This window comes from Bacillus sp. ISL-57 (assembly GCF_018613135.1).
GTDB lineage: Bacteria > Bacillota > Bacilli > Bacillales > DSM-1321 > Peribacillus > Peribacillus frigoritolerans.
Genome location: NZ_JAGGQV010000001.1, coordinates 346,029 through 403,699 on the forward strand (window position 1 = coordinate 346,029; position 57,671 = coordinate 403,699).

At 38.9% G+C, this 57,671-nt stretch carries 56 protein-coding genes and 6 pseudogenes (2 of these 62 cut by a window edge); 48 read left to right on the top strand and 14 right to left on the bottom strand.

Translation table 11 applies throughout. The features are described 5' to 3' along the window. Positions 1-198, bottom strand: partial view of a spore germination protein gene (locus J7I90_RS01570; RefSeq protein WP_214768095.1) — the start only. 1,329 nt of this gene lie to the left of the window's left edge; 198 of the gene's 1,527 nt are visible here — the first part of the coding sequence; its start codon is at positions 196-198; its stop codon lies beyond the left edge, outside the window. A gap of 209 nt (positions 199-407) precedes the next feature. Between J7I90_RS01570 and J7I90_RS01575 the strand changes: the two genes are divergently transcribed. Genes J7I90_RS01575 through J7I90_RS01585 form a run of 3 tightly spaced genes read left to right on the top strand, consistent with a single transcriptional unit; the run spans position 408 to position 4,037 of the window. Continuing rightward, positions 408-1,862, top strand: coding sequence for a spore germination protein (locus J7I90_RS01575; protein WP_214768096.1), 1,455 nt, complete (start codon positions 408-410; stop codon positions 1,860-1,862). Next, the gene (locus J7I90_RS01580) at positions 1,834-2,928 is read left to right on the top strand and encodes a GerAB/ArcD/ProY family transporter (protein ID WP_214768097.1); all 1,095 of its coding nucleotides are present in this window, start codon (positions 1,834-1,836) and stop codon (positions 2,926-2,928) included. The genes J7I90_RS01575 and J7I90_RS01580 overlap by 29 nt, the downstream gene beginning before the upstream one ends. Continuing rightward, positions 2,925-4,037, top strand: a complete 1,113-nt coding sequence (locus tag J7I90_RS01585) for a Ger(x)C family spore germination protein (RefSeq protein WP_214768098.1) — start codon at positions 2,925-2,927, stop codon at positions 4,035-4,037. The genes J7I90_RS01580 and J7I90_RS01585 overlap by 4 nt, the downstream gene beginning before the upstream one ends. Before the next feature lie 291 nt (positions 4,038-4,328). On the opposite strand, the gene J7I90_RS01590 is transcribed toward J7I90_RS01585, so the two are convergent. After that, a complete protein-coding gene (locus J7I90_RS01590) occupies positions 4,329-5,777 on the bottom strand; it encodes a flavin monoamine oxidase family protein (RefSeq protein WP_214768395.1) in 1,449 nt (482 codons plus the stop codon). Between the two features lie 349 nt (positions 5,778-6,126). Between J7I90_RS01590 and J7I90_RS01595 the strand changes: the two genes are divergently transcribed. From J7I90_RS01595 to J7I90_RS01675, 17 genes are all read left to right on the top strand, one after another. Continuing rightward, the gene (locus tag J7I90_RS01595) at positions 6,127-7,488 is read left to right on the top strand and encodes a cytochrome ubiquinol oxidase subunit I (protein WP_054396021.1); all 1,362 of its coding nucleotides are present in this window, start codon (positions 6,127-6,129) and stop codon (positions 7,486-7,488) included. Between the two features lie 15 nt (positions 7,489-7,503). Continuing rightward, a complete protein-coding gene (locus tag J7I90_RS01600; RefSeq protein WP_214768099.1) occupies positions 7,504-8,550 on the top strand; it encodes a cytochrome d ubiquinol oxidase subunit II in 1,047 nt (348 codons plus the stop codon). Positions 8,551-8,578: 28 nt separating this feature from the next. Continuing rightward, positions 8,579-9,334: a hypothetical protein gene (locus tag J7I90_RS01605; protein WP_214768100.1), complete on the top strand. Its 756-nt coding sequence runs from the start codon at positions 8,579-8,581 to the stop codon at positions 9,332-9,334. A gap of 152 nt (positions 9,335-9,486) precedes the next feature. Further along, positions 9,487-10,152 (top strand): TetR/AcrR family transcriptional regulator, encoded by a 666-nt coding sequence (locus J7I90_RS01610; RefSeq protein WP_057277749.1) that lies wholly within the window; start codon positions 9,487-9,489, stop codon positions 10,150-10,152. Positions 10,153-10,212: 60 nt separating this feature from the next. Then, positions 10,213-11,355, top strand: a complete 1,143-nt coding sequence (locus J7I90_RS01615; RefSeq protein WP_214768101.1) for an acyl-CoA dehydrogenase — start codon at positions 10,213-10,215, stop codon at positions 11,353-11,355. Between the two features lie 124 nt (positions 11,356-11,479). After that, a complete protein-coding gene (locus J7I90_RS01620) occupies positions 11,480-13,117 on the top strand; it encodes an AMP-binding protein (protein WP_214768396.1) in 1,638 nt (545 codons plus the stop codon). Between the two features lie 12 nt (positions 13,118-13,129). Beyond that, complete coding sequence (locus J7I90_RS01625) at positions 13,130-14,479, top strand: acetyl-CoA carboxylase biotin carboxylase subunit (protein ID WP_214768102.1); 1,350 nt, start codon at positions 13,130-13,132, stop codon at positions 14,477-14,479. Between the two features lie 31 nt (positions 14,480-14,510). Then, complete coding sequence (locus tag J7I90_RS01630; protein ID WP_034312225.1) at positions 14,511-14,723, top strand: acetyl-CoA carboxylase biotin carboxyl carrier protein subunit; 213 nt, start codon at positions 14,511-14,513, stop codon at positions 14,721-14,723. A gap of 14 nt (positions 14,724-14,737) precedes the next feature. After that, positions 14,738-15,640 (top strand): hydroxymethylglutaryl-CoA lyase, encoded by a 903-nt coding sequence (locus tag J7I90_RS01635; RefSeq protein ID WP_285289398.1) that lies wholly within the window; start codon positions 14,738-14,740, stop codon positions 15,638-15,640. A 19-nt stretch (positions 15,641-15,659) separates the two neighbouring features. After that, positions 15,660-16,442, top strand: coding sequence for an enoyl-CoA hydratase (locus J7I90_RS01640; protein ID WP_214768104.1), 783 nt, complete (start codon positions 15,660-15,662; stop codon positions 16,440-16,442). A 23-nt stretch (positions 16,443-16,465) separates the two neighbouring features. Continuing rightward, positions 16,466-17,995: an acyl-CoA carboxylase subunit beta gene (locus J7I90_RS01645; protein WP_096338496.1), complete on the top strand. Its 1,530-nt coding sequence runs from the start codon at positions 16,466-16,468 to the stop codon at positions 17,993-17,995. A gap of 194 nt (positions 17,996-18,189) precedes the next feature. After that, positions 18,190-18,954, top strand: a complete 765-nt coding sequence (locus tag J7I90_RS01650; protein WP_214768397.1) for an NUDIX domain-containing protein — start codon at positions 18,190-18,192, stop codon at positions 18,952-18,954. 15 nt (positions 18,955-18,969) lie between these two features. Next, a complete protein-coding gene (locus J7I90_RS01655) occupies positions 18,970-19,521 on the top strand; it encodes a cysteine hydrolase family protein (RefSeq protein WP_034312211.1) in 552 nt (183 codons plus the stop codon). A gap of 62 nt (positions 19,522-19,583) precedes the next feature. Next, the gene (locus J7I90_RS01660) at positions 19,584-21,053 is read left to right on the top strand and encodes a nicotinate phosphoribosyltransferase (protein ID WP_034312208.1); all 1,470 of its coding nucleotides are present in this window, start codon (positions 19,584-19,586) and stop codon (positions 21,051-21,053) included. Between the two features lie 34 nt (positions 21,054-21,087). Continuing rightward, positions 21,088-21,918, top strand: coding sequence for an ammonia-dependent NAD(+) synthetase (gene nadE / locus J7I90_RS01665; RefSeq protein WP_057277742.1), 831 nt, complete (start codon positions 21,088-21,090; stop codon positions 21,916-21,918). Between the two features lie 113 nt (positions 21,919-22,031). Further along, positions 22,032-23,057 carry a serine hydrolase domain-containing protein gene (locus J7I90_RS01670; protein WP_214768105.1) on the top strand — a complete coding sequence of 342 codons (1,026 nt, stop codon included), beginning with the start codon at positions 22,032-22,034 and terminating at the stop codon, positions 23,055-23,057. Positions 23,058-23,394: 337 nt separating this feature from the next. After that, complete coding sequence (locus J7I90_RS01675; RefSeq protein WP_063593415.1) at positions 23,395-23,688, top strand: hypothetical protein; 294 nt, start codon at positions 23,395-23,397, stop codon at positions 23,686-23,688. A gap of 149 nt (positions 23,689-23,837) precedes the next feature. Here J7I90_RS01675 and J7I90_RS01680 read toward each other — a convergent pair whose 3' ends face one another. Continuing rightward, complete coding sequence (locus J7I90_RS01680) at positions 23,838-24,242, bottom strand: hypothetical protein (protein ID WP_214768106.1); 405 nt, start codon at positions 24,240-24,242, stop codon at positions 23,838-23,840. Positions 24,243-24,621: 379 nt separating this feature from the next. Here J7I90_RS01680 and J7I90_RS01685 point away from each other — a divergent pair, with 379 nt between their 5' ends. From J7I90_RS01685 to J7I90_RS01760, 16 genes and pseudogenes are all read left to right on the top strand, one after another. Beyond that, a complete protein-coding gene (locus J7I90_RS01685; RefSeq protein WP_034312191.1) occupies positions 24,622-24,870 on the top strand; it encodes a hypothetical protein in 249 nt (82 codons plus the stop codon). A 229-nt stretch (positions 24,871-25,099) separates the two neighbouring features. Next, entirely contained in the window at positions 25,100-25,528 is a 429-nt protein-coding gene (locus J7I90_RS01690; RefSeq protein WP_214768107.1) for a YwqH-like family protein, read from the top strand. Then, a complete protein-coding gene (locus tag J7I90_RS01695) occupies positions 25,528-25,818 on the top strand; it encodes a YwqI/YxiC family protein (protein ID WP_214768108.1) in 291 nt (96 codons plus the stop codon). The genes J7I90_RS01690 and J7I90_RS01695 overlap by 1 nt, the downstream gene beginning before the upstream one ends. Next, positions 25,815-27,788 (top strand): DNA/RNA non-specific endonuclease, encoded by a 1,974-nt coding sequence (locus tag J7I90_RS01700; protein WP_214768109.1) that lies wholly within the window; start codon positions 25,815-25,817, stop codon positions 27,786-27,788. Before J7I90_RS01695 ends, J7I90_RS01700 begins: the two co-directional genes overlap by 4 nt. A 2-nt stretch (positions 27,789-27,790) precedes the next feature. Continuing rightward, the gene (locus J7I90_RS01705; RefSeq protein WP_054395988.1) at positions 27,791-28,258 is read left to right on the top strand and encodes an antitoxin YezG family protein; all 468 of its coding nucleotides are present in this window, start codon (positions 27,791-27,793) and stop codon (positions 28,256-28,258) included. 323 nt (positions 28,259-28,581) lie between these two features. Continuing rightward, the gene (locus tag J7I90_RS01710) at positions 28,582-29,205 is read left to right on the top strand and encodes a DNA/RNA non-specific endonuclease (protein WP_251025039.1); all 624 of its coding nucleotides are present in this window, start codon (positions 28,582-28,584) and stop codon (positions 29,203-29,205) included. Next, a complete protein-coding gene (locus tag J7I90_RS01715; RefSeq protein WP_214768110.1) occupies positions 29,206-29,616 on the top strand; it encodes an immunity protein YezG family protein in 411 nt (136 codons plus the stop codon). A gap of 333 nt (positions 29,617-29,949) precedes the next feature. Continuing rightward, the gene (locus J7I90_RS01720; protein WP_214768111.1) at positions 29,950-30,333 is read left to right on the top strand and encodes a hypothetical protein; all 384 of its coding nucleotides are present in this window, start codon (positions 29,950-29,952) and stop codon (positions 30,331-30,333) included. Positions 30,334-30,358: 25 nt separating this feature from the next. Next, on the top strand, positions 30,359-30,835 hold the full coding sequence (locus tag J7I90_RS01725; protein ID WP_214768112.1) for a hypothetical protein: 477 nt from the start codon (positions 30,359-30,361) through the stop codon (positions 30,833-30,835). Positions 30,836-31,049: 214 nt separating this feature from the next. Beyond that, positions 31,050-31,745: a pre-toxin TG domain-containing protein gene (locus tag J7I90_RS01730; RefSeq protein WP_214768113.1), complete on the top strand. Its 696-nt coding sequence runs from the start codon at positions 31,050-31,052 to the stop codon at positions 31,743-31,745. 2 nt (positions 31,746-31,747) lie between these two features. Further along, complete coding sequence (locus tag J7I90_RS01735) at positions 31,748-32,242, top strand: DNA/RNA non-specific endonuclease (RefSeq protein ID WP_311315169.1); 495 nt, start codon at positions 31,748-31,750, stop codon at positions 32,240-32,242. Between the two features lie 21 nt (positions 32,243-32,263). Continuing rightward, complete coding sequence (locus J7I90_RS01740; protein ID WP_214768114.1) at positions 32,264-32,719, top strand: immunity protein YezG family protein; 456 nt, start codon at positions 32,264-32,266, stop codon at positions 32,717-32,719. Positions 32,720-33,055: 336 nt separating this feature from the next. Continuing rightward, entirely contained in the window at positions 33,056-33,286 is a 231-nt protein-coding gene (locus J7I90_RS01745) for a hypothetical protein (RefSeq protein ID WP_214768115.1), read from the top strand. Positions 33,287-33,546: 260 nt separating this feature from the next. After that, complete coding sequence (locus J7I90_RS01750; RefSeq protein WP_214768414.1) at positions 33,547-33,933, top strand: hypothetical protein; 387 nt, start codon at positions 33,547-33,549, stop codon at positions 33,931-33,933. A 24-nt stretch (positions 33,934-33,957) separates the two neighbouring features. Continuing rightward, complete coding sequence (locus J7I90_RS01755; protein ID WP_214768116.1) at positions 33,958-34,458, top strand: Imm6 family immunity protein; 501 nt, start codon at positions 33,958-33,960, stop codon at positions 34,456-34,458. Between the two features lie 170 nt (positions 34,459-34,628). Continuing rightward, a pseudogene (locus tag J7I90_RS01760) lies at positions 34,629-35,037 on the top strand (immunity protein YezG family protein). A gap of 191 nt (positions 35,038-35,228) precedes the next feature. Here J7I90_RS01760 and J7I90_RS01765 read toward each other — a convergent pair. The 3 genes from J7I90_RS01765 to J7I90_RS01775 all read right to left on the bottom strand — a co-directional run bounded on the left by J7I90_RS01765 (position 35,229) and on the right by J7I90_RS01775 (position 39,199). Next, a complete protein-coding gene (locus J7I90_RS01765; RefSeq protein ID WP_214768117.1) occupies positions 35,229-36,137 on the bottom strand; it encodes an iron-hydroxamate ABC transporter substrate-binding protein in 909 nt (302 codons plus the stop codon). Positions 36,138-37,143: 1,006 nt separating this feature from the next. Further along, entirely contained in the window at positions 37,144-38,355 is a 1,212-nt protein-coding gene (locus tag J7I90_RS01770) for a SpoIIE family protein phosphatase (RefSeq protein WP_214768118.1), read from the bottom strand. Positions 38,356-38,377: 22 nt separating this feature from the next. Then, on the bottom strand, positions 38,378-39,199 hold the full coding sequence (locus J7I90_RS01775; RefSeq protein WP_214768119.1) for an alpha/beta fold hydrolase: 822 nt from the start codon (positions 39,197-39,199) through the stop codon (positions 38,378-38,380). A 572-nt stretch (positions 39,200-39,771) separates the two neighbouring features. Here J7I90_RS01775 and J7I90_RS01780 point away from each other — a divergent pair. Beyond that, complete coding sequence (locus J7I90_RS01780) at positions 39,772-39,969, top strand: hypothetical protein (RefSeq protein WP_214768120.1); 198 nt, start codon at positions 39,772-39,774, stop codon at positions 39,967-39,969. A 169-nt stretch (positions 39,970-40,138) separates the two neighbouring features. Further along, positions 40,139-41,101, top strand: coding sequence for a peptidoglycan-binding protein (locus J7I90_RS01785; protein WP_214768121.1), 963 nt, complete (start codon positions 40,139-40,141; stop codon positions 41,099-41,101). A 106-nt stretch (positions 41,102-41,207) separates the two neighbouring features. On the opposite strand, the gene J7I90_RS01790 is transcribed toward J7I90_RS01785, so the two are convergent. Continuing rightward, a complete protein-coding gene (locus tag J7I90_RS01790; RefSeq protein ID WP_214768122.1) occupies positions 41,208-41,516 on the bottom strand; it encodes a hypothetical protein in 309 nt (102 codons plus the stop codon). A gap of 257 nt (positions 41,517-41,773) precedes the next feature. On the opposite strand from J7I90_RS01790, the gene J7I90_RS01795 reads away from it, so the two are divergent. Further along, positions 41,774-43,378 (top strand): phosphodiester glycosidase family protein, encoded by a 1,605-nt coding sequence (locus J7I90_RS01795; RefSeq protein ID WP_214768123.1) that lies wholly within the window; start codon positions 41,774-41,776, stop codon positions 43,376-43,378. Positions 43,379-43,738: 360 nt separating this feature from the next. Further along, positions 43,739-43,942 (top strand): annotated as a pseudogene (locus J7I90_RS28000) (transposase); the annotation flags it as partial. Positions 43,943-43,952: 10 nt separating this feature from the next. Here the strand turns inward: J7I90_RS28000 and J7I90_RS01800 are convergent. The 3 genes and pseudogenes from J7I90_RS01800 to J7I90_RS01810 form a co-directional block, all read right to left on the bottom strand. After that, positions 43,953-44,098: pseudogene (locus J7I90_RS01800) on the bottom strand (transposase); the annotation flags it as partial. Positions 44,099-44,241: 143 nt separating this feature from the next. Beyond that, on the bottom strand, positions 44,242-44,826 hold the full coding sequence (locus J7I90_RS01805; RefSeq protein WP_214768124.1) for a TetR/AcrR family transcriptional regulator: 585 nt from the start codon (positions 44,824-44,826) through the stop codon (positions 44,242-44,244). Between the two features lie 7 nt (positions 44,827-44,833). Further along, positions 44,834-45,586 (bottom strand): alpha/beta fold hydrolase, encoded by a 753-nt coding sequence (locus J7I90_RS01810; RefSeq protein WP_214768125.1) that lies wholly within the window; start codon positions 45,584-45,586, stop codon positions 44,834-44,836. Between the two features lie 201 nt (positions 45,587-45,787). Here J7I90_RS01810 and J7I90_RS28005 point away from each other — a divergent pair. From J7I90_RS28005 to J7I90_RS01845, 7 genes and pseudogenes are all read left to right on the top strand, one after another. Further along, positions 45,788-46,337, top strand: a pseudogene (locus J7I90_RS28005) (recombinase family protein). A gap of 397 nt (positions 46,338-46,734) precedes the next feature. Further along, positions 46,735-47,430 (top strand): vancomycin resistance response regulator transcription factor, VanR-F/VanR-M family, encoded by a 696-nt coding sequence (gene vanR, locus J7I90_RS01820; protein ID WP_214768126.1) that lies wholly within the window; start codon positions 46,735-46,737, stop codon positions 47,428-47,430. After that, positions 47,423-48,550, top strand: coding sequence for a sensor histidine kinase (locus J7I90_RS01825; protein ID WP_251025040.1), 1,128 nt, complete (start codon positions 47,423-47,425; stop codon positions 48,548-48,550). The genes vanR and J7I90_RS01825 overlap by 8 nt, the downstream gene beginning before the upstream one ends. Before the next feature lie 24 nt (positions 48,551-48,574). Continuing rightward, positions 48,575-49,330 (top strand): annotated as a pseudogene (gene vanY, locus J7I90_RS01830) (VanY-A/VanY-F/VanY-M family D-Ala-D-Ala carboxypeptidase); the annotation flags it as partial. Positions 49,331-50,046: 716 nt separating this feature from the next. Further along, positions 50,047-50,925, top strand: coding sequence for a YitT family protein (locus J7I90_RS01835; protein ID WP_214768400.1), 879 nt, complete (start codon positions 50,047-50,049; stop codon positions 50,923-50,925). 1,531 nt (positions 50,926-52,456) lie between these two features. Then, the gene (locus J7I90_RS01840) at positions 52,457-52,693 is read left to right on the top strand and encodes a hypothetical protein (protein ID WP_214768128.1); all 237 of its coding nucleotides are present in this window, start codon (positions 52,457-52,459) and stop codon (positions 52,691-52,693) included. A gap of 95 nt (positions 52,694-52,788) precedes the next feature. Beyond that, positions 52,789-52,956 carry a hypothetical protein gene (locus J7I90_RS01845; RefSeq protein ID WP_214768129.1) on the top strand — a complete coding sequence of 56 codons (168 nt, stop codon included), beginning with the start codon at positions 52,789-52,791 and terminating at the stop codon, positions 52,954-52,956. A 356-nt stretch (positions 52,957-53,312) separates the two neighbouring features. Here the strand turns inward: J7I90_RS01845 and J7I90_RS01850 are convergent, their stop codons facing one another. After that, the gene (locus J7I90_RS01850; RefSeq protein WP_214768130.1) at positions 53,313-53,852 is read right to left on the bottom strand and encodes an ECF transporter S component; all 540 of its coding nucleotides are present in this window, start codon (positions 53,850-53,852) and stop codon (positions 53,313-53,315) included. 208 nt (positions 53,853-54,060) lie between these two features. On the opposite strand from J7I90_RS01850, the gene J7I90_RS01855 reads away from it, so the two are divergent. Then, complete coding sequence (locus J7I90_RS01855) at positions 54,061-54,909, top strand: pyridoxamine kinase (protein WP_214768131.1); 849 nt, start codon at positions 54,061-54,063, stop codon at positions 54,907-54,909. Positions 54,910-55,349: 440 nt separating this feature from the next. Here the strand turns inward: J7I90_RS01855 and J7I90_RS01860 are convergent. From J7I90_RS01860 to J7I90_RS01870, 3 genes and pseudogenes are all read right to left on the bottom strand, one after another. After that, positions 55,350-55,874, bottom strand: a pseudogene (locus J7I90_RS01860) (DUF3898 domain-containing protein); the annotation flags it as partial. A gap of 93 nt (positions 55,875-55,967) precedes the next feature. Then, the gene (locus tag J7I90_RS01865; protein ID WP_214768133.1) at positions 55,968-57,089 is read right to left on the bottom strand and encodes a site-specific integrase; all 1,122 of its coding nucleotides are present in this window, start codon (positions 57,087-57,089) and stop codon (positions 55,968-55,970) included. A gap of 184 nt (positions 57,090-57,273) precedes the next feature. Further along, on the bottom strand, positions 57,274-57,671 hold the end of the coding sequence (locus J7I90_RS01870) for an LPO_1073/Vpar_1526 family protein (protein ID WP_214768134.1). Its footprint extends 661 nt past the window's final position; the window shows 398 of its 1,059 coding nt (coding positions 662-1,059); the start codon falls outside the window, past its right edge; the stop codon is at positions 57,274-57,276.

The following is a 57,671-nucleotide window of genomic DNA, read 5'->3' on the forward strand; positions in this document are numbered from 1 at the left end:
AAGTTCCTGTGCATCAATTAAAGAGCGATAAAAAGATACCCAATAGCCTACACCATTATATGTTCCTTGATGGTTTATGAAATCATTGGATGAAGAAAGGGTATTGAATAGATCCCTTACTTCTGAAACCTTATTTAATTCATCATTTTTTTCGTTGGGTTGATTGGGTTTTTTTTTGAATGTTCTGCGGTTAAACAATGCTGTCACCTCTAAACTAAAGCTAGTTATCCTAGCATTTGCAATTTAATTACAAATTAACCATTTTGGATGCTAATGAAGCTCGCATCAGAAAGGAAATTCATTAAATAAATTGGTGTTAAAAGCTGCCTTCATTTCCTGTCGCATAAAAAAATTGTAAATAGAGGAAACTGAGAATATAAAAACCCATTTAACCAAAGGAGTTCACCATGAAAAGTAAACCCTTGCATATTAAATTGGATCAAAAGCAGGAAGAATTGAAATCTGAATTGGATATGCAGGATGATGTAGTATTTAAACGGATATTCATTCCCGGTTACGAAGTTTCGGGATTATTCGTATTTGTCAATGGAACGATGGATTATCCTGCATTCAATGAGATTGTCCTTGATCTATCGGCTGCCCAGGTTGAAACCAGGCATCGGGTTTCTATCGAACAGCTGGTCATTTCCAAAATATGTTCAGTCAGGGAACAGGATGTTGAAACATATGAAACAGCCAAAGAGCATATTTTTGACGGAAAAACGCTTTTATTTATAGATGGGATGGTAAAAGGGTATGTCTTGAACCTGGTAAAGGAAAAAAACCGAACGTTTAGTGAACCTTCTACAGAGAGGGTTGTCCGGGGACCGAAAATGGGCTTTATCGAAAGTCTTCAGGAAAATATCGGCTTGATAAGGCAATATTCAAACCATCCCAGCCTTATCGTCCAACAACAGAAATTCGGGACGATGGAAAAACGGGAAGTTGCATTGATCTATTATGAAGGAAAAGCGAGCGATTCTTTGCTAAAAGAAGTGAATAAACGGATTAATGAAGTGAAAGCTACTGATCTCCAAGACTCGGGGATGCTCGAGGAATTAATTGAAGATACAGCGTTAACCCCTTTCCCACAGATCCAAAATACGGAGCGTCCAGATAAAGTATTGGCTGCATTGCAGGAGGGAAGGGTGGTCATCATGGTTGACGGATCGCCATTTGCTTTGATGGCACCAACGACGATCACGATGCTGCTGCAGTCACCGGATGACTATTATGAAAGATGGGTTGCAGGAACTTTTTTGCGTATACTTCGCTACTTTTCTTTATTTGTTACAGTTTTTCTTTCTGGGATTTATATATCCTTGGTTTCATTCAATCCTGGTTTGCTGCCATCGGAATTAGCGATGACCATCGCTGGTACGAGGGAGAACGTGCCATTTCCGCCGTTTGTTGAAGCTATCATCATGGAAGTAACGATTGAGCTGCTTCGCGAAGCAGGCATTCGGCTACCATCGCCCATTGGTCAAACGGTTGGATTGGTGGGCGGAGTCATAATTGGCCAAGCAGCCGTTCAAGCGAATATTGTAAGTTCCCTTATGGTCATTATCGTTTCGATCACGACGATTACCTCTTTTACGGTCCCACAATATAGCTTTGGATTGGCATTCAGGGCTTTAAGGTTCGGGGCGATGATTTTTGCAGCCGTTTTAGGTTTATACGGAACCACCCTATTCTTTATAATCGTTATCAGCCATTTATCAAAATTGACCAGCTTTCAAGAATCTTATTTTCAACCAATGGATTTTTTCGGTAAAAAAACTTGGAAGGATGCTTTCATACGGTTACCGAAACGGAAAAAGGGGGGGAATTCTCTTGGGTCAATCCGAAGGCAAAATCCTTAGTGGCGAATTGGCAGCGATCATTTCATGCAGCATGCTAGGAATTGGCATGCTGACGCTTCCAAGGACGATAACGGAAAAAATCCATTCGACAGATGGATGGATCGTCTTGATTTTAACTGGGATCGCTATAGCCCTTTTGTTATGCTTATTGGTTGTTCTGTTAAAAAAACATAAGGTGGCTGACTATTACACATACATGGAGGAGGCCTATGGAAAATGGCTCTCCAAACTTATTGGGTTGGTCGTGGTGGTGTACTTTATAGGCGTGGCCAGCTTTGAAGTTCTTGCGATGAGTGAAATGGTCCGCTTTTATTTGTTGGAGGAAACCCCGGTTGAGATCGTGATTCTTACCATGATTTTAGCGAGTGTCCATCTCTTGACAGGCAAAATAAAAGCTATAGCAAAGGCATGTGTCTTCTTTCTTCCTTTGACAATCGTCATCGTCTTGCTCATTTATTTGTTCAGTCTTAGGGTAGTCGAGATAAGAAACCTACAGCCTGTTCTCGCGAAAGGAATTCTCCCTGTCATTAAGGGAATGGGTTCCGGAACTTTGTCTTTTTTTGGAATTGAACTTTTCATCTTTTTGTTTGGCGTCGTTAAAAATCAAAACAAGATAAGAAATGGCGTTTTAATCGGTTTTTTCATCCCGCTGATTTTATATGTGATTACATATGTATTGGTAGTGGCTACACTGACTGTCCCGGAAGTCAAAGCAGTTACTTGGCCAACCATTTCCTTTATTCAGTCCTTTGAAGTAACAGGGATATTTTTAGAGCGTATGGAGCTATTTCTCTTGATCACCTGGATTCTTCAGTTTTTTTTAACACATGCGATTTACTATTTCTTCGCAGCAGAAGGGATGACTAAAATATTTAGCAATTCATATACAACGAACCTCATAGTTTTGGTTCCTGTCGTTTTTTTTCTGGCCAAAATCCCTAAAGATATAATTGACATTTTTAAAATGAGCGATTTACTTGGATATCTATTTCCGGTTATATTGATTGGCTTGCCAATTATTACATTCATAATCGTTCAAGTGAAAAGGAGCAGAAAAAGCGGATGAAAATATTATGGTTGATCTTGCTTATTCCTTTGCTTACAGGCTGTTGGGACAGTGAAAATATAGAAGAATTATCCCTTGTGGTGGGAGTGGGGATCGATAAAGGCAAAAAGGATGACGAAATCATGTTAACACAGCAAATTCTGGTGCCTCCAGGAAATAGTGTTCAGGAGAATCAGGCTCAACTGAAATATAAAAATGTTACCGTCAGTGCAAAAACGCTGCATGAAGCAATTAGGGATTCTTTACTCATAACCAATACGGTATTAACCAATCATCAGCGTATCATCCTCATTAATGAAGATGTATTAAGGAAATTCCCGATGGAAGCGATCATTAATCAGTCAATTCGCGATAATAATACAAGGAGAAGCTGTCATGTTTATTTAACGAAGAGACCGACGAAAGAAATTTTGGGACTATCTGACGATGGGGAAATTCCTTCGAATGTAATCTATGATTTGAAAGATAATGAGAACAGAACGAATAAGATTCTTCCGCCTTTAACACTGGGCAAAGCATCCTCAAATTTGCAGTCAGATGGGAGTTTTGCCATTCAGGCCGTTGATATCAAAGGTAAGAAATTAATTTTGGAGGGTGCAGGGGTGATCAACAATTCAAAGTTGGTCGCGGTCATGAATGATGAGGATATTGCTGCATTAAATTGGTTGAACGGAGAGGTAAAGGGCGGAGTAATCGAAGCGGCCCAAAACGGTGAGCCTTTAAGTGTTGAAGTGATCAATAGGACAAGGAGGAAAATCACGACTGAATTGAACGGTGATCATTTGACGATCAATATAAAGGTCGGGTACACAGGAAGACTTTCGGAAGACTGGTATGGTAAGGAGAATTCTTTTGAAAAAGCCTATTTAAAAGAGATTGATCGTATTGCCGAGGATGAAGTGAAAAAGGATGTCAAGAAAATCGCATACAAATTACAGCATGAATATAAAACAGGAGTAGCGGGATTGTATCGTTATGTGGAAAATCAGCATCCAAAGTTTTGGGAGAAAAATAAGCAGAAATGGGACGAAGTTTTCAGTGAAGCAGATATTAATTATGAAGTGGACATAAGGATTGTAGACTTTGGTTCAAAAGGAGGGATAAAGTGAATAATCATAAGAAGAACCTTCCGATTGGAGGGTATCAGAATGTATACAAAATTGATGAAGATCGAGTTTGTCTACATTTTTTTGCTTGAACAAATTTGGACGTTGATTGGAACGTAGGGCACTCGCTTTTCCCAGCGTACAGTCCGCCCTCGGCGCATTGCGCATGTGGGGGTCTACCTTGGACTCGCTATTCCCGCAGGAGTCTCGCACACCTGCTCCAATCAACCATGTTTAATAATTTGAAAAAAGCTCCTTTTGCCTTTGAGTTACATAACCAAGGAAATGGTCCATTCAAGGCCCACTGAATGTCCTAGGCAGGTTCGTCACTTCATGTGCAACCCTGATGCCGGATTGAATGGCTCCTTCAATCCAGGCAGGTACGGTTGATGTATGCTCGCCAGCGAAGTGGACCCTTCCTTCAGGGGTTGGGATGTATGGAAACAAGTCAGTCTCCTGACCAGGTTTAAACATGGAGAAAGCGCCGTAGGCATACTGATTCAGTGTCCAGCTATAGGAAGCTCCTGATAAAAAATGATCATATACTTGTTTCCCATGAATCACTGCCAAATTTTTCAATGCATGTTGAATACGATCATTCTCTGGGAGAATATCCCATAAGGTGGCGTCGTCTTCCCATGTATAACTTGCTAAGATGAGACCGGATTCACTCTGGTTGCTCGTTTGGCTGGGATAATAAGAAAATCTAATGGGTAAATCGGTCGTCAATTTACCGCCGAAGATACCTTCCTTTTCCCAAAACCTATGAGTGAACTGAAGTCCAATTTTAGTGGAAGCAGCATAATGTAGTTCCCTTATTGCCTTCCATTTATTATGGGAAAAGGAATTCCGGGGTTCAATATCTATAAATTGCAGCAATTGAAGAGGAATCGTCACGATGGCAAGGTCACCGGTAACCGTTAAGGGGTTTTGGCTTTGAGTATGTTTGGAATGGATGGTGACTTGATTATCATGTTGGATGATTTTTGTCACTTCATATCTGAAGTTAAGATTATCCTTCAATTCCGGCAGAAAAGCATATGGAAGCCGGTCGTTTCCACCATCGATTGCAAAAAAATTCACGTCTGGATTAAAGAGCGGCATAAGCTCCCGAAGTATGGCCGGAAAAGAAAGTTCCGGGAATCCTTCTAAACCCATTAGGACTTTGATGCTTTCAATCGCCCCTGTAGATAGACTGATCCCAACTGGATTATACTGTAAAAAAAAGCTCATGGAGTATTTATCAAACTCTTTAATGACTATTTCCCAATTTCTACGTGGGTTTTGAATGATGAAGTCAGTCACAGGCTTAATGGCCATGTTGAGTAATTCTTCAGCGGTTTTACCTCTTTCTTGGGGAGCTACAGGGTACCTCAGTATATCCGGGTTCCGTTGATATATGGTAGAGGTCGTCTTGATTCCATTGGCATAAATGGGGTCATTAGGAGTCGCATTCACAAATGTATTGACTTGTAAACCATACTTCTTGATGTATTCAGCAACTAAATAATGATAATTCGGAATGCGCATGGCACCGGCTTCAAGGTAGGAACCCTCAGAAAACGGCTCCCGTATCGTCAAAACACGCCCTCCGACTCTCCCGGTTGCTTCCAATATCGTAACATCGTGCCCCGCTTGTTTTAAAAGGGATGCTGCAACCAAACCAGACATGCCGGCACCAAGGATAATGATTTTTTTGGGGATTGGGGAAGGCCCCAGGCCATTTCTGATCACAGCAAGCATTTGATCTGGAGATAGCGGATCTTTGGTAAAGGACAAAGTGTTTTTCTCCTCTCTTGTTACACTTTCTATAAGGGATTTACGCTATCATATTCCTCTAGGGTCACCTTTTATGAAGAATCTTCTATAATTTCTCATCTAAGTGCTTTGTGAAATCTTAAAATCCAATGAATTTATATATATCAAAAATAACCTCGATAGAATATTTGATGATAAATGAACCAAAAACATCGTTAAGTAAAATGCTGACTTTCTGTAAAACCTATGAAAACTTAGTTTGTGGAATATTATTAAATATTTTCCTTTATAGAGGAGATACTACCAAGAGACAAAGGGTAGAAAGGAAGACAGTATGGATCATATACAAATGGCCCGCGCAATGTTCGGGACGAATATGGCTGTACATATCATATTTGCAACAATCGGTGTCGGGTTGCCGATGATGATGTTGGCAGCGGAATTGATGTATCAAAGGACAAAGGATTTACAGTATGTCGTCATGGCTAAACGCTGGACCAAAACCTTAGGGGTTTTACTTGGGGTCGGGATTCCGACTGGTACGATTGCGGGTGTGCAGCTTTCACTATTATGGCCTGGATTCATGGAAGTGATTGGACGCGTCATGGCGCTTCCATTCCAGATCGAGATTTATGCATTCATGGTTGAAGCACTGTTCATGTCAATCTATGTGTATGCTGCTGAAAAAATCAAGCCATGGGCCCGAATCGTGAGTTTATTCTTTGTTGCATTCGGAGCATTGGCTTCGGCTGTTTTGATTTCGAATGTCCATGCTTTTGAAGGGACACCTGCTGGGTTCCGGTTTGAAAATGGGGAAATCGTCGATGTCGACCCTTGGGCGGCATTTTTCAACCCAAGTTTTTTGGTGACGGCAGGCCATACGGCGCTGACTGCATATACTACAGGCGCTTTTGTCGTAGCGTCAGTTGCAGCCTATAAGATGCTGAAAAATAAATATGGCACTGCTGAATTTAATTTTCACCAAAAAGCACTGAGGCTCAGTATTGTCTTGGGCTTGGTTTTTTCGTTTTTGACGGCATTGAACGGTCATGCGACAACACAGCATTTATATAGGGAACAGCCGGAAAAACTGGCGGCGGCAGAAGGGTTGTTTGAAACACAGGACCATGCCGGACTTACCTTGTTCGGTTATACCGATAGGGAAGCCCAGGAAGTGAAGTATGGGATTGAATTTCCATGGTTATTAAGCTTTCTTTCTGGTAATAGTTTCGATACGGTTGTGACCGGTTTGAACGATTTTCCGGAAGAGTATTGGCCGCCGCTTTATGTCCATATCTTATTCAACGCCATGGTCATGATTGGTTCAGGCTTAATCGCGTTGGCACTGTTTGCATTGGTATGGAATAAATGGCTGAAAAAGGAGACATATCCGAAATGGATTCTTTGGCTGTTTGTTGCATCAGGGCCGCTTTCGGTGATTTCCATAGAATGCGGTTGGATTTTTGCCTGTACCGGCAGACAGCCATGGACGATATACAGGATGCTGACAACGGAGGATTCTGTTACTTCGTACGAAAACCTTGGATTCTTATTCACGATGTTCATTATTGTATATATCATTTTATGCGTTTCTGTCGTGTTTACACTTTTGTATTATTTCAAACGTCATTCCGTAATGGATGATATATATAAGGCCGAACAGAAAGATGTAAGACTTTTCGATTCGAATTCATAAAAGGGGGGAAGGCGCATGAGTGATGCTCTTCTTGCAATAACACTGGTCTGGGGCTTTATTTTTCTTTATGCCATCATGGCCTCTATGGATTTCGGGGCGGGCTTTTGGGCAATGACTTACATTAAAAAGGAAGAGACGAATGCTACCAAGATAGCGAATAGCTATTTATCACCAACTTGGGAAGTGACGAATACATTTGTGGTTGGTCTTGTCATTGCGATTTACAGTTTATTTCCAGGTGCGGTATTCCCGATTGGGGTAGCATTGATCGTTCCCGCGAGCCTGATATTGGTTCTTCTATGTATTAGGAGTGCTTTCTTGGTTTTCTCGCATAGCGTTGACAAATATGAAAAAGCGTTAACGTATATATCAGGATTGACAGGATTGATCATACCGGGGCTATTAATCAGCGTATTGCCAATCACTCATCTTGGGTTTGTCGAGGGCGTGAGAGGAAATGAAGAATTGAATTTATCTAAACTTTTCACGAGTCCGAATGAGTATGCATTTGTCGGGTTCGGAATAATGAGCACGCTTTTTTTATCATCTTTGCTCCTGTCCGATTACTCAAAACAGGCCGACGAAATGAAAGCATATAAAATATATCGCAGGGATGCGATGATAACGGGACCGCTTATGTTGGTCATGGCTCTGTTGGTCATGCTCACGTTAAGAAACGAAGCGAATTGGATTTACCAAGGAATGATGAAAAACTCTGCATTGTTATTCGTCTCGCTCATTTTTTTCATCATTAGCGGGATAGCATTGTACCTACCCTATTTTTCTAAGCAGGAGGTTAAAGGGATGCCACGCCTCGCTGTCATTGCGATTATTATACAGTATTTAATCGGCAGTTATGTTTATGGTATCGCCCATTTACCTTATATCATCTATCCAAATGTCACGATTATTTCAGGATTTACCGATCCAACCTCATTCCGGGCCGTCTTTGCCACGTATATCGTGGGCTTTGCGATATTAGTCCCAGGGTTCTATTATTTCTGGTCCATTTTCATGAAAGATCAGCGTCGAAAGTTCAAACGGCGACAAATGTCAAATTAGTTCATCTTTGAAAAGAGAGGTTATCACTATGAAAAAGTTAGATCTGCTAAAATATGCGGTTTTAGTCATCTCACTATTTTTGAGCTATCAAGCGGTTGAAGCGCATGATAAAAATTTTCAGGTGGATGGCACATATATATCAACAAAAAGAGATGTAACAGGTGACCAGAAAATAGACATTATCCAGGTTCAGGGACTGCCTTATGAGGAAGGCAGCAAGTTTCTGAAGAAAATTGAGTTAAGTGTGGAAAGCAATCGCCGTACAATCGACGTCGCGCTTAATGCTGGGTATAATCCAGATCTAAAGGTGGCCGACTTGAATGATGATGGGGTCCAGGATGTATTGGTTACGGTTTTGATGGAAGGTAGAGAGCGGTTGATATCCAGTTACGCCTATACATTCAAGGATGGAAAAGTGAAGGAGCTGGAAGTACCGCCATCCGTTCCTGTAATGGCACAATTTCTTGACGGATACAAAGCGGAAATCATTATAGAAGGTCAAAAACCTGTGGTTATGGATGTCAGTTCCAGAAAACAAGCTTATGATAAATTGGGCATTTATCAAAATGGAAAACTAAATGAACCGACAGAGCTTTTGGTTGATCCTTACTCTTCACTGGATTTCAAGACCGTTTTTGGAAAAGGAAAAGCGCTTATCGGAATACAAAATGTAAAAGGGTCCGATGAGCGTGATCCGATAATGGAAATCAAATCAGTATGGAAATATAATAATGGATGGCAGCTTGTAAAAGCCCAAGTTAAACCGGTCAAGGCTAGTAAATGACATGGTATCGACTGCTTCTTAAATAAACTGGATTGACAGCTCTTGGTTTTGAGGGCTGTTTTTTTTGTTGATAATTAAAAATTGACAATTTTTAATTATTTGGTAAAATCTAAATAAATCCAGTTTATACATAATCAAGCTTTTTATTCTGGATGGAATGTAAGCGGATACAAAGGGGGTGCAGTCTTACGGAGTTAAAAGAAAAAATAATTGAAACATCGTTGACGCTCTTCGATCAGCATGGTTTTCATGGTGTCTCCGTCAACGAAATCGTTAAGGCATGCGGAACTAGCAAAGGTGGTTTTTATCACCATTTCTCTTCCAAAGATGAACTCTTATTTGTCATCCATGATTACTTTATTTCATATGTTTTAATAAAAGCACAGGAAGCCATTTCAGAAAGTACCCATCCAACAGAAAAAATGCAAAAGATCATTCAATCATTTGTTAAAGTTTTTGACCTCTATAAACCACACATCTCAGTTTTCTATCAAGAAAGCATTTACTTAAAACCACCTTATGTTGAAGCAATCAAAAAAAAGCGTCAAACGTATAAAGAAATCATTTTTTCCGTTATCAAAGAAGGTATTGACAAGGGAGTGTTCCGAAGCGAATTGCCAGTGGAAATTACCGGAATGTCAATTCTAGGCATGGTGAACTGGTCCTATAAATGGTACAAAAGGGACGGCGGAAAAACGATCGATGAAATCGGTGATATTTACGTGGATTTAATTCTGAATGCCCTATTGATAGATAAACAAAAAGAAGCGGAAATCACCCAGCCATTTTTACTGAAGAACCAAGTTGTTGTGGATTGAACAATCAACTTGATTTGTACAGACCAACTAGTCGGTCTCAATAGAAAGGGGAATGAACATATGGATTTTTCACTTACAAAAGAACAGCAGATGATTAAGGAAATGGTAAGGGAATTTTCTGAAAAGGAAATTAAACCGATTGCGATAGAGTTGGACGCTAAGTCCATGTTCGCGGAGGATGTATTCAAAAAAATGGGAAAACTCGGGTTGCTTGGAATTCCGTTTCCTGAAGAATATGGCGGTTCGGGCGGGGATACGATTTCGTATGCCATTGCCGTTGAAGAGATTGGCAAGGCGTGCGGGGGAACCGGCTTAAGTTATGCCGCAGCCGTTTCGCTCGGGGCAAGTCCGATTTACTATTTTGGAACCGAAGAACAGAAGCAAAAATATCTAGTTCCAATCACGACCGGTGAAACCCTGGCAGCTTTCGGGTTGACAGAGCCTAATGCGGGTTCCGATGCTGGCGGTACGAGAACGACTGCCGTGTTGGATGGTGATGAATATGTGATTAATGGGGAAAAAACATGGATAACAAATGCCAGCTATTCAAGAACGGTTACCGTCACTGCTGTATCGGGAAAAGATTCAAAGGGCAAAAACATCATCTCGGCATTCATCGTGCCAACCGATACCCAAGGGCTGACGATCAATAGCAATTATGAAAAAATGGGAGTCAGGGCCTCCAATACTTGTGAAATCATTCTGGATAATGTTCGGGTGCCAAAGGAAAATTTATTGGGAGATCCGGACAAAGGGTTCAAACAATTCCTATTCACGCTTGATGGAGGACGGATTTCCATTGCAGCTTTGGCCGTCGGAATCGCTCAGGCTGCCTTTGACAGGGCTTTAGCTTTTTCAAAAGAGCGCATCCAATTCGGTAAAACCATATCAAATTTCCAGGCCATTCAATTCAAGCTTGCAGACATGGCGATGGAGATCGAATTGGCGAGGAATATGGTATATAAGGCTGCATGGTTAAAAGACAATAAAAAACCTTTTGCAAAGGAAGCGGCATACGCCAAGCTCTTTGCTAGTGAGACCTCGTTCCGCGCCAGCAATCAAGCGATTCAAATACACGGCGGCTCTGGTTACATGCGTGAATATGAAGTGGAACGCTATTTAAGAGATGCTAAGTTATTGGAAATTGGTGAAGGCACATCCGAAATTCAAAGACTCGTTATCGCCAGGCAATTAGGCTGTTAATCTTTACGGAACGTAAAATGAACTTGATGCTTGGGGTTCATTTGGGTGAAAAGCAGATGTTATCTATACAGCAAAAAGCGTTCATTCTTACTTTTTTTAGATTAGGAGGAGTTTGATGTCTGATTTGCTAGATATTACTATCGGGAAACTGCTTGAAAGGACAGCTGGACAATATGGTGATAATGAAGCGGTTGTGTACCATGAACTAGGCCTGCGTCATTCTTATCGCGAATTTGAAAAGATTTGCCGAAGGGCTGCCAGGGGGTTCATGTCACTGGGGATTAAAAAAGGGGAACATATCGCCATATGGGCATCCAATAAACCGGAATGGCTTATATCCCAATTTTCCACCGCAAAAATGGGCGGGGTGCTGGTGACGGTCAATACAAATTACCGCACAAGTGAACTGGAATACCTGCTAAAGCAATCAGATTCGACGACGATCATCCTGATGGAACAATATAAGGATCATTCTTATATAGATACGCTGTATGAAATCGTACCTGAACTGAAAAATGCAGAACCAGGAAAATTACAATCTGAGAAACTGCCAAAATTAAAAAATATCATCGTTTTAGGTGAAAAACGTTATCCCGGAACTTTTTCGTGGGATGAAGTCATTAGCGGGAGCGAATCCGTTTCGGAGGAATCACTCGACATGAGGATGGAGGAATTAACTCCAAGTGATGTGATCAATATGCAATATACATCAGGGACGACAGGATTTCCAAAAGGAGTGATGCTGACGCATTCCAACTTAGTCAATAATGGATTGAATGTCGCGGAATGCATGAAGCTGACCGAAGCTGACAGGCTATGCATCCCGGTTCCGTTTTTTCATTGTTTCGGCTGTTCCCTTGGTACGATGGCATCTGTTTCAGTTGGGGCAACAATGGTGCCGGTCGTGGAATTTAATCCACGCGTTGTCCTTCAGACAGTTGAAGCCGAAAAATGTACGGGGCTTCATGGTGTACCGACGATGTTCATTGCTGAACTTAATCTCGATGACTTTGACCAGTATGATTTAAGCTCGTTACGGACTGGTATCATGGCAGGTTCGACATGTCCGATTGAAGTCATGAAAAGCGTGGTGAATAAAATGGGCATCACGGAAATCACGATTACTTATGGACAAACGGAATCTTCTCCTGGAATTACGATGACAAGAACGGACGATCCGATCGAACTTCGTGTTTCTTCAGTGGGAAGGGCTTTGCCGAAAGTGGAAGTGAAAATTGTCGATCCGGCTACAGGGGAGGAAGTCCCGCGGGGCATGCAGGGCGAACTCTGTTCGAGGGGGTACCATGTAATGAAGGGTTATTATAATAACCCGGAAGCCACTGAGCAGGCGATTGACACGGAAGGCTGGCTTCATACGGGGGATTTGGCGGTGATGGATGAGAGAGGTTATTGCAAGATCACTGGCCGGCTGAAAGATATGATCATTCGTGGAGGGGAAAATATTTATCCCCGTGAGATTGAAGAATTCATCTATCAACATCCTGCAATTGTCGATGTTCAGATACTCGGCGTTCCAGATCAGAAGTATGGGGAAGAGGTAGCCGCATGGATCATTTTGAAAGCAGGAGAAACCCTTACGGAGAAAGAATTGATAGAGTATTGCAAAGGGAAAATATCTTTTCATAAAATTCCGCGTTACATTCAATTTACCGATGCTTATCCAATGACTGCATCAGGAAAAATCCAAAAGTATAAGCTTCGGCAACAAACTCTTGACCTACTAACGGAACGCACTAATTAAGGAGGATATCGAATGATTCGAAAAATTCTTATCGCAAACAGGGGAGAAATAGCATCACGCATTATTCGTACATGCAAGAAGCTGGGAATACTTACTGTCGCTGTCCATTCTGAAGCAGATTCTGATTCGCCTTTTGTGGGATTGGCGGATGAGGCATATTTATTGGGTGGTCCGAGAGTACAGGAAAGCTATTTAAACGTCAATAAGATTTTGGAAATAGCAAAGGAAACCGGAGTGGAGGCCATTCATCCTGGATATGGTTTTCTTAGTGAAAATGCAGACTTCGCACGTTCATGCGAAGAAGCCGGCTTGATATTCATTGGTCCCAAACCAGAGATCATCCAGCAAATGGGCAATAAAGTCGAGGCGAGGAAAAAGATGGAGCAAGCAGGACTTCCATTGGTGCCTGGATTTTCACGTCCGTTAATTGATAGTGCAGAAGCGGCAGCCGTTGCCGAAAAGATTGGCTATCCAGTCATGTTAAAAGCAGCAGCAGGCGGCGGGGGAATCGGCATGCAGGCCGTTGCTAATGAAGATGAACTAACCAAAGCCTTCGAAGGGAATCAAAAACGTGCCCAATTATTTTTTGGCAATGGAGATATGTTCATAGAAAAATTGATTGAGAAGCCTCGTCATATCGAAATTCAGGTATTGGCGGATTCCTTTGGGAATGCTGTTTACTTATGGGAAAGGGAATGCTCCGTTCAAAGGCGCCACCAGAAGGTCGTGGAAGAGGCTCCATCTTCTTTCCTTGACGAAGAAACAAGAAACAGGATGGGAATGGCTGCAGTGAAAGCGGTAAAATCCATCGGTTATAGCAATGCGGGCACACTCGAATTTTTAGTAGATGCAGATAAAAACTTTTATTTCCTGGAAATGAATACACGCCTTCAGGTAGAGCATCCTGTCACTGAAGAAATTACGGGACTGGACTTAGTCGAACAGCAAATTAAAATTGCATCGGGCAACAAATTGGATTTCACCCAAAGTGAGATTAAACAGGACGGACATTCCATTGAAGTGCGAATTTATGCTGAAGATCCGAAAACCTTTTATCCAGCACCGGGGAGAATCACCACCATGGAACTTCCGGAAGGTGAAGGGATCCGTCATGAATTGGCGGTTCATGGAACTTCGGTCGTATCCCACTTTTATGATCCGATGATCGCCAAATTGGTGGTGAGCGGCGACTCGAGGGATAATGCGATTGAAAGATTAAGCGAAGCGCTGGCAAGCTATAAAATAGAAGGAATTAAAACAAACCTTCCTCTGCTGATGGAAATAATTTCTCATGAAGCTTTTTCCAAAGGAGATACGACTACGGATTTCATTGCGAAATATATTCAAAAATTGACAGTATAACTTAAAACATAATGTTCGGGAGGAAAATAAAATGGCAGAATTAAAGGCAAGCATGGCAGGAAGTGTTTGGAAAATCGTAGCAAATGAGGGGCAAAGTGTAACCGATGGACAGGATATCATTATCTTGGAATCGATGAAAATGGAAATCCCCATTGCAGCCGAGGAAGCTGGCACCATTAAAGAACTAAAAGTGAATGAAGGGGATTTCGTAAATGAAGGCGACGTTTTGGCCGTCATTGAATAAAGGGACGGAGGGGTATGATGAATTGGCCTGAAAAAGTGACAATTAAGGAAGTTGGACCCCGTGACGGGCTGCAAAATGAAAAGGTCATAATACCTGCACAAAGCAAAATGGAGTGGATCGATCAGCTCTCAGATACAGGATTATCTTATATAGAAGTGACTTCTTTCGTACACCCAAAGTGGATTCCCCAATTGAGTGATGCCGTCCTGGTGGCTAAGGGAATAAAGCGCAAGCCTGGTATCACTTATGCGGCCCTTGTACCGAATCAAAGGGGACTGGAGTCTGCCCTTGAAGCCAATATCGATGATATTTCCGTGTTCATGTCATCCAGTGAAACGCATAATCTAAAAAATATCAATAAGTCGATTTCCGATACCTTTCCAATATTGAAGGATGTCATCAGGACAGCAGCAAATAGCGGTAAAACGGTCAGGGGCTATGTTTCAACCGTTTTCGGCTGTCCGTATGAAGGGGAGGTTTCGACTGATCAGGTTTTCCGTGTTTGTGATCAACTTTTTGAATATGGCATCGATGAAGTCTCGTTGGGTGATACCATTGGGGTCGCGTCTCCAAGACAGGTTGCACTGTTCCTTGAACAGGCTGTAAAAAGATATGATACAAGCCAAATTGCCCTCCATTTTCATGATACAAGGGGAATGGCACTCGCAAATATACTTGAATCACTGAATTATGGTATTGACACTTTCGACTCTTCGCTCGGAGGTTTAGGGGGATGCCCGTATGCACCAGGCGCGAGCGGAAATGTGGCTACGGATGACCTGGTTCATATGCTACATAAAATGGGGATTCACACAGGAATCAATCCCGAAAAGCTATTGAAGGCAGCGGCCATGGTGCAAAGCTTTTTGGAAAAACCATTGCCTAGCCATCAGATGGCTGTAAATAACGCACAATAAGCGAAATCGAGGTGAATGTATGACTTCATTAGTTGATATAAAGTATGAAGAAAAGGGAATTGCCTTCGTGACATTGAATCGGCCGGATGCTGCTAATGCTTTATCCACAGAATTGCTTCATTGCTTAATCGAAGGGCTGGATGAATTGAAGAGAGATTCCAATCTACGAACAGTCATTATAACGGGAGCAGGTGAAAAGGCGTTTTGTGCAGGTGCGGATCTTAAGGAAAGAGCGGGTATGAATGATGATAAAGTCAAGGAGACAGTCAAGTTGATCGGAGACACGATTACGGCTGTAGAAAACCTCCCAGTACCGGTCATCGCTGCGATCAACGGTTCTGCTTTTGGCGGTGGGCTGGAATTGGCACTCGCTTGTGACATACGCATCGCATCGGAAACGGCAAAGGTGGGGCTGACTGAAACGTCATTAGGCATCATCCCTGGTGCAGGCGGTACACAGCGACTGCCCCGGATAGTCGGAATGCCGACAGCGAAAGAACTGATTTATACGGCAAGGAGATTGGATGCAAAAACGGCACATGTCTTGAAAATCATCAGTCATGTATATTCACCACAACATTTAATTGAGGAAGCGAAAAAATTGGCTAAGGAGATTGCGGTCAATGCCCCATTAGCACTCAGGGCTGCAAAAGCGGCGATCAATCAAGGGGCTGAGACCGACTTGAAAACAGGATTGCAAATTGAAAATGACTGCTATCAGACAACTTTAAAAACCCTTGACCGACTGGAGGGTCTGTCAGCATTCAAGGAAAAACGCAAACCGGTATATAAAGGCCAATGATTTCTATTGAAGGAGGAACAGGGATGGTGACGACGGATAAACTAACCGAAACGGTTGAAACGATTAAAAAAGGCGGTTTAGAAAAGTATCATCAAAAAAACGCTGAAAAAGGAAAGCTTTTCGTACGTGAACGTCTAGAGCTGCTTTTCGATGAAGGGGTAGAAATAGAGGACGCTTTCTTTGCCAATTGTGCAAGTGTTGGTCTGCCTGCTGATGGTGTGGTTACGGGCATCGGAAAAATCAATGGTCAAAGGGTCTGTGTCATGGCCAATGATTCGACTGTAAAAGCTGGATCCTGGGGAGCTAGGACCGTCGAGAAAATCATTCGCATTCAGGAAACAGCCGAAAAGTTACAGCTGCCACTTCTTTATTTAGTCGATTCTGCCGGGGCGCGAATTACGGATCAAGTAGAAATGTTTCCGGGCCGCCGCGGAGCGGGCCGCATCTTTTACAACCAAGTGAAGCTATCAGGAAAAGTCCCGCAAATTTGTCTATTGTTCGGTCCGTCTGCCGCCGGCGGGGCATATATTCCAGCTTTTTGTGATATTGTCGTAATGGTTGATGGCAATGCATCCATGTATTTAGGTTCACCGAGAATGGCAGAAATGGTCATTGGCGAAAAGGTGAGCGAGGAGGAAATGGGCGGGGCGAAAATGCATTGTTCCGTTTCAGGATGCGGCGATGTGCTTGTCAAGTCAGAAGAAGAATCGATCGCGTTTGCGCGCAGGTACTTAAGCTATTTTCCAGGAAATTATCAAGAAAGACCTAAAAGCGTAAAACCTGAGCTGCCTGCGGATTTCGAAAAAACTTTGGAAGAACTGATTCCTAAAAATCAGAATGCAGCCTTCAATATGTACGACCTGATCGATAGGGTTATAGACAGGCAATCATTTTGTGAAATCAAGAAGCTATTTGCTCCTGAATTAATCACTGGGCTTGCAAGGCTAAATGGACAAACGATAGGGATCATAGCCAATCAGCCGCGAGTCAAGGGCGGCGTCCTGTTCCATGATTCAGCTGATAAGGCTGCGAAGTTCATCAACTTATGTGATGCTTTCCATATACCGCTGTTATTCCTGGTGGATATTCCAGGATTCATGATTGGGACGAAGGTCGAACGGGCAGGAATCATTCGCCATGGTGCGAAAATGATCTCGGCCATGAGTGAAGCCACTGTTCCCAAGATTTCCGTCATCGTCCGTAAAGCTTATGGTGCCGGACTATATGCGATGGCCGGTCCCGCCTTTGAACCGGACTGCGTTCTTGCCTTACCGACGGCATTGATAGCGGTCATGGGAGCTGAAGCTGCGGTCAATGCAGTCTATGCCAATAAAATCAATGCGATGGAACCAGAAGAGCGCCCTGAATTCATTGAACAGAAGCGCAATGAGTATAATGAAGATATCGATATTTACCGCTTAGCCTCTGAAATGATCGTCGATGGCATCATCCAGCCGAATGACCTGCGTGATGAATTGAGCGCGCGGTTTGAAGCGTATAGCAGTAAGCAATTGACATTTACCGATCGTAAGCATGGGGTCTATCCCGTATAAAGTATTCCATGGAAAAAGCCCGGTTCATCATGACCGGGCTTTTTCCATGGAATAAAATGAATGATAATTTAAATAATTAGAAAATTTTTCTGTTTTAGAGTTGCTAAATCACACAAGGAAGAGTACTATAATTAGTAATTAAAGATTTACTAATTACTTAATTCCATACTTAGTGAAAGAAAGTGAGAGTTGCCATGGGTCAGCAGGAAATAAAGAAATATATTACTCCAGATGGATACACAGCAGATATTGCAATTTTTACTATTACTACAAAGAAAACGGCAGACAAAGCACCTCCTGAAATGTTTTTGAAGCTATTATTGATCAAACGTGCCTCAAAAGATAAGGAAGGAAGCCCCAATGTTGAAGGAGATAAATGGGCTTTACCCGGAGGCTTTGTCAATGCCTCCGAGACTGCCTATGAAGCAGCCAAACGAGAATTGAAAGAAGAAACGGGCGTAGCAGGATTCCATGTCAAGCATTTCGGGGTTTATGACCGCCCAGGGCGCGATCCCAGGGGATGGATCATATCCAATGCTTTTTATGCAATTGTCCAGGAAGAGTTTCTTCATCAAAGAAAAGCGAATGATGACGCAGCTGAGGTTGAATTGTTCACGATTCAGGAAGCCTTACAATTAGATCTTGCCTTTGATCATTATACAATTATTAACGATGCGATGAATGTATTGAAAAAAGAAATGGTGCAAACGACGATAGCCCAAAAATTCCTGCCGGATGAATTTACACTTTCTGAACTGCAACGGGTTTTGCTGACAGCCAGAGATGATGCAAAAATCAGTGCAGACTCACTTTTCTATGCAAAAGCCCCGAAACTTCCGTTTTTGGAGAAAGTATTGGATGAAAAGGGAATGCAAAAGAAAACGAAACGTAATTCTTATCGGCCTTCACAGCTTTACCGGTTTAATGCAGAGGTTGTCATGGACTCTATTTACTATTAAGGGGGAATTGGTGAAATGGGAAAAAAGGCATTGATCAATATAGATTATACGTATGACTTCGTGGCAGACGGGGGTTCATTGACCTGCGGGAAGCCAGGTCAGGATATCGAGAAGGAACTTGTCAGTATAACCAAGGAATTTATCAAACAAGGCGAATATACGGTATTCGCGATTGATTTACATGAAGAAGGAGACCGCTTACATCCCGAATCGAATTTGTTTCCACCGCATAATATTAGCGGTACAATGGGTAGAGATCTATACGGGGCGTTAAAAGAGGAATATGAAACAAATAAAAATCAAAAGAATGTTCATTATATAGATAAAACGCGTTATTCGGCCTTTGCAGGAACGGACCTTGATATCCGCCTGCGGGAACGTCACATTACCGATGTATATTTAGTCGGAGTTTGTACAGATATTTGCATTTTGCATACGGCAATCGACGCTTATAATTTAGGCTATAAAATTTTTGTATATGAACATGCAGTGGCCTCGTTCAATGATGCCGGTCACCATTGGGCGCTTGGACATTTTAAAGGATCTCTAGGAGCAACCATTCTATAATATCGATTCAAGCAACAGAATAGAAGGGAAGCGAATGCTTCTCTTTTTGGGAGGAACTATCCATGGAAAAAAAATACAACGATGACAGTTACGCATTACACACTGACCTATACCAAATTAATATGGCCCAAACTTATTGGCAGGACAAAACACATAACCGCAAAGCAGTTTTTGAGATATTTTTCAGAAAGCTTCCATTTAATAGCGGATATGCAATCTTTGCGGGACTTGAAAAAATTGTCCATTACCTTCAAAACTTTTCCTTCTCGGAAAGTGATATCGACTATTTAAAAAATGATCTCCACTATGATGAAGAATTTTTGAAATATTTGAAGAACATTCGTTTCACGGGAGAAATCCGCTGTATGAAAGAGGGAGAGCTCGTCTTCGGCAATGAACCGATATTACGGGTGGAAGCACCGCTTGGTGAGGCTCAACTCATTGAAACTGCGTTGCTTAACATTGTGAACTATCACACACTCGTGGCAACAAAGGCATCACGCATCAAGCAGGTCATCGGTGAAGAATCTGCCCTAGAATTCGGTTCAAGGCGGGCGCAAGAAATGGATGCCGCAATTTGGGGAGCGAGAGCGGCCTATATTGCTGGCTTTGATTCCACTAGTAATGTACGTGCTGGAAAGCTATTCGGCATTCCGGTTTCAGGGACGCATGCACATTCCATGATCCAAGCTTATAAAGATGAATATACGGCTTTTCATAAATATGCTGTTTCCCATAAAGACTGTGTATTCTTGGTTGATACGTATGATACATTGCGTTCCGGCATCCCAAATGCAATCCGTGTTGCCAAGGAATTGGGTGATAAAATCAATTTCATTGGCGTCCGTCTTGACAGTGGTGATTTAGCTTACTTATCGAAAGAGGCAAGACGTATGCTAGATGCTGCAGGATTCCATGATGCGAAGATTGTCGCTTCCAATGACCTGGATGAATATACAATCATCAATCTGAAACAACAAGGAGCAAGAATTGACATTTGGGGCATCGGAACCAAATTGATTACGGCTTATGACCAGCCAGCGCTAGGTGCTGTTTATAAAATGGTTTCAATAGAGGGCGAAGATGGGAATATGAGAGATACCATCAAAATTTCTTCTAACCCTGAAAAGGTTACGACACCTGGCTTAAAACGAGTATATCGAATCATCAATAAAGTGAACCATCATGCTGAAGGTGATTATTTGGCGATGGAATATGAGAAGCCGCAGGAACAGGAAAAATTAAAAATGTTTCATCCTGTCCATACATTCCTAAGTAAATTCGTCACGGATTTCGATGCGGTTGATCTGCATGTGGATATTTTCAAGGATGGAAGTTTGATTTATGAATTGCCGACCATAGATGAAATCAAGGCCTTCACGCAAAAAAATCTCCAAGTATTATGGCCGGAGTACCTTCGTGCCCTTAATCCTGAAGAATATCCGGTAGATCTAAGCCAGGATTGTTGGGATAATAAAATGAGGAATATAGATGAAGTTAAAGCCAAAGTAGAAAGAATGCTAACGAAATGACCTATCTATTTTATTAGAAAGCGGGGAAATGCCAATGCGTCCATTACAAAAAGAAATCGTAAAAAAATTACTTGTCCAACCAACGATCGATCCCGAAGCCGAATTCAGGAAAAGTGTTGATCTATTAAAAGGGTATATGAAGAAAAATACGTTTCTGAAAAGCTTCGTACTTGGAATTTCCGGAGGTCAAGATTCAACACTGGCTGGCTATATTGCCCAAACCGCCGTCAATGAATTAAATGAAGAAACGAATGGCAGCGACTATAAGTTTGTTGCTGTAAGCTTGCCATATGGAGTACAGGCAGATGAAGAAGACAGGCAGCTGGCTTTAAAATTCATTAAGCCAAGCCAAACGGTTACAGTCAACATCAAGGAAGCGGTGGATGCATCTATCAAAGCTGTGGAAGAAGCAGTTTCTGAAAAGCTATCGAATTTCTTAAGGGGAAATGTCAAAGCACGAGAGCGAATGAAGGTGCAATATGATTTAGCCGGGCTGTATAAAGGCGTTGTGCTTGGTACGGATCATGCAGCTGAAGCCATAACAGGTTTCTTTACGAAACATGGTGATGGTGCAGCGGATATCATTCCTTTATACCGCTTAAATAAAAGGCAAGGAAAAGAAATCCTGAAATTCGTCGGTGCTCCTGAGCGCCTTTATACGAAAATACCCACTGCCGATTTAGAAGATGACAAGCCGTTACTTCCTGATGAAGTGGCTTTAGGAGTTAGCTATGATGAAATCGATGATTACCTAGAAGGCAAGGAAATCAGAACGGAAGCAGCCGAAATCATCGAAGGATGGTACACTAAAACCGAACATAAACGCAATGAAGCCATTAATGTTTATGATACTTGGTGGAAATAATCTAAGATAAGTTATCCCGCATCACATAAGATGCGGGTTTTTTTGCAAGACCTAACAAGCACCTTGGCCAACACATCAGTAAAGAAAACTTTACCGGCAAAGGGGAAAACGAAATGTCGACTCTCCATATGGATTTATCCAGGAAAATTGAAGCAACGAGCAAGGAAATTGAATTCTCGGGTGTAATCGGTGTGAAAGCGGGAGATGATCTGATCCATAGTTCAGCACATGGCTATTCCAATCGAGCGGATGAAATCATGAATACGACCGAAACAAGGTTCGGTATTGCTTCCGGTTGTAAACTGTTTACCGCGATAGCCATTTGCCAGTTAATACTAAAAGGAAAACTTAGGTTCGATTCTAAGCTTAAAGACTGTGTTCGGATCGTGTTTCCTAATTTCAATCAAAATGTGACCATACATCACCTCTTAACACACACTTCGGGCATCCCTGATTACTTTGATGAAGAAGTGATGGATGATTTTGAGGAGCTATGGCAGAATAACCCGATGTACCATGTAAAAGGATTAAAAGATTTCCTGCCAATGTTTCAAGATGAGGTGATGATGTTTCAACCCGGGGAAAGGTTTCATTACAATAATTCAGGCTATATTTTATTAGGATTGATTGTTGAGGAACTAACCGGACTTGAATTTACCGAATATATCGACAAGAACATCTTTCTGCCTTGTGAAATGAAAAATTCCGGTTATTTTTCCATGGATCAGCTACCTAAAAATACTGCATTAGGGTACATAGACGAAGAAAATGGAGCATGGAGAACCAACGTTTATTCCCTTCCAATCAAAGGCAGTGCGGATGGAGGGGCGTATATTACCACATCAGATATGTTCAGGTTTTGGGATGGGTTATTTTCCAATCGTTTACTGAATCAAGAATATACCAATCTCTTATTGGAAACCCATATTGCTACAGAAGATGAAGGGGAATACTATGGCTATGGTATATGGATCCGTAAAAAAAATGACGAGATTTTCAAATACCATCTTATGGGGTATGACCCGGGTGTAAGTTTCAATTCTGCAGTATATCCGGTAAAGCGATTGAGAACCGTCATTACTTCAAATAAAGGCATGGGTCCATATCATATTACCAGGGCGATCGAGAAAGAAATATAAAAATAAATGGAACCTTTCCACTAATGGAGGGTTCCATTGTTTATAGTCAATCTGAATTCAATCAAGTTATTTTTTAAGTAAGGGACGAATTCGCATTCAATTGCTAAATTGGTTCCAGAACTTCTGGAGTTTCAAGGGAAGAACCCCTTCTGTACCCTTATTCAAGAACGAAGCTTTAATGATGCGGCACACCAATTTTTCATTTATTGTCGGAAATCTTTTTAGGTTTCAAGGCCTTTCCAAACAAAGAATTTGTATATTTAAATATCTTGAAGTAGAGTATATTTAATATACTTTATTTTATCCGGTATTTTCCGATGGAGGTTCTTTTTACATTATGAAGGCAAGATATGAACTAGCGAACATGAACTTAACAGTAAGCAATGTGACTTTACGTAATGCTGCGGATAGCTATGTCCTCTTGAAAGCTGCAGATGATCAAAATAATGAAATCACGATCAAGCTTTCCCACGAACAAGCGGAATTTCTGGAAGCGGAATTAAGGGAAGTAAATCGCCGCCGCAGGGAAAATAGTCCCGATATAACAGGAAATGATCAGGAACGCATTAATGACGACGATTCTTTTAATCTGTTCAGCATTGATTTATTCAATGAAAATGAATCGAAGTAATTCCCCGAATCATATTTGCTTCTCTGTAACCTTGCTTTCGATTTAAGCTGATGCTACAGAGAATTTATCATTCCCGCCAATACAAAATCCGATTTTCAGTTATTGAAAGGCATTAGGAATGTTTTAAGCAAGGTGACCTATCGTTACCTTTATTTTGCTTGCTTGAAAAAATTCTTCACCAATAGGAATAGGGATGATAGTACAGCAAAAACCATGAAAAATACGATGAACCCCCATAGGCCTATCGCCGCATCTTGAAACTCCATATTTCCTCTGCTGGTAAGGGCTTGCTGTATCTCAATGGCAAATACTAAAACAACCATGACTGTAAAGGTATAAAGGAAAGAGAGTATCGTTATACCAAAACGCATCCGGGCAATTAAATTAGATAAAAATAACACGAACAAAAATATGATGATACCGATGATTCCCATTATCCAAAAATGCAAATCTTTGTCGGTTGCATTTGAATTTAATGTGTCACTTACAAATAATAGGATGAAATCGTGAAGATTATTGACGATCTCAGCTAATATCTGGATGATTTCTTTCATTTCTCACACCTCCAATCCTTAGATTATAGCAGGTTATAAATCTATATAGAAGAGGGAAGGTCCTCGAGGCTGCCAGATTGACCTTCGGTGGAAGTAATGGGAAATCATAAAAAGCATAAGTAAATAATGAGAAGTCAGACATGCATCGTCAGTTAAACAGGTTATAGTTAATAAATGGTGAAGCAGATCAACAAAATACATAGAAAAATAAAAAATAAGAGATTTCATTGAAAGTAGGTGTACCTGATTTCCAATATTATAATGCCTTTAGCGATCTTAGCCATGATTGTTTTGATCGGTTTCTTTATTTATAAGGTTAGTAAAAAATATTAGTGTGATCTTATCTTTACTTAATGCTTTCATGGTTGGAGGAAAAAGAATGAATGATGTACATAATCATGTGTTAACGGTAATTGATTTTATGAAAACCGGACACAAAACATGCTTTGTGAAGGTCATCGGTTTTGATGCTGAATCCGGACAGGATTTTGAAGGTGAAGTTAAATTTGTCGGTGATTTGCCTTTTGGCGATTTGATACATCCCGAGCGGTCACATTTATCTTCCTCTTGCAGGGAATTTGTTCGGGATGACTTGCTGCATAGATATAGTCAAGGACAGTTTGAATGAAGTGTTGAAAATTTTTATAGAGAATTCAAGGGGTTTACTTGTTTAAAATTGGTAAAATGCCGGGTATAAAGAATATGGTATGTAGGAACTTTTATATGCCAAACTTCTCTTTCAACTGACAAAATAGCATATTTCTCCCTATTTAACTCTCGGACTTTAATCCTTATAATGTTAAATAAGAAAAATATGACAGTTAGTGTAGGATAATACTGTTTCTGAGGTGAGTTTCATGGTATATGCAGATATTTTGAGTAATATACACTCTGCTATCTCCAGTAAAAAAGCTGATTTAAATGTGAAAATTGAACGATTAGAAAATGCAAAAAACGATATTATAAAAGAACAGAGCATGTGTCTTAACGAGATTAGGAAAATAAAAGAGCCTGAGCTTGGTGCCAGCTGGACAGGGAACCGTTCGGATCACTTTCAGGATGCACGTCATGATGCTTATAATGTGATGTTTAGTATCATTCATGACGATTATGATGATTACCAATGGAAAATCGAAGCGATGATTACAAAGCTGAATGCAGAGAATACGCTTCTGAGCATAGCGGGGAATATAGCCCAAGAAGCCGACTCCCTTTTGAACAAAGGCGAAGAGGCGTTTGAGCAGCTGGAAAGTAAAATATCCGATTTAAAAAGGCGGTTGTTTTAATGACGACAATCAAACTGAATCATCCTGCCGTAACGAAACAAGTCGATCAAGTGAAGACGGCACTTGGTACAGTCACGCTTGGAAGTTTGCCGGCAGGCGAGCTTGGCAACAATAAATTGGAATTCACTTCGAAATGGATCGATCGCGAAACGAACCTGGAGAAGGTCTTCGAGCAATATATCAAAATCGTCCAGAAAAATGTGGAAGATACCCGTGCCAACATTAACTTATTAAAAGAACAGGATGAAGCCATCGCCCATACGTCTTCACCTGGGTATCCTGTGAGATGAAAATATTTGAAGCCGATACATTGACGGCCGCAACTAAGTCGCGTGCCAAGCAATATGAAGACCTTAAGAAGGAAGTCGCAGCCCTGAAAAAGGAATTTCAGGGCATTGTCGGCCTTGATAACGAGTTTCAGGGAGCCGGTGCTACCGCCATCAAAAGCTTCTATGAAGCGCAAATCGAGGTGGCGGACGCCTGGATGGAACTATTCACGACCCAGATCAGTTTTTTGGAAGGCATACCGGCCAGTCTGGAAGAGGCGGACCTCTCGGGAAATACGGTGGTCGAGGTTCCCTTTTTAGACGGCGAAGTGTCGAACGGCATCAACCAAGCGAAATCGCTTGTCGATGAACAAGCGAATGATCTCCAAAGAATCCTGAACAGCATTGACGATATCCTGCCTCTTGATATGTTCGATCAAAAGGACTTTAATGAAAAAATCACGCTGGCCGGGCACAGGCTGGATGACACCGTGACAAAGGTCGAGAATGTCGACCGGCAATTGGTCGAGGAATATGATTTGTCCGTCGGGCAGGAAAACGTGGCCGTTGGCCTTTTCCGTGCCTTGCTTGATGCCACCAAACAGGACGGGCACGTTTCGCCGATGACGTTCGATCAATCGGCATTCAAGAATAGTGACGTCTATCAAGTGAAGGATGAAGTCGCCGGTCAGATGAAAGACTATCAAACCTTCAAAAAGCAGCAAGCCGAAGCCCGGAAAATCGAACAGGAAATGGAAGAACTTGAAAACCGTCCATGGTACGAAAAAGCCTGGGATACGACAAAAACCTTTACAGGGGAATTCACAGGATATTATGATTCTATCAGGGCCTCAACCGGAGTCGATCCAGTAACGGGGCGCAAGCTGTCCGATGCCGAACGAATCGCCGCCGGCGCCATGGCAGCCGCTGGATTCATCCCCGTCGTCGGCTGGGCCGGCCGGGCCATCAAAGGCGGCAGCGCCCTATATAAAACGGCCAAAGGACTCAACGCAGCGGACCACGCGCTCGATGCCTATAAAACGACTAAAGGCTTTAGCCTCCTCCAGAAAACCGAATACGGGATATACGGACTCCTCGCAGTCAACGGCCTCGGTGAAGCGGCCACTGGCAAAGACATGTTCGGCAACCAGCTAACCGAGGAACAGCGCCAGAACGGCCTGTTGATGGCAGTTGGCATCGGCGGTATGGCAGGTGCGGCGAAGGTCGCTGATAAAGTAGCGAGTGGTACAAAGTTCATCCCTTACAGCAAGGAATTTGCGCAAAATCAGGTTCAGAAGGCAAAAGCATTCGGCCGGCAAATCGGTAATGTGGAAGTACCTCTTCGTATCAGGGTCGAAGAGTTAGCCACGGCGTATGGAAACAACTACAAGCATGTCACTTTTGATAAAACGACTATTAAGGATATAGTACAGAAGTTTGCAGTGAAGAGTGAAGGTAGGAAGGTTACAGGCAAAGTAGTGCTAGCAAAAGGATCCAATGAAATTACAAAAGTGGCGTATGGAAAGCACTATACAAGAGAGCGAATGAAGAAAGTTTTAAAACCGAATATTGAATATACATCCCCTGGTGGTCATGTATATAAAACGGACGAAAAGGGTCGGATAACAAGTGTCGAAGGTTCTCTTGATTTAGGCAATGGAAAAAGAAACAATTATGCACAGCGAATTGCTGGAAGAGATGATCGATTGCCAGATGATCAAGGGGGTCATTTAATTGCAAGCATTTTTAAAGGGTCTGGTCAACTAGATAACCTTGTCCCAATGAATGCAAACCTGAACATGGGGGAATGGAAAAAACTAGAAATATCATGGGCTAAAGCTTTAGACAGTAATCCTCCTAAAACAGTTGAAGTGAAAATCACTCCAGTTTATAAAGGAGACTCGAAGCGGCCCGCTAGTTTTAGAATAAATTATAAGATTGATAATAGTCGTTGGGAGAGAAGGATTTTTGAAAATAGATCAGGAGGTAGGTAAGTATGAATGAAATTAAACTTAATAGTATTTATCAACAAATAGCTCAAACTATTAATGAAACTATACCAGAGGAATGGTCAAAGGTATTAATGTACGGTGAAATTGCTGACGGTACCGGTACGGCTTTCTTTTTTTATTATAATCCTAATAGTGAATTGCCTATTTATAGTCATGATATACCTGAAATATATAGTTTAAACGAAGAAGAATATGATAAATTATGGTATCAATTATTAGATGAATTAAAATTATTATCAGATGAATTTAAAAATAATAATCAAGAACAATGGACCAATTTAACTTTTACTTTAGAAAGTACCGGTAAATTTAAGGTTGACTATGATTATGAGGATTTATCCAATGCAGATGATCACGAAAGAAGGGTTATTTGGGAATATACTCGTTTAGGCCTTTTACCCGAATCTGAATATGATAAGAGGATTTTAGAAGAATACCTCAAGAAAGAATAATGGAGGATAAGTAAAGCTTGTTCTTTTATGGCCTTAACACAAAAGTTAAGGTCTTTTCATTGTTGAAATAGAATATGTATCATCTATCGGTTCTCAGATAATAGGCCGTGAGGACTTAAAATCATATAGAATTACTTCAGGCAAGGTGGCATAGGAAAAAATTAGCGAGTGGTACAAATTTCATCCCTTACAGCAAGGAATTTGCGCAAAAACAGGTTCAGAAGGTTCAAGCTACAATAACAGACATAGCGAGATCTGGAAAAACCACATTAAAAAATATAGGTGAAGAACTAGGCAAAAAAGAAATTCCTAAACAAATAATTTTGGAACAAGTTTCCCTCGCAGGAGGACCAAACCTTCCCCAAATTGTAATGGAAAAGCAGACAATTAAGGAAGCCTATCAGAAATTCACGGTGAAGGATAAAAAAGTAGAGGGTGTTTCAGGGGAGAGTGTTCCTAAGGATATAGATAACGTTAGATATGGTGAACAATACACGAAAGTAAATCGTAAGAAGACCATAAAACCCAATGTAGAGTATACAACAAAAGAAGGATATAAATATACCACTGATGATAACGGACGTATTGCGATTGCTGAAGCTAAATTAGAATTGGGTAAAGCAAAACGAAATCCTTATGCCCAAAGAAAGGTTGGAGGAGACGATAGACTATCAAACGATGATGGTGGACATTTAATTGCAAGTATCTTTAAAGGTTCTGGTGAAATAGATAACTTAGTACCCATGAATGCTACTTTAAATAGGAGTGAATATAAGACTCTAGAGAATACATGGAAGAAGGCTTTAGTAGAGGGTAAAGAAGTAACCATTAAAGTAAAACCCATATATGAGGCACAATCAGCTAGACCAAGTGAGTTTAAAATCAACTATGTAATAGATGGTAAAAAATATTCAGATAGATTAACTAATTATTTAGGAGGTAAGTAGATGGAAACCAAAATAATGGAGCAGACATATCAACAAATTGCGAATACATTAATTAATATAATTCCAGAGGATTGGAAACAAATCTTTTTATACGCTGAATTTAGAGAAGGTTATAAAAAAGTTTTTTTCTATTATTACCCTGAAACTGGAGGGGAACCAGTATATAGTCTGGATATAACAGATTTATTTAATGTTGATGAGGAAGAGTTTGATGGGCTTGATGATGATTTGTATAATTATTTTTCAAGATTGCGTGAAGAATTTAAGAAGCAAGAACAGGAACTATGGACAAACCTAACTTTCATTTTAGATAACACAGGAAAAATGAAAATAAATTATGGATATGAGGATATTTCAGAACTTAGCCCAGTAGAAAAACAAGATAAATGGGAAGCTGAATATCTAAAGTAATACATTATATAGAATGAAACCCCTTGATTGGCTAAATGCATTTCAAGGTTTCTTTTTTTGGGAGCTACCTAGTGCCGAATAAATAGTTTGGTACTAAGAGAGTAGAGATAACACTTATTAGTTATAAATAATGTTTGACAAAAATTTATCGTACATAAAAACAACTTTAAAAACAGGTACCCTATTTAAGCCCTATGGGTACCTCAGATAAAAGTCCGTCAGGTCTAAAGTGGTACAAAGTTCGTCCCTTACAGCAAGGAATTTGCGCAAAAGCGGTTCAGAAGGTTCAAGCTACAATAACAGACAATTAAGGAAGCCTATCAGAAATTTACGGTGAAGGATAGAAAAGTAGAGGGTGTTTCAAGGGAGAATGTTCCTAAGGGTATAGAAAAAGGCAAAAATATTAAGGACTATAAAAAGACATTCTTTGATGAATACCCAGACCTTAAAGGTAGTGTAGTAGTTCATCATGCTATAGAGCAACAAATTTTAAAAAGGCACCCGAATTTATTTTCACTTGAGGAAATACATGCTCTAGAAAACCTGAGAGGTATACCAAAAGAAGTAAACAGTGATATACATTTATCAAAAATAAGAATAGATTGGAATAGATTTTATAGAAATAACCCTAATCCCACAAAAGAGGAAGTAATAGGCTATATGATTGAGTTAGATCAAAAATATGGTGAAAATTTTAATCCGCCAGTGAAAAGGTGAGAATGTGATAGGAAGGATGTTACTAATGAAATTATATTTTTTAGAACCAGAAGTATCAGGTGGTCATGGTGAACATACCATTTATGGAACAGAAGAAGATATTGCAAATGAAGGTATTTCAGGAAAGGTAAAATATTTACATTATGAGTTTGAAGGATGGCTAGGAGATGACCTGTTAGAGTCAACACCAGCCTTTATTGTGTCAAGTAAACTTGAAACAGAATTAAAAAATAGTGAATTTAAAGATTACAAATTAGAAAAGTGTTTAATTACTACATCTGATGAATTTAAAGAAATGTATCCAAATAAGGAATTACCTAAATTCAGCAGATTTATTCCGCTTGGTAGAGTTGAAGTAGAAGGAGAGAACTTCAAAAATTGGTCAGGACATCACTTCTGTTTATCACCAAAAGGTGAGTTAGTTGTAACTCAAGAGGTTATGGACTTTTTTAAAAGAGTTTTAATAGATAATTGTTATATTACAACCCTAACACAGGAATAAATAATAAAACCTTAGAGATATCAAAAATCTCTAAGGTTTTATTATTTGAAGGGAGAGCCGAATTCTTTTTTATAGTATTGAGATTGACCTATTGTTAGACCTACACAGCATTTTAAGAAGATATAAAGCCGTACTTAAAGTTAAATCGTATGTACAATATACCTTTTTTACTATGCCGTAAGGCTACTCTGCCTTAATTAATTTCTGAATGTCGATGTCTAATACTTTTTTTCCTAAGATTAATAGAAAAAATATAAAGCTAAGCCTAGAAAACCGCCCATGGTATGAAAAAGCCTGGGATACGACAAAAACCTTTACAGGGGAATTCACGGGATATTATGATTCTATCAGGGCCTCAACCGGAGTCGATCCAGTAACGGGCCGCAAGCTGTCCGATGCCGAACGAATCGCCGCCGAACGAATCGCCGCCGGCGCCATGGCCGCCGCTGGATTCATCCCCGTCGTCAGCTGGGCCGGCCGGGCCATCAAAGGCGGAAGCGCCCTATACAAAGCGGCCAAAGGACTTAACGCAGCGGACCACGCGCTCGATGCCTATAAAACGACAAAAGGCTTTAGCCTCCTCCAGAAAACCGAATACGGGATATACGGGCTCCTCGCTGCCAACGGCCTCGGTGAAGCGGCAACCGACAAAGACATGTTCAGCAACCAGCTAACCGAGGAACAGCGCCAGAACGGCCTGTTGATGGCACTCGGAATCGGCGGTGTGGCAGGTGCGGCGAAGGTCGCCGATAAAGTAGCAAGTGGTACAAAGTTCATCCCTTACAGCAAGGAATTTGCGAAAAAGCAGGTTCATAAGGTTCAAGCTACAATAACAGACATAGCGAGATCTGGAAAAACCACGTTAAAAAATATAGGTGACGAACTAGAAAAGAAATACTTAAACGAATAAGTGTGGAACAAGTTTCACTCGCAGGAGGACCAATCCTGCCCCAAATTGTAATGGAAAAACAGACAATTAAGGAAGCCTATCAGAAATTCACGGTGAAGGATAGAAAAGTAGAGGGTGTTTCAGGGGAGAGCGCGCCTAAGGGTACGCGTAAAGATAATTCAGGAGTAAGTGAAGTCAAAACATTTATCGACAAAGGGCAACAGTTTACAAATGGTAGAAAAAATAGGTTAAAGCCTGATATTAGGTATAAAACTGGAGAGTATGATTACTTTTATGAAACAGATAATGTAGATAGGATTGTAAAATTTGAAACAGAAAATTTACTACAATTAACAACGAGAACAGATAGATTGTCACACAGAAAAAACACACCTGGTAAAGTAAAAGGTCAGGACCATGCAGGGCATTTGGCAGGTGATAGGTTTGGAGGCTCACCTAAAATTGATAATTTGGTTTCGCAATTATCTGATGTTAATTTGAAGCAATATAAAAATTAATCAAAGGAGTGAAAAAGTAGTATGAGAGAATTTGAAGATAAGTTTAGTGAATTGCAAGCAGATATGATATCCATATGTATGGAATATGTTGAAGATAGAGCTGATAAAGTATATGTTTATGCTTCATGTGAAGAAGGAATTATTTCGAGCAGTTTCTTTTATTTGATTAACAATAAGTATGTAAAGTCTCATAAATTGAATGATGCATTGGAAAATGGGGAAGAAAGATACGATGTGTCTACAGAACGAGGGTTTATGGTACTTGATATTATCAATGAAAATACTGAAAAAATAAAAGTATTGTGCAAAGAATATGAAAGAGATATGCCCACTGAGATGAAATTAATATATGATGTTAAGAGTGGGAACTTCAAAGCTGAATACAAGTATGATTTAGTATATGCTAATGACGATATTAAAATGGCCCATCATATTGCTAATGAGTGGTTTGAGGCGTTAAAAAATAACAACCTTTAAATTGTTTACACTCGAAGATACGCTCTAATTTGAATTCATGACTCATTAAGGTTGTACCTTCAAGTTGTGTCGATGTAATTTTAATATTAGGTAATAAGAACGAAAATAGAGCGGGATAACATTTAAATAGATAGGCCCCCTCATAGATGTCATACTGTCAACATTAAAACATGAAACTTAATGATTTATTTAGAAAATACTTAAAGCGCTTGATTGTCTACTAAAGGCAACGAGTGCTTTTTAGCGTTAAAAATTAAAAGAGCACATAATTTTTATAATACCCCTAAGTGTTAAATTGTTATTATCTGTAACGGGGAAGCGGCAACCGACAAAGACATGTTCGGCAACCAGCTAACCGAGGAACAGCGCCAGAACGGACTATTGATGGCACTTGGAATCGGCGGTGTGGCAGGTGCGGCGAAGGTCGCTGATAAAGTAGCGAATGGTACAAAGTTCGTCCCTTACAGCAAGGAATTTGCGCAAAAGCAGGTTCAGAAGGTTCAAAAGCCTTCGGCAGGGAAATCGGCAAGGTGGAAGTACCTCTCCGTATTAGGGTCGAAGAATTAGCGACGGTGTATGGAAACAACTATAAACATGTCACTTTTGATAAAACGACGATTAAGGATATCGTGCAGAAGTTTGCGGTGAAGAGTGGATGGTGGTAAGGGTTTAAATGGAACTTTGAGTAAACCGGGTATTAACATAGGGAAAGAGGTGTTCCTGAAACTCAAACAATTGCTATTGGAAAAACAGATGTAAAAGGTTTAGAAGGTAAAATATTTGAGGGTGGCTCACCCAAAGTTAGAAAAGAAGCAGGTTTACCAAGTTTGGATGAACTATATCCCGGTCGTGAAATTAAAGCTCCTTATAATAGAGCAATAAGAGGCCATGCCCAGTTCATGGATCATGCAGAAGAAGGTATAATAGCTGAATTTGAGGATGCTGTTAAAAAAGCACGACTCAAACCAGAAGATATGAAGGGAACACTATATATTCATCAGTCTAATCCAAACGGAATTTGTAATAAATGTACAAAGGGTTTGTTTGATCCTGTTCCAGATGATGAAAGGGGAATATTTAAGCAAATGACTGATATGTATCCTAATTTAAAAATTAAGGTATCGACTGAAATAAATCCAAATTTACCTTATCCAAGGGATACATTGTCCTTTGAGGTGATAAATGGGTTGCCAGAAAAAATGTGGTTAAAATAAGAAAATAAGTAGGGAATGATAATTATGGATTTTATCAATAATCTAAACGCAGCGGCTAAGGTTGCAATAGGATTGGTAATAGCTGAAAAAATGTATAACATAATTAGTATGGACGAACCCGGATATAAAACTGGTAGAGAAGCTCTAGATTTCTGTTGGAAATGGCTTGAAGGTGAAAAAATCGATGCGGATGATTTGTGTAACTACATAGATAGCGAAGATGTAGATGTAGCTGAGTTTGCAAATAAAGAAAAGGATGTACAAAAACAATATGCATGGTATTCAGTTTTAGATGCAGTTTCTTATACAACTTATCAAGCATATAAAAAGGAAAAAAGAGACTTTGTGATTGAAGTGATTGATGATGAAACGTTAAGAATACTAGGTGAAAATGCAATTGAATCTGGTTATTTTAATATTGAAAGTCTAAATAATGTAAAAAAATACTTATTGGAAAACTACTCATTAAACCATAATATTGAAAACTATAATTATATAAAAAGGGGTAGTTTACCGTTGTTCTAAAAACATAAAATAGACCTTCTTCCTAAGGGAGAAGGTTTTTTTACTTAACAATACTTTTTAGGTGAACCTGGGAATGTTAAGAAAAATTGAAAATAGAGCAGGGGGTATAAAAAATGAATGAATCAAAACTAAATGAATATTATCAGAAAATAGCTCAAACTGTAAATGAGATGATTCCAGAAGAATGGAGTAAAGTAATTTTGTATGGAGAAGTTAATGAGGGGACAGGGCGCGTTCTTTTTCTATCAGTCTAATATTAATGATAAACTCATATATAGTCACGATATCCCTGAATTACATAGTATTAGTAGAATAGAGTATAGAGATACATGGCGGAGGTTAATGAAGGTTTTAAAAGAATTATCAGATGAATTTAAAGATAATAATCAAGAACAATGGACCAATTTAACTTTTACTTTAGAAAGTACCGGTAAATTTAAGGTTGACTATGATTATGAAGATCTATCAGATGCAGATGATCACGAAAGAACGGTTATTTGGGAATATAATCGTTTAGGCCTATTACCTGAATCTGAATATGATAAGAGTATTTTAGAAGAATACCTTAAAAAAGAATAATGGAGGACAAGAAAAGCTTGTTTTTCTGTATGACCTTAACGGTAAAGTTAAGGTCTTTTATCAGTTAGATTTAACACTTGATTGCCTTTTAGGCAAAATTAGTGCTTTTTGTTTTCCTGAGAAGAAATTAAAGTGTAAAACACATTACATTAAAGAAGGAATTCTCATTTAAAGAATTCCTTCTTTGCATACTATTTGTTAAGAAATGATTTTTCGAAAAATTCCAGAAGATGTTCCAGAGTGATTGGATCACTGTAGGTGGATGCTTTACTATTTATTTCAAATATACGATCGTTCTTAACTGCGGGTATATTTTTCCACGTTTCAGTCTCCACAAATGAATTAACTACATCCGGGTTTTTACTAAAGATAATATAATCTCCAGTATACTCAGGAAGCACTTCAGATGAGAGGACATAAATGCCGGATTTAAGTGCCTTTTCTTTTACTTTTTCAGGCATTTTCAAGTCCATTGCTTGATACAATATTTCTGTTCCGCGTGCATAATTATTTCCAAATACATAAAACTCTTTAGCATCATTTTCAATGACAGAAACGGTTGCATCTTCACCAATTTTTGCACGTATCGCTTTTCCTGCTGTTTCTGCACGCGTTTCGAAATCTTTAACCCATTCTTTTGCTTCCTTTTCTTTGTTTAAAAGTTTTCCGATTTCTATCTGCTGTGATAAATAATCTAATTTTCCCCAAGTGAATACAACAGTCGGAGCAATTTCATTTAGCTTTCCGATATTTTTCATCTCGGATCCCGCTATGATGAGGTCCGGTTCCAGTTCAATGATTTTCTCCAGGTCTTCTTCTGAAACGACTTCCACGCCCTTAAGTCTATCTTGAAAAAGGGGATTCATATTAGTCCATTGATCTATTCCAACAATATTACCTTCCAAAGCCAATACATTAGGTCCATTGGAGAGAGCAATTATTCTTTTTGGGTTTTTAGGAATCTCAATAGGGCCAGTTTCTGATTGATATGTAATTGTTTCTGATTTTGTCTTGGAATCATTATTTTCGTTCGCTTTCTCGTTGTTCCCACAGGCACTAAGTACGAACAAGAGCAGAAAGGGTATGAATAGCTTTTTCATTTTGATTTTCTCCTTACTGATATAGTATAGGTTAAAACTAATTAATAATGATATTCATTTTCATTTACTACATCAACATATTAATAGGAATGATAATCATTGTCAATAACTTTCGCCAGATTGCTAAACTCCGTGACTAAACCTTCACCCCTGCTAGTATTGTGTTTTCTCGTAAACCAAGTCTAGTAGTTAAAGGTGGATAGCACATTCAACCGAATGCCGCATCCTAAGAAGAGGGATAAAATGGCTAGGTTCGCGTCATCATTTTTCTGCATACGTCGTTAAATACTTGATGTTGAGGACTTCAGATTGGATCTTTTTAAAATTTATAAGAATATTTGTTTACATAACTATATTATGGTTTAATCGTTGAGAAATCATATATGTTTGAACGAAAATAATGATGCGAAGATCGTTTATTCCTGGCCATAAAACTTGGGGAGATTTTAGTTTGCTTCCATACTTTGGAGATTGTCCAGAATCATGGAAGATGAATTGATTTGCATTCAGTCTAAACTTTTAGCAACTTGTCCACACCTTCCAACAGTCCATGCATATACAATAGTAAGGAGGGTGTTAGGATGGAGATAAACTGTTGTTATGAAGAAAAATGTTTTGAGAACAATGACCCAAGTACAGTATGGTTTCCTGGAAAGCGTTGTAAATGTAAGTGCAAATGCAAAAAAAACAAGCGCCGTTTTCATTAATCACTAACTGAATGACTGGACATGAGTTGTTCAACAGAGGCAGGCCTAGTGGCTGCCTTTTTATTTGGACATGCGTGGTATATATTAGTGGAATTGTGCTGATAGATAAAGATGAAAAAACACTCAACCACTATGGCAGAGTGTTTTTAAGCATGGGTGATAGAAAATTAAAGTTCATTGAACTAAAGTTAATCCCTAAATAGAAGGGCGTTTCGATCATAGTTTCCACTATACGAACTCCCAAGAAATTGAACAGTAACTTGGATTAATTATGTAGCAGTTAGAACAGCCCCGGTGTCTTATTTTAGTTTAACTAAAATAAGACATTGGTCATCTTTACGTTGGAGAGTGTCCTCTTCATATCTAAGCGATTGTATAACTTCTTCCTTAAGTGTAGATAAAGGGGCAGCGGAATAGGTCTTTAACAATGAGCATAAACGGTCTGAACCTAAAGGTTCTTCAACTCCATCTGTATAAAGGCACAGCATACTTTCCTTATTGTATGTAAGGGTATTTGTTTTAAAAATTATATCTTCAAACATCCCGAGTGGTGGCCGATTAGAACGCAACTCATATTGTTTTCCGTTTATATCCTGTAAAAGAACGGATGGATGGCCTGCATTGATATAATTAATTTCTCTCTTATCAGTATCGATTAAAAGGTAGACGGCAGTGCAGTAATGAGAAGATTTACTTGTGTTTTTGAATAAAGAATGAAGATGGTCATCTAATTCCTTCATCACCGTTTTCACTTCTGTACCTTTTAAAATTAATCTTTCAAATATGGAATGTAGTGACATGGTTATTAGGGCAGAAGAAAGTCCGTGCCCCATCACATCAAGTAGGATAAGGCCATACCGTTGGGCATCAATTTGGTAAAAACCATATATATCACCCGATAATTGATTGGAGCCTTTATAATACGCTTGGATTTCAAGATGTTCATTTATAATAGGAACTGGTAATAGTGTCTCTTGTATTTTTTTGGCAAGACCGAGTTCTCTTTCTGTATCCACTTTGTATTTTTCATTTTTTTCGTTCAGTTCAATCAGCTTATTCTTTTGCATTTTCATCGTTTCATGAGCAATCTCTAATTCAGCATAAGCCTTATTCCTAGCATTTAGTGCGGTCTCTGCCTCTTTTTTCGCCATAAGAAGCTCATTTTCTAATTCGTTTCTTTTTCGCATTGGAATCACCACACACTCAATAATGGTTCGTCCATCTCGCTCTCTTTGAACAGCGTTGAGTAACACAGGTATTTCTTCATCATCTACAGACTTTAAGGATATATATATTTCCTCAATCTGATTTTCTAACTTTATCAGAGGAACGAGATAAAGCTGATGAAAGAGTATAGCTGAAGCCGGAAGGATAAAATTAATAGGCTGCCCTTGCAATTGATCGAGATTATACCCCAATAATTTAAGTAAGGTTTGATTAACGGATAAAATATCATCTTCTTCTGATAAAGTTAAATATCCGCAGGGTGCCTCATTTAGTTGTTCATTCACAAAAATTCACACCCATCTATATCTATAAATCGTTTGTCGGAAGTTCATCCAAAAACTGTCTCATTAAGAATATCGTCTCTTCAGGATGACTCATATGAGGACAGTGTCCTGTTGCTTTCATCATTTTCAATGTACTATCGGGAAGATGCTTATGAATATATTCACCTACTGCTGACGGAGCAATAACATCTTTGGAACATTGCAAAATGAGTGATGGTACTTTTACTTTTGCTAAGTCTTTACGGTTGTCTGCAAAAAAGGTAACCTCCGCAAATTGTCGTGCGATAATGGGATCAGTAGAACAAAAACGATTCTCTAAATCCCGTTTAAGCTCTGGGCGATCTGGATTACTCATGACCGTTCCCGCAAAAGCGGATGCCCAGCCTATGTAATTTTTGTCCATCATATCAAGCAATCCTAAAAGTTGTTCTTTCTCGAATCCCCCGTAATAATCAGTAGGGAGATTCAGGTAGCAAGGGGAAGGACCAACCAGGACAAGTTTAGAAAAATATTCAGGATGTTTAATGGATGCCAGCATCCCAATCACACATCCAACAGAGTGTCCAACAAATATAGCATCTTTTAGGTCTAATGCGGAACAAACATCAAGTACGTCTTGTGCATACCCATCAAGAGTACTGTATCTTTCCACATTATATGCCTGTATATCTGAATTACCTGACCCAACATAGTCAAATAGAATAATATGGTATTCATCTTCGAAATCTTTTGCAATTGATTGCCAGACATTTTGATCACAACCAAAACCTGGTGCAAATATCATTGGTCGTGTACCTCTTCCTCTTATCTTTACATTATTACGCAATAAAATATTGGAATTCATGATTGGCTCCTTCTAAAAAGATATACTTACTATATGTTAACACTAACCTTATTCGAATTAAAGAATTACACTTAAGAACTGAATCAGAGAAATACCCAAAACTTCCTCAGGATATTCTTAAAATTGCTTGAACTTGAACAGGAATGAGGAGAGAACTATACACTTGGCGGAGTTTCAAGACTTTTGGAAACTCTTGGTCTTACGTATACACGAACCTATTATACCCGGAAATGGCGATAACGTTCCTTGATAATTAGTCTTTGGATAGTCTTATTATAAAAAGGAATCATGTATTGAAGAACTGCGAGGTTTTTTTGATTAGATCGCTAAGAAATATATGGTTATATTTTAATAGAAAAAATAGGGACTATTATTATGGGTACTTAAATTTCTGCCATTTTCTGACCCAAATCCTTGAATTTTGTTTTACCCTATCTGATGACTAATTGGGACAATTAATAGCTGGCTTCAGTTTTTTTAAGCAAAATAATTTTGAATAATAATCGATATCGGACGCCTTGTTTGTTTTTCTTGTATAATAATACTATATTTTACAATAGGAGGAATCATTCATGGACCAAGCCAGCAGTTTAATAGGGCTTTTTGCAATCATACCGATTTTGTTTTATTTGGGACTTATTGTTTTAAGTGTTTATTTCATAATTAAGATCATAAAATTCATCAATGCAAAGGCAAGATTAGATCAAGAAAGAAATGAAAAGCTGGATGAATTGATAAAAGTCATTGGAAAAGATAAAGAATCAAACTAAGCCACTATAATTTTAAAAAAGCACAATTCCATTAAGGGGTGTGCTTTTTTTATTTAAGAAGGATGAAAGCATACTAGTTGCACATAAAATGGGCGCTTTTTTTGTAACGTCAAGGTAGGTGTACAAGCATTTCCTAATTAGCACCATAACATATTAGGAGGTGATTGAATTGACAGTTAAATTAGAAACTTTATTGGATCGTTCAGAAAAGAATATGGGCAGCGGAATTCATCCAGTCGTAAAAGAATCAGCTTTGGAAATGGTTAAACGGGCATACCAAGAAGGCATTTTCGTGCAAATCAGCGCAGGTTATCGGTCTATGGAAGAGCAAGCAAAGCTATATGGTCAAGGTCGCCTAGGTTATATATACGATGGTAAAAACTATAGTGATTTATCGAAGCCAAGAGTGACCAACGCGATGCCAGGTCAATCTTACCATAACTATGGACTAGCCATTGATTATTTCATAGTCAGCGATGATGGAAAGAATGCCATATGGACAGTTGATGCAAAATGGAGACGTGTAGCGGCTATTGGTAAATCCTTGGGCTTTGCATGGGGCGGGGATTGGTCAAGCTTTAAAGATTATCCACACTTTGATATGACGGGGGGACTGACTTATTCTCAGTTAAATACGGGAACAAAGCCTAGACTGATATCAAAAGTGAATGGAACCACTCCACCAGCTACACAAGTTGAATCCGAAGTCATTGTAAAAGATACACCAGTAAAGGACAGCGGCAACCAAACTATCAAGTCCATTCAGAAGACATTAAATAGCAGATATAATACAAAAATAGATGTTGATGGATATTATGGTCCCAATACTAAAAAAGCGCTGATCAAGGGTTTTCAAACCGAATTGAATAAACAATATGGTGCAAAGATTAAGGTTGATGGAATATGGGGCCCCCAAACAAAAGCGGCTTCACCTAATGTTAGGGAAGGGGCGGAAGGAAATATCACCTATATCCTTCAAGCTGCACTTTATTTGGAAGGACATAATCCACATGGTATGGATGGTATCTTTGGAAGCGGAACGGAAATAACTGTGAAGGCATTTCAAAGGGCCAATGGATTATCTGCAGACGGCATCGCCGGTGAAAATACCTTTGCAAAACTATTTGGATGATATTTGAAATGGAATAGAACTATATTGCTTAAAATTAGCTTAGCAAAAAAGCCCTATGAGGGCTTTTTTTGTATGAATGAAAAAATATTTTAGAATAGCAGTCATTTTAAAAGTAAATATCCCAGTCGTTTAGGAATCGAAGTATAAGAAACGTAAAAATACATATCGGGACAAGAAATGTAACCGCATTAACTAAATGAAAGTACTTTAATGCGGAATGCTTTTTGACTTTAATCACTAAATAGAAGAATGATGAAGTTGCAATCAATGGGCATAACAAGCCTAGATCAGTTAAAATGCTTGAAATTGGGTGGTTCATAACACTAAGTCCAATAAGGAATGAAGCAAGGCAGATAACATTGATAACCGACAAAATGGTTGGTATTAACAACAAGTTCTTTTTTACTGTCTCCATAAATTTCGCCTCCTAGGAGATAACCCCACACATATCTTATAATATTCACGATTATCCAGCAAAACTTTTGATTAACTGTAAACAAAGACAAAATACTCAAAATTTATCCATCCACAAATAAGAATTGTAATATTTACCGAGTATTTATGCTCAATTTTGTTCACTTAAAATTGACTGAAATATAATGGTTTTTTTAATTTTCCATCATATTTAGACAATAAAGTTAAAGGAGGACATAACTTTATTGGAGGAGAAAAATGAAAAAAATATGGAAAAAGCCCATTTTGCCTATCGCCTCTATTAGTCTGGCATCTGTGATGTTTGTAAATGCCATTCCCGAAACTCCAGTTCAAGCAAAATTGAATGTTCCGTCACAGGTGCAAATGAAAAATCATTTGCTTCCGCTTGGAACGCCAAATTTGCACGAGGAAAGAACTTCCATGAATCTAGCACCAGGAGTGAAGTATACCAAAATCAATCGTGGTGAAACATCTTCTAAAGATTTTTACACAGTGGATGTGGCATTTGTAGAAACACAAAAGCAGGCAAAGAAATTGTTGGAAAACTTAAAGAAAGATGGTTTCAAAAATGCTCATATCATAAAAGAAACGGATCGGGCCGTGGATGACCGGAAAAAGGGACCGCTTGGGTACATTGTTCGCATCGGTCAATATCAGCTGGAAGCAGATGCAGCCGAATTGAAAAACAAGTTATCTGAAAAGGGATATTCGGGACTTCGGACTGTGTATACGGGTGAAGACGGAGAGAAAACAACAGGACCATGGGTAGTGAACGTCCTTGAAGTGGATCAGGATCGATTTCATGGGCATGTGGTGCCTGAATTAGCTAATGGTGCAGTGGCAGGAAAAGAAACATTGACCCAAATCGCAGATAGAAATGATGCCATTGCAGGAGTTAATGCTGGATACTTTGTTATGGGAGAGAAGGATGGAACACCAGGCGATCTTGCCGGTATATTCGCAAGCAAAGGTCAACTTGTCAGTGAAGCTATAAATGGCCGTTCAGCTCTGATTTTATCTTCTGTTGAAGAGAAGGCAAACATTGCATCCGTGTCCACGTCAATTCAGGCTACTTCAACTGATGGGGCAGTTAGGGAAGTGGATGGATTAAATCGGAAGCCAGGATTGATCCGCAATTGTGGCGGTGTTGGAGGAGATACGACAACAGAACGGGCAAAACATGATTACACTTGTAAGGATGAAAGCGAACTTATCCAATATACGTCCGTATTTGGGGGAAAGACTGAATCGGGCGTCGGTATGGAAGTGGTAGTAAATCATGCCGGGGTAGTGGCGGAAATTCGTAACAAGCGTGGGGGAGCCATTCCGAGCGGTGGTTTTGTTCTTGCGGGAACGGGGGAGGCGGCAGAGTGGCTTCGAGACCATGCTCGGCTAGGAATGAAGATTCAAGTGAAAAGTAAAATCATCGGGGATGGAAAGCTATTAAAATTAGACCAAACCACAAGTATGCTTAATGGAGGTCCTCGATTATTGGAAAACGGAGAAATTTCCATTAATGCCGTAGAGGAAGGCTTTCACTGGGAAGAAGATCCAGGATTTTATTATCGTTTTGGGGAACGTCGTAATCCTAGAACGCTTGCAGGAATCAAAGAGAATGGCAATCTATTATTTGTCACCATAGATGGACGCGCACCCGGATGGAGCGTGGGAGCTAATTTTGAAGAAAGTGCGAAAGTCATGAAGTCATTAGGGGCAGTCGATGCCATCAATCTTGATGGCGGCGGATCGACGACCATGACAGTTGGGGATGACCGAGTCACAAGACCATCTGATGCAGCAGGTGAACGCCCGATAGCCGACGGTATTCTGTTAATAGAATAGATGGTCAGAGATTAACGTCTTCATTTATCGTTTTAGTTCAAGCGGGTCAAAAAAAATCTCTTCAGTTAGGTTACTGAAGAGATTTCAGACTGTAGACAAACTCAATGAAAATACGAGTTTGTCTATTTTTATGGCTTGTACAATTTGGACGTTGATTGGAACTTAGGGCACTCGCTATCCGCGGTCGGTCGGGGAGCCTTCTCGGCTTTCGCCTGTGGGGTTTCCCCTAGACGCGCTTTTCTAAGCAGGAGTCTCGTACCTACCGTTCCAATCAACTTTGTTTTACCTTTTAGATAGAACATTTTTAACTAGAGTCATTTTTGTTTTAAAATAGAAGTATTAAAACCTGAGGTGATGAGGATGCTTTCTAAACATGATCCTATTCAGCGAGATCAACTTGAAATGATTACTTTATATCAACTGGTGCCACCGAATCATTTGGTTCGAAAATGGAGGCTGCCATTGACTTTACTTTCATTTCATTTATGACTTGGTGAAGATATGTATTCAAATGTAGGACGCCCAAGTATTGATCCAGTTATTTTAATTAAACTGACTTTCATTTAATATACCTATCTTTAAAACGTCGCTCATAATTTTTCCCGAACGTGGAGTATGAGGTACTTTATCATGGAAACCATTGCCTAAGAACCAACGGTAAGCCATATTGGTTTCAACTTCTTCAATCGTTTTACGCATGGAACGAATACCGATGAAGTAGGTTCTGACGGCTTGATGATGTTCGAGATAATGTATTAATAAATAGTTCTTCTCATAAAAGAGAACGTCAATGACGATCTTTTTTTTTCTCCATTTTAGCTGAGGAAGCTCCTTTTTAAATCTTCATTCAAGATATGTCTAGACTAGTTACAAAACTCCCTTATGATCTGGTTCTTTATTTCTTCTATCGGAAATTCCTGATGATAGGTGGATATCATCAACATAATTCCTTGTAGGACAGATGAAAAATATAACGATCGTTTCCTAGGATCCATTTCACCCATATTTTCAAATATTTTACATTGAAACTCAAATTGTCTAGCATTTTCTTCAATTATGAGTTGACTGTATTTTATCAACTCTTCATCTGACTCTGGCTGAGTTTGAAGGTGTAGATAGAACCGATGGACTTCTGGCTTTTGGTGGATATTATCAATGGCACCATTGATTATATATTCAAGCTGTTCACGAGGTGTATTTAAGGCGAACGCTTCTTCCATGACTTCCACCACTTCCCTGATTCTGGCCTCGACCATTTCAGAAAGAAGTTCTTCTTTCCCTTTATAATAGTTATAGAGTAACCCTTTCGAAATGCCCGCCTGCTTGGCTATATCGCTTATGGAAGTAGCGTAATAGCCTTGTTTCATAAATAACTCCATGGCTGCAGTGCGAATTTTTTCTTTGGATGCTTGGCGAATACGGTCATTCTCTTCGGGTGTACGTGGCATTTTATCTTCAATCCTCCATAAAAGCAGTGAATTCTTGATATAAAACTTCAGAATGGGTGAGGGGCAGCATATGATCGGCATCCTCTATTTCGATGAAACGGATGTTTGGAACCTTTCGGAAACAATCGGCAACCCGGAAATTATCTGCCAAGTCCTTTTTGCCGATAAAAAATAAAGTTTCGGGGTTCAATTCTTCTAATCGATCCATTGCTGGAGGCTGTGGCCATATCATGCAGAAATCAGCGGGCCACTTAAGCATGCGCCCGAAATGATGCCTGAGCATTTGGACAGTGAGATCTTTGTGCGGACTATCGATAACAACTTGATATGTTGGTGAATGAAGGGCAAGCTCTAACATCTTATCTATATTGGGTGCACTTTCCAATATCTTGTTATGATATTGTTCAAAATCCTTTGAATAGGGAAAACCAGTTAAAGAAGGAGCAATTAATACAAGTTTCGATACCCTTTCTGGGTGATTAAGGGCGAAATCAGTTGCAATCTGCCCGCCCATGGAATGACCTATAATCGTTGCCTGATTAAGTTCCAGGTAATCCATTAGTGCCAATACATCGTCAACATAGTTTGCATGTTTTACGGGGGATGGTGATTTACCGGCACCACGGCCATCAAAAGCGATCACTTGGTAATTTTCAGTTAAAAGAGATGCTAAGAATGTCCATTGCCTCAAATCAACTCCACCACCATGAATAAGAACAACAGGAAGACCCTTGCCATTTACCTCGAAATGTAAATCCAATGCAACCTCTCCTTTTTTATTACTGAATTTTCAGATTCATTTTATTATTGAATGAACGTTTAGTCAATAGAAAATGCAATTAAATTTTATACAACTGTCTAAAAGTATAATAACTTTTATGTTGATTTTACTATTAATGTTAATCTAAATGTTTATGTAAAGTGTCTTAAAGTTAGTATATGATTTAAATGAATAAAACATATTAGTCTTTTAGACAGAGGTGCTTTAAAAGGCTTTAATTGGGTAGTTTCAACAGTTGGACAAACACTTGAAAATCAAATTGAATCACTTCAGGGAAATGGCTGTATAAAATACTTAAGAAAAACAATCTGGAGCAAAATCAAATCGAATAGCTCTTCATGGAGCATTAGAGTATTTGCGAGAAGGAGATAAGCTAATTGTAACTAAAATAGATAGACTTGCTCCTCAGTCAAAGACCTACATAACAATGCTAGCCAATTAGAGGAAAGAGGCATTGGTCTTGTTTTCTTAAAAGAGCAAATAGATTTCTCAACTCCATCAAGGAAACTAATGTTCACAATGCTAGAAGAAATTGTGTGAATTTATGAACGAAAGAACAGCAGAAAGACAAGGGAAACATATGGGAAGACAAGGTCAACCAAGGAAAAACTTAGAACGTGCATTAGATCACTTTGGTAATCGAGAAGAAAATAAAATCAGTGTTAATGATATTGTGAAAATGACAGGTGCCCCGAGTAGTACCATCTATGCAAATGCTAAAGATAGGTAAAGCTGTATAAGTAATATTTGAAGGAAAGGAGAAGGAGGGTTAGAATCTTACATTCACTTTAATCTTGGATATTAGAGCTGTAACATTTTTACCTTAATGCGTGATGTTACGTTTTTTAATAAATACGTTAATGATGGATCACCCCGTTTTGGGACCTTTCGTGAAAATGATACACCCTCTATTATTAAGTATTCGCAGCCTTTTTTTCTGAATAGGTAGGCGGATACTAAACTTGAGGTATTGCGTTACGAACTACAAAGACTTATATTCAATAATCGGGAAGCTTGTGGAATAAACAAGTGATAATTGAACTCTTCAAAAACAGCTGATTTTTTTATGATACAACTTCTTAACACATTTAGACGATTAATGATAACTTTTTGTAGGGGTGGAATACATGGAAAATATAAAAATTTTAATAGCTGATGATGTTGTTGAGATTGCTGATTTGGTTGCTATCCATTTAGAGAAAGAAGGGTATCGTGTCATTAAGGTATCGGATGGACAAGAAACCATTGATGTTATCCAGACTCAACCAATTGATTTACTGATTTTGGATATTATGATGCCGAAAATGGATGGATATGAAGTTACCCGTCGCATTCGCGAAAAACATAATATGCCCATTATTTTTTTGAGCGCTAAAACGTCTGATTTTGATAAAGTGCAGGGTCTCGTGATTGGAGCAGACGATTATATGACGAAACCATTTATACCCATTGAATTGGTAGCTCGGGTAAATGCACAGCTGCGGCGCTTTATGAAATTGAATCAACCTAATTATAAACAGAATCCAAACCTGGAATTTGGAGGATTAACGATTTCTCCTGAACAACGTACAGTTACTCTATATGGTAAGAATATTGAGTTAACACCGAAAGAGTTTAAAATTTTATATTTATTAGCCAGCAATCCCAATAAAGTCTATAATGCAGAAGATATTTTTCAGAAGGTATGGGGGGATGCATACTATGAAGGTGGGAATACCGTTATGGTTCATATTCGTACTTTGCGGAAAAAACTTGAAGAGGATAAACGAAAAAACAAATTGATAAAAACTGTATGGGGGGTAGGTTATAAATTCAATGGGTAATATTCTACGAGGGTTTCGTTCAAAAATGATCATATTGTTAGGTTTAAGCATGTTGTTGTCTAGCGTCATAACATATTTCCTCTTTAAAGTACTCCAATTGTATTATTATACGAATGTTAATCATGGAGATACACTAGCTTACTTTCGCAAAATCATCCAAAATATTGGGGACCTAAACGTCTTTTTGCTTTTATTTATCACGCTTTCGATATTCTTTTTCTTTTTACTTACAAAACCCTATTCTGCCTATTTCAATGAGATTTCAAAAGGAATTCATTATCTCGCTCAGGGTGACTTTAAGCATCGAGTTCAAATATTGTCAAATGATGAATTTAGTGATATTGCACAAGGCATTAATTTGGCAAGTGAAAAATTGGAACAAGCCATAGAAAGGGGTGACTTTTCGGAAAGTAGTAAAGAGCAGTTAGTAGTTAATTTGGCTCATGATTTGCGCACACCTCTTACTTCCGTGTTAGGTTATTTGGATTTAATCCTTAAGGATGGTAATTTGACTGAAAAACAGATCAGGCATTATTTAACGATTGCCTTTACCAAATCTCAACGCTTGGAAAGGTTAATTGATGAATTATTCGAAATAACTAGGATGAATTATGGGATGTTACCAGTTGAAAAGAAACAAATCGATTTAAGTGAGCTCCTTGTTCAATTGAAAGAGGAATTGTATCCTGTCTTCGAGAAAAACGATTTGATGGCAAGAATGAATATTACTTCCCCTTTATCTATTATGGGTGATGGAGAGTTATTGGCACGTGTGTTTGAAAATCTTCTGATTAATGCAAATCGCTATGGGTATGAGGGGCAGTATGTGGATATCAACGGTTATATTGATTCAGAGGAAGTGGTTATTCAAGTTATCAATTATGGGGACGCCATTCCTCCAGATGAACTGCCTCATATTTTTGATATGCTGTATACTGGTGACAAAGCACGAACTCATCAAGAAAATAGTACAGGTCTCGGTTTATTCATTGCGAAGAATATTGTAGAGCAACACAATGGGAAAAGTGGGGTAAACATTAAATTTTCCTTAAATTTTCACTTGGATTTTATTATTAATCTTCTCAAGAATCCGCCATTGGTAATCGAACTTCAAATATAGTGCGTATTAAATCACTTGCGGAATGATAATACAGCTATTGAAAATTCCCAAAAGATTGAGATTACAGAAGAGCAGATCCATCAAGGGAATCTGCTTTTGGTTAACAGTGAATATGCTGTTGAACAAGCTGGTATACAATCGGTTATCATAAATTTATTTACAAACAAAGAATCAACAATCGGGTACCAACTACTTAATAATGAAATAAAATTATCAGAAGAAATAGCTGAAAAATTTTCGGAGATGATAGCTGCGGCTGAAGAGGATGGGGTTAGTAATTTCTTAATTAGCAGTGGTTATCGAGACTTTAATGAGCAAAGCAGATTGTACAAGGAGATGGGGGCTGACTATGCTTTGCCTGCCGGGCATAGCGAACACAATTTAGGATTAGCACTCGATGTAGGGGCTACTCAAATGAAGATGAAAGAAGCACCTGAAGGAGAGTGGATAGAAGAAAATGCTTGGAAAAACGGCTTTATCTTACGCTATCCCGCGAATAAAACGGATATTACAGGAATTCAATATGAACCATGGCATATTCGCTATGTCGGCTTGCCTCACAGTGCGATTATGCAGGAAATGAATTTAGCTTTGGAAGAATATTTGGATTATTTAAAAGATGAAAAGAGCATTTCTATTAGTGTTGAAGGGAAAAAATATACAATTTCATATTATCCCATTTCTCAAAAAGGGACAATTGAAGTTGAAGTACCAGCGAATGAACAGTATGAAATATCTGGTGATAATATGGATGGAGTGATCGTGACCACATTGAATTAGGTTCAAAAGTGATAAAGTCATAGGTTTAAATGTAAAGTAGGAGACGTATTCTATCTACCTTTCATTAGAAATCAATTCACTTCCATTTTCTTCTGAAGGTATTACATAAATTTTGAACCATATTGTATATATACCGTTAGGTTTTTGAATATCTTAGGTGCGATTATTGGATGTTAGCTGGTGGGAATTTTGGCTCACTCTCATCCCGTATTAATATAAAAGGCGGAATCATTCTAAACCCTGTCAATGCAGGGATATGCATATCTCCTACTAAGTATACATTCAGAAGAATGCCATTATCAATGTTATTTTAGAGACAGGTTCAGTTCTGTATTGTATTCAAACTGTAAAATCAGGTACAGGAGCTATTTCAGGATGTTACGCTTCAGCATATGTGATTCCTATCAATGCTTCGTCAGTATTCATCTGATTGGTTAGTGGATCTATCAGATAACTTTGCTACAGCACCTAACGATTGTGCAGATGATTCTACTTTTAGAGGGAATGGAATTCTCAGAACTTAGAAAAACTGTTGCTTGTGTAACGATGTGAAAACCAATAACAACAATCAAACGCTAACAAGAATAGCGGCGGTTTTATTTTGGCTAAATTAGGAAGATGTAATCAAGTTGGAACTTCTATATTCAAAGTTATTTTTCCTGATTTAATATTAGAATATAATAGTAATAAATGAATAATAAAAAGGTGTGATTTTTCTGACGGAAGCACAAAAAAAGCAGCATAGAAAGTTACCCCGTTTGATAATTATCCAACGGATCATTCTTATTACAATTGGTGCTTTGCTAATGGCCACTGGATTGGAAATCTTTTTAATTCCCAATCATGTAATTGATGGAGGCATTACAGGTATTTCCATTATGCTTTCTCACATTACCGGTATAAAACTGGGAATCTTTCTATTCCTTTTGAACCTACCATTTGTATTTCTGGGATATAAACAGTTTGGAAAAACTTTTGCTATATCTACTGTATATGGGATTATAATGCTTTCCATTTTTGCGACATATTTTCATCCTATCCCGCCCTTCACCGAAGATATCCTTCTTGCTACAATTTTTGGCGGTATTTTTTTAGGTATAGGTGTGGGAATAGTAATTCGTAACGGTGGTGCTCTTGATGGTACAGAAATACTTTCGATTGTAATAAGTAAAAAAGTGCCTTTTTCTGTTGGCGAAATTGTTATGTTCATCAATCTATTTATACTTGGTTCTGCCGGATTCGTTTACACATGGGATAGAGCTATGTATTCAATCTTAGCTTATGTAATAGCTGCTAAAGCCATTGACATTGTTATTACTGGAATGGAAGAAACAAAGTCAGTGTGGATAATTAGCGATGAAGCAAAAGAGATGGGTGATGCAATCAATAGCCGCTTAGGACGGGGTGTAACATACTTACATGGTGAGGGTGCTTTTACTGGAGAGGACAAAAAGGTTATCTTTTGTGTAATTACCAGACTTGAAGAATCCAAATTAACTACAATTGTTGAAGAAATCGACCCTTCATCTTTCTTAGCAATGGCAAATATTGCGGAAGTACGGGGTGGGCGGTTCAAGAAGAGAGATATTCATTAATGTTAACCACACAGGAAGCTATAGAAACCCGGAGGATAAGGGTAATATCCTGCAATTAGATCATCGTACTTTTAATGAACTTTCTAAGGATAACTGACACTAGAACTTTTAAGAAAAGAATTAATCACGTACATAGTTTGGATTTAATTAAAAACAGAATTAATAAAGTCCCCAATAATGACTGCCTTCAGGATTCGAAAAGGCTTTAAGTATTAGGGGCTGTTGTTGGGATGACTGTTGCTACTTTAATAGTTCAAGACTTGTATAAATTAGGAGCTTATTCCGCTTGCCACAAATGGGGTAAAAAGAAGCCTAAAGTTAAAAAGGCTTGTAAAGCACTAGGATACTGGTAAAATATCCGAAACTAAGGGGGAAACACATTGTTTGACATACCTGACTTTTCGAGAATAAAAATGCTGAAATTATCATTACATTCTTTGCTTTTATGCATTGTATTAAGCTTAGTTTGTTTAATTATCAACGATGTTTTTTCAATTATCGTTGATAAAAGAATTAATTTAAATTTATTTTTTATTCCAATAATCATGGTCTTTTGGATTTTGATAGTAGTTAAAAAACCAACATACCAAAAGTGATTTCTGTATAGGAGTCTGGGCGCAATGCTCAGGCTTTTTTATTTGTCTAATAAGGATGTGTTAACCATGAATCTATTCATACATGAGATGATCCGTATGACAGAAAGAGAGACTAATTGAGTATTGGTGGTTATGGTTAATCATAATTACTATTGGCTGAAATGTACGGATGTACGGATCGATAGTTAAAGTGTATGTAGGACTAAGAAGTTAAGGACATGATGTGTATGCAACTACTTAAGCTATGCAGTAAGTGTGGTGAGGTAATAGAGCATGGTAATGGTGCGGTGCGATGGGTGATGAGTGAAAAAATACATAATTATTATTTTGTAGTATAAATTGTACTTGTTGCCAATTTAAGTTTCAAAGGGAGATGGACAAAAGTGCTAATCGTTTTTTAGTTCTACTTTTATTTGTAAGGGTGTTCATGTTTAGAGTATTAATATTTCCTATGGAGAAGAAACAGATTGGGATTGGGCAGAGTTTGAGAGATTGAAATTATTAGATACCATTAAATTTTATGGATTAGATGTACTTCAAGAGCAGCTGAATTCGAAAAGGATCAATGTATGAAGATGGAACAAATATGTATGTAAATTAATAGTAAAAATATTAACGGTAATATAACATATGTCGATTCTTATGCATTATTAAGCCCGAATATTAATCTAAGGTAAAATCATCAGCTAAGGCTACTCAATATGGAAAGATGTTATTGTGAAAAAATTAAGAGAAGATACAATGGCCAACTATGATAATAAGTGGACAACTAAGGACAATTCGGGTCAAGTTCAGGTACACTATGCTAAGAGTTATGATTCTAATATTAGCACTAAGGATACATCAACAAAAAACCATAGGGTTGTAATGAACACAACTAAATCAACTAGGAGTACTCAATATTCCTTATCCTTTAAAAACTAGGAGTGAAGAAAATGAAAATAAAAAAAAGCCAAAAGTTCGTACAGTTAGATGTAAGGAATTGGGATAATACAGAGTTAGTAGAAAGTTTATCTGAGATTTGCGGGACTAGTAAAGAGTATGAAAATGATGAAGTAGAGGTTCACCAGGTTGTGGCCTTAGGAAAAATTAAAAACGAGTGGAGATATTTAATCATTCTAAATATCTCACAAGACTTGGATAATTTAGGAGCACCAGTAGAACATTATTAAAATTTAAATAAATATTTTCATAGATAATTTAGTGAAATGTGAATATAAGATATTTTGTTTGGAGATTATCATGTAGGACAGGAGAGTGATATTGATTGGATAAAAAGTCAAAGAAAATTAATCTTAATGATGCCGATATGACCGATCTAGAAGTTATTTCAGCGGTTAATATCGATATTAATGAATATTTTAGAAGGAAGCTTTTCGAGTGTATAGCCAAAGAAGAAAGTAGGCTGTTTTTGTATAAGGAAAAGAATAAATAGTTTAATTGAAAGGACTATTCTAATGTGAAAAAGAGTAAACCAAGAAAAAACTGCGAGGAAATGGCTATTTTGTAAATGAACCTAACTACGAATTAATGGCTAAGGCGTTTACGGAACTATACTTTAGTTTTACTAAAGGTGGATCTGGAGATGTAGAATTCGACAAATTAGGCTGAGAGCTCACGTTAAAAGACTTAAGAATGAAAAAATGAAATAGATAAAGTCTTGTCGTGGTCATCTAGTTTACCCTCTGCATGCAGAGTACCGATAAAAAGGGAAGCAAACAAAACATAGCCCCCAAATACACCATTCATGTAGTATTTGGGGGCTACTTGACGTTTTCCTTTATAGCGAATTTACTTAAAATAAGGAACCTTTTTCAAAGCCACACAAACTGGAACGGCAACGATAATTCCTAATATATTTTGAACGAGATCTCCAGGTATCGAAGCTAAAGGTGCAATCCAATTACCGTATAGAATCCCTTCACCAATATAATAAACAGCTATCATAAATGGAATGGAAACGATTGTTGCTATTACATTGAAAGCAATGCTAGTACCGTTGCGACCCTTTGACCAAACGATTTTACCAACTATATATCCTTGCAAACCACGCGCCACAATGGTGATAGGGGCCCACAATGTCCACCCTCCAACTATATCAAATAACCCCATTCCTATCGCACCAGCAAGAGCTGCTTTTTTAGGACCAAATAAAATAGATGCAATAAAAAGCATAGCTGTTCCTAGATGAACTAACCCTCCATTTGCGGCAATTGGCAGTTTAATATTCAAAAAGAAAGTAGATAGGAACACAAGTGCAATCAACATTGCGGTAATAATTAAATCCATAGTTTTTTGACTTGACCTTGAATAACTTTGTGTATTTTGCATATCTGTAAACCTTCCTAACTAGAATTTTCCTTTGATTTTAGCAAAAGACTGGTGTCTATAAAAGTGTCAATTTATTAAAAAACTATGAGGTCAGTTGAAAAAAATACAGATATTATACGTATTGAAAAGAGAGAGGAGATGACTGTTTTTAGCTGATTTATGATAAGATAAATAAAGTTTAAAGTGGATAGGCCATATGGAGGTTATTATGAAAAAAGTTGCTGTACTACAGGATTTATCATCTTTTGGAAAATGTTCATTAACAGCTGCAATTCCGGTTCTTTCGGTCATGGGCGTGCAGGCATGCCCTTTACCAACGGCCATATTGACTGCGCAAACCGGATATCCAAGTTTTTTTTGTGAAGATTTTACATCCAAAATGAAATACTTCATAGAAGAATGGAGCAAGCTTAATGTAACCTTTGATGGAATCTATACCGGCTTCGTTACTGGTGAAGAGCAAATTAATAATATTTTCCATTTTTTAGATAAATTTTATACAAAAGAAACCATTTTACTTGTTGATCCAGTAATGGGGGATATAGGAGAAGTCTATAAACTTTTTACCGATGAATTACTGGTACTTATGAGAGAACTGGTGAAGCGTGCAGATGTCATTACACCAAATGTTACAGAGTGCTGTTTATTAACCGGATTATCTTATGAAAAGCTGGATAGCTATTCAAACGAAGAGGACTATATTAAAGCGATAGAAGAAGCAGGGAATATGTTGCTGCAAGAAACGGGAGCTCAGGTTATCATCACTGGAATGAATCCACCGTCAGCAGATTCAGAGAAGCAGTTTATCGGAAATATGTATTTGGACGGAAGTAGAACCTTTTATAGTGCGACGCAGTATAACGGTGAAAGCTATTCAGGTACTGGTGATTTATTTGCATCTGTGATTATGGGAAGCATGATGGGTGGAGAGAACCTAGAAAAATCCGTACAGCTCGCAGTGGCATTCCTGACAGAGGCTATCAATGATTCCTCCTTGGAGCAAATTCCTAAAGTAGAAGGAGTTAACTTCGAAAAATATTTACGAATGTTATTATGAATGCTTTAAAAAATGGAAAAAATAGTGTAACAAAAGCTCGGCTTTTTGACTAACCGAGCTTTTTGTATAAATCAAATAGTACTTATTTAAACAATTGGAATCACAAATGCGAAGATATCTCAGTATTCGATGAAGCAGATGACTACATGGATTACACTTCAATATTTAATAAAACCTTGCGGTTTGGTAACATTTAAAAGTAGGCGAAAAGATGAAAGGTTATGACTCCATTCTAAACGAGTGGGGTTTTTATAATTTACAGAGAAAAAATATCCGCTTGCTTAAACTGAGAAAAAAATAAAACTACTAACGTAAGTTAGTAGCTAGATATAAGAGTATTAATAGTATTTTAAGGTCGAATATTGATCACATAACTGCTCACATTTTTGCTCACAAATATGTTGAAAATGCTTGTACATCAATGATTTTAGATGATTATCTCAAACCTTCCTACTAATCTTCTCCACAATCTCCATCAAATCATCCGGCTTATGAAACTCAATCGGCGAAACACCTTTATCGAACTCTATCGTATTGGATTCTATCATTAATACATACTTCCCATTAATCTTTCCTAAATGGATGCTTTCTCCAAAATCGGCTAACAGTCCTTTGACGGATGTACTGCCTAGCTTCATTCGCATTTCGGCTTCAGGTGTATGCTCGACAATCTGGGCTGTGGCTTCGACGACCTGGTGGGTTTCAAGGCGTTCCTGGATTTCCCGCTTTTCACTGGTTTCCCAGATTTCCAGGTCCTGTTCGAATTTTTGCAGTTCGTCACTGTTTTCTTCGAATTGTGCGGATACATGTTCATGGACCATGTGGATGACCTGGTTTTTCATGATTTCCGGCATCGATTCACCATATTCGACGAACTTCAGGAAATCCTCAAAGTAGCGGGCATGTGAAGCTTGGTGGATTTTCAGTTCGCCTTCTTCGACCATTCCTTCTTCGGGCATGTAGGGCGCTATAACGTATAAACCTCGTCATATCAACCGTTATCTGTATCGCATAATTGTGCGGTCACATGTGCGGTCACTAAATCGGACGAGCTACGCCTAAAAATCGAGAATTGCGTCCAGTTTATCGCTCACTACTTTTTGCATATTCGGCAGGACATGCGAATAAGTATTCAACGTAGTTTGTATGTCCGTATGGCCTAACCGTTCGGCGATAAGTTTAACGTTTACGTTCTGCTCGATAAGTAGCGTTGCGTGCGTATGGCGGGTGTCATGGAAGCGAATCTTCGGCAAATCAAGGTACTCCGTAAGGTTGTAGAATTCTTTGCGGAAGTTTCGCGGATTCATGGGCGAGCCGTCGCGAGTTGGAAGTACAAGGTTATTATCGCGGTATCCTGTCCGACAGCGCGACTTTTCCAATTCGATATGCTTCCGATGCTTCTGCAATTCCTCCGTCAAGCGCTCAGGTATTGTTAGTGATCGAACACTAGAATCATTTTTAGCGCCGTCTTTTATTTCGCCCGCTTGAGTTACCGTTTGCCGTACGTAGATAGTCCGGTTTGCAAAATCGATATCCTTCCAACGCAACCCTAAGATTTCACCTTGACGAAGACCTGCGAGCAAGCCGAGTTGGAATCCGATTAGGCAGCGTGTTACTCTCATAATGTGCGGCGCTTCTTGTAAGAAGTAATTTACTTGCTCAAGCGACCATATGTTCATTTCTCGGCGGCCGCGCTTCGGAAGGGATGCGCCCTGGCAGGGGTTTTCTCTTACGATTTTCATTAGCTGCGCCTTCTTAAATGATCCGTATAGTACACGAAAAATTGAATGAACAGTATGAGACGAGTATCCATCCGCGACTAGACCGTTAATAAATGTCTGGACGTGTAGGTGAGACACTTCCTGGATTTTCATCTTACCGAAGCGGGGCTTAATATTGTTTGTATAAAATAGAACGTGAGTTTCGAATGTAGAGCGTTGCAAAACGACTTGGCGCTCCTTAAAGTAATTCTCCATAAAAATACTGTAAGTCATATTCGATATATCGAGAAAACTGTTTTCAAGTGTTTCCGATTTAGCAATAGCGTACGCGTCAATCGCCTCGCCCTTAGTTTCAAAACCTCTACGCCTAATTTGTTTACGTTTTCCGGTGAGTGGGTTTACTCCTGCATTGAAGCAGAATTCCCACTTTCCTGTTTTCTTGTTCAATTTTACTGTCACAGTTAGAAAGACCTCCTATTAATAATCTTTCTATACCTGCGCAGATTTCCTTAATATTATATTATCATATCATGCAAACTTTTTAGTTTAACTTCAGGTTAGTTTTATAACATTGTTAATACCTAACAAATAAAGCACCTTTTGGGTGCTTGTGGTATCAATATGGGCATCTTTATTTATTAAACTATATCCAATTTGACAGATCCAATTCTTCGTTTGTTTTTCTTCGAATATTTGCATGAGCTAATGCTACTCCGACACTAGTTAATGTCATATTTTTAATTGATGAATCACTCCAGATGTCTAATAGATCGTTGATTTCAGGACATAACCCCACAAGAAAATTCCAAATTTCTTCTTCAGACATCAGACTTTTGGAATGTAAAGCTCCTATCCGTAAATTTTGTTCTTCTTTTAAAGAAAGAGGCGTATAATGTTCTTTTAAAACTTGTTCATTAATAGCATTCATTTGAAATAAAGACGAGTCATGCAGGCAAGGAAATAATAAATTTCGAGCAGGAGAATCTTCGTTAAAGTCATCATTAAATTGCTCCAGTGAAAATCCTTTTGAAAACAAACCCC

What these genes read in the sequence shown, in the direction of transcription:
- J7I90_RS01575 (WP_214768096.1), top strand. Translation starts at nt 408, where the DNA reads ATGAAAAGTAAACCCTTGCATATTAAATTGGATCAAAAGCAGGAAGAA.
- J7I90_RS01585 (WP_214768098.1), top strand. Translation starts at nt 2,925, where the DNA reads ATGAAAATATTATGGTTGATCTTGCTTATTCCTTTGCTTACAGGCTGT.
- J7I90_RS01590 (WP_214768395.1), bottom strand. Translation starts at nt 5,777, where the DNA reads ATGCTTGCTGTGATCAGAAATGGCCTGGGGCCTTCCCCAATCCCCAAA.
- J7I90_RS01595 (WP_054396021.1), top strand. Translation starts at nt 6,127, where the DNA reads ATGGATCATATACAAATGGCCCGCGCAATGTTCGGGACGAATATGGCT.
- J7I90_RS01600 (WP_214768099.1), top strand. Translation starts at nt 7,504, where the DNA reads ATGAGTGATGCTCTTCTTGCAATAACACTGGTCTGGGGCTTTATTTTT.
- J7I90_RS01605 (WP_214768100.1), top strand. Translation starts at nt 8,579, where the DNA reads ATGAAAAAGTTAGATCTGCTAAAATATGCGGTTTTAGTCATCTCACTA.
- J7I90_RS01610 (WP_057277749.1), top strand. Translation starts at nt 9,487, where the DNA reads ATGGAATGTAAGCGGATACAAAGGGGGTGCAGTCTTACGGAGTTAAAA.
- J7I90_RS01615 (WP_214768101.1), top strand. Translation starts at nt 10,213, where the DNA reads ATGGATTTTTCACTTACAAAAGAACAGCAGATGATTAAGGAAATGGTA.
- J7I90_RS01625 (WP_214768102.1), top strand. Translation starts at nt 13,130, where the DNA reads ATGATTCGAAAAATTCTTATCGCAAACAGGGGAGAAATAGCATCACGC.
- J7I90_RS01630 (WP_034312225.1), top strand. Translation starts at nt 14,511, where the DNA reads ATGGCAGAATTAAAGGCAAGCATGGCAGGAAGTGTTTGGAAAATCGTA.
- J7I90_RS01635 (WP_285289398.1), top strand. Translation starts at nt 14,738, where the DNA reads ATGATGAATTGGCCTGAAAAAGTGACAATTAAGGAAGTTGGACCCCGT.
- J7I90_RS01640 (WP_214768104.1), top strand. Translation starts at nt 15,660, where the DNA reads ATGACTTCATTAGTTGATATAAAGTATGAAGAAAAGGGAATTGCCTTC.
- J7I90_RS01645 (WP_096338496.1), top strand. Translation starts at nt 16,466, where the DNA reads ATGGTGACGACGGATAAACTAACCGAAACGGTTGAAACGATTAAAAAA.
- J7I90_RS01650 (WP_214768397.1), top strand. Translation starts at nt 18,190, where the DNA reads ATGGGTCAGCAGGAAATAAAGAAATATATTACTCCAGATGGATACACA.
- J7I90_RS01655 (WP_034312211.1), top strand. Translation starts at nt 18,970, where the DNA reads ATGGGAAAAAAGGCATTGATCAATATAGATTATACGTATGACTTCGTG.
- J7I90_RS01660 (WP_034312208.1), top strand. Translation starts at nt 19,584, where the DNA reads ATGGAAAAAAAATACAACGATGACAGTTACGCATTACACACTGACCTA.
- nadE (WP_057277742.1), top strand. Translation starts at nt 21,088, where the DNA reads ATGCGTCCATTACAAAAAGAAATCGTAAAAAAATTACTTGTCCAACCA.
- J7I90_RS01670 (WP_214768105.1), top strand. Translation starts at nt 22,032, where the DNA reads ATGTCGACTCTCCATATGGATTTATCCAGGAAAATTGAAGCAACGAGC.
- J7I90_RS01675 (WP_063593415.1), top strand. Translation starts at nt 23,395, where the DNA reads ATGAAGGCAAGATATGAACTAGCGAACATGAACTTAACAGTAAGCAAT.
- J7I90_RS01680 (WP_214768106.1), bottom strand. Translation starts at nt 24,242, where the DNA reads ATGAAAGAAATCATCCAGATATTAGCTGAGATCGTCAATAATCTTCAC.
- J7I90_RS01685 (WP_034312191.1), top strand. Translation starts at nt 24,622, where the DNA reads ATGAATGATGTACATAATCATGTGTTAACGGTAATTGATTTTATGAAA.
- J7I90_RS01690 (WP_214768107.1), top strand. Translation starts at nt 25,100, where the DNA reads ATGGTATATGCAGATATTTTGAGTAATATACACTCTGCTATCTCCAGT.
- J7I90_RS01695 (WP_214768108.1), top strand. Translation starts at nt 25,528, where the DNA reads ATGACGACAATCAAACTGAATCATCCTGCCGTAACGAAACAAGTCGAT.
- J7I90_RS01700 (WP_214768109.1), top strand. Translation starts at nt 25,815, where the DNA reads ATGAAAATATTTGAAGCCGATACATTGACGGCCGCAACTAAGTCGCGT.
- J7I90_RS01705 (WP_054395988.1), top strand. Translation starts at nt 27,791, where the DNA reads ATGAATGAAATTAAACTTAATAGTATTTATCAACAAATAGCTCAAACT.
- J7I90_RS01715 (WP_214768110.1), top strand. Translation starts at nt 29,206, where the DNA reads ATGGAAACCAAAATAATGGAGCAGACATATCAACAAATTGCGAATACA.
- J7I90_RS01725 (WP_214768112.1), top strand. Translation starts at nt 30,359, where the DNA reads ATGAAATTATATTTTTTAGAACCAGAAGTATCAGGTGGTCATGGTGAA.
- J7I90_RS01730 (WP_214768113.1), top strand. Translation starts at nt 31,050, where the DNA reads ATGTCTAATACTTTTTTTCCTAAGATTAATAGAAAAAATATAAAGCTA.
- J7I90_RS01740 (WP_214768114.1), top strand. Translation starts at nt 32,264, where the DNA reads ATGAGAGAATTTGAAGATAAGTTTAGTGAATTGCAAGCAGATATGATA.
- J7I90_RS01745 (WP_214768115.1), top strand. Translation starts at nt 33,056, where the DNA reads ATGTTCGGCAACCAGCTAACCGAGGAACAGCGCCAGAACGGACTATTG.
- J7I90_RS01755 (WP_214768116.1), top strand. Translation starts at nt 33,958, where the DNA reads ATGGATTTTATCAATAATCTAAACGCAGCGGCTAAGGTTGCAATAGGA.
- J7I90_RS01765 (WP_214768117.1), bottom strand. Translation starts at nt 36,137, where the DNA reads ATGAAAAAGCTATTCATACCCTTTCTGCTCTTGTTCGTACTTAGTGCC.
- J7I90_RS01775 (WP_214768119.1), bottom strand. Translation starts at nt 39,199, where the DNA reads ATGAATTCCAATATTTTATTGCGTAATAATGTAAAGATAAGAGGAAGA.
- J7I90_RS01780 (WP_214768120.1), top strand. Translation starts at nt 39,772, where the DNA reads ATGGACCAAGCCAGCAGTTTAATAGGGCTTTTTGCAATCATACCGATT.
- J7I90_RS01790 (WP_214768122.1), bottom strand. Translation starts at nt 41,516, where the DNA reads ATGGAGACAGTAAAAAAGAACTTGTTGTTAATACCAACCATTTTGTCG.
- J7I90_RS01795 (WP_214768123.1), top strand. Translation starts at nt 41,774, where the DNA reads ATGAAAAAAATATGGAAAAAGCCCATTTTGCCTATCGCCTCTATTAGT.
- J7I90_RS01805 (WP_214768124.1), bottom strand. Translation starts at nt 44,826, where the DNA reads ATGCCACGTACACCCGAAGAGAATGACCGTATTCGCCAAGCATCCAAA.
- vanR (WP_214768126.1), top strand. Translation starts at nt 46,735, where the DNA reads ATGGAAAATATAAAAATTTTAATAGCTGATGATGTTGTTGAGATTGCT.
- J7I90_RS01825 (WP_251025040.1), top strand. Translation starts at nt 47,423, where the DNA reads ATGGGTAATATTCTACGAGGGTTTCGTTCAAAAATGATCATATTGTTA.
- J7I90_RS01840 (WP_214768128.1), top strand. Translation starts at nt 52,457, where the DNA reads ATGAAAATAAAAAAAAGCCAAAAGTTCGTACAGTTAGATGTAAGGAAT.
- J7I90_RS01850 (WP_214768130.1), bottom strand. Translation starts at nt 53,852, where the DNA reads ATGCAAAATACACAAAGTTATTCAAGGTCAAGTCAAAAAACTATGGAT.
- J7I90_RS01855 (WP_214768131.1), top strand. Translation starts at nt 54,061, where the DNA reads ATGAAAAAAGTTGCTGTACTACAGGATTTATCATCTTTTGGAAAATGT.